Source organism: Clostridium cibarium (genome assembly GCF_014836335.1).
In the GTDB taxonomy this organism is placed as follows: domain Bacteria; phylum Bacillota; class Clostridia; order Clostridiales; family Clostridiaceae; genus Clostridium; species Clostridium cibarium.
The window spans coordinates 1-57,671 of record NZ_JACSRA010000019.1; the positions used below are offsets into that span (position 1 = coordinate 1).

The 57,671-nt window shown below is 29.0% G+C and carries 47 protein-coding genes and 1 pseudogene (1 of these 48 running past the window's edge); 5 read left to right on the forward strand and 43 right to left on the reverse strand.

Going from position 1 to position 57,671, the window contains the following annotated elements; genetic code table 11:
• Positions 1-184 precede the first annotated feature (184 nt).
• The 24 genes and pseudogenes from H9661_RS12025 to H9661_RS12135 all read right to left on the reverse strand — a co-directional run bounded on the left by H9661_RS12025 (position 185) and on the right by H9661_RS12135 (position 30,213).
• Entirely contained in the window at positions 185-352 is a 168-nt protein-coding gene (locus H9661_RS12025) for a hypothetical protein (protein WP_191769022.1), read from the reverse strand.
• 88 nt (positions 353-440) lie between these two features.
• A complete protein-coding gene (locus H9661_RS12030; protein ID WP_191769024.1) occupies positions 441-608 on the reverse strand; it encodes a site-specific integrase in 168 nt (55 codons plus the stop codon).
• Between the two features lie 320 nt (positions 609-928).
• Positions 929-1,495 (reverse strand): CbrC family protein, encoded by a 567-nt coding sequence (locus H9661_RS12035; RefSeq protein ID WP_191769026.1) that lies wholly within the window; start codon positions 1,493-1,495, stop codon positions 929-931.
• 17 nt (positions 1,496-1,512) lie between these two features.
• Positions 1,513-2,178, reverse strand: coding sequence for an HNH/ENDO VII family nuclease (locus H9661_RS20030; protein WP_191769028.1), 666 nt, complete (start codon positions 2,176-2,178; stop codon positions 1,513-1,515).
• 323 nt (positions 2,179-2,501) lie between these two features.
• Positions 2,502-2,900, reverse strand: coding sequence for a hypothetical protein (locus H9661_RS12045; protein ID WP_191769029.1), 399 nt, complete (start codon positions 2,898-2,900; stop codon positions 2,502-2,504).
• 469 nt (positions 2,901-3,369) lie between these two features.
• Positions 3,370-4,599: an IS110 family RNA-guided transposase gene (locus H9661_RS12050; RefSeq protein ID WP_191769049.1), complete on the reverse strand. Its 1,230-nt coding sequence runs from the start codon at positions 4,597-4,599 to the stop codon at positions 3,370-3,372.
• A 778-nt stretch (positions 4,600-5,377) separates the two neighbouring features.
• Positions 5,378-5,521 (reverse strand): hypothetical protein, encoded by a 144-nt coding sequence (locus tag H9661_RS12055; RefSeq protein ID WP_191769051.1) that lies wholly within the window; start codon positions 5,519-5,521, stop codon positions 5,378-5,380.
• Between the two features lie 14 nt (positions 5,522-5,535).
• Complete coding sequence (locus H9661_RS12060; protein WP_191769053.1) at positions 5,536-5,922, reverse strand: hypothetical protein; 387 nt, start codon at positions 5,920-5,922, stop codon at positions 5,536-5,538.
• A 14-nt stretch (positions 5,923-5,936) separates the two neighbouring features.
• Positions 5,937-6,812, reverse strand: a pseudogene (locus H9661_RS12065) (tyrosine-type recombinase/integrase).
• 153 nt (positions 6,813-6,965) lie between these two features.
• Positions 6,966-7,439 (reverse strand): IS200/IS605 family transposase, encoded by a 474-nt coding sequence (gene tnpA / locus H9661_RS12070; RefSeq protein WP_191769055.1) that lies wholly within the window; start codon positions 7,437-7,439, stop codon positions 6,966-6,968.
• A gap of 1,102 nt (positions 7,440-8,541) precedes the next feature.
• Positions 8,542-8,931 carry a hypothetical protein gene (locus H9661_RS12075; RefSeq protein WP_191769057.1) on the reverse strand — a complete coding sequence of 130 codons (390 nt, stop codon included), beginning with the start codon at positions 8,929-8,931 and terminating at the stop codon, positions 8,542-8,544.
• Between the two features lie 17 nt (positions 8,932-8,948).
• On the reverse strand, positions 8,949-9,188 hold the full coding sequence (locus H9661_RS12080) for a hypothetical protein (protein ID WP_191769059.1): 240 nt from the start codon (positions 9,186-9,188) through the stop codon (positions 8,949-8,951).
• A gap of 144 nt (positions 9,189-9,332) precedes the next feature.
• A complete protein-coding gene (locus H9661_RS20035) occupies positions 9,333-9,983 on the reverse strand; it encodes a transposase (RefSeq protein WP_341480425.1) in 651 nt (216 codons plus the stop codon).
• Positions 9,984-9,995: 12 nt separating this feature from the next.
• On the reverse strand, positions 9,996-10,577 hold the full coding sequence (locus H9661_RS20040; protein ID WP_243240419.1) for an IS110 family transposase: 582 nt from the start codon (positions 10,575-10,577) through the stop codon (positions 9,996-9,998).
• A 202-nt stretch (positions 10,578-10,779) separates the two neighbouring features.
• Positions 10,780-11,682 carry a tyrosine-type recombinase/integrase gene (locus H9661_RS12090; RefSeq protein WP_191769061.1) on the reverse strand — a complete coding sequence of 301 codons (903 nt, stop codon included), beginning with the start codon at positions 11,680-11,682 and terminating at the stop codon, positions 10,780-10,782.
• A 724-nt stretch (positions 11,683-12,406) separates the two neighbouring features.
• Entirely contained in the window at positions 12,407-12,853 is a 447-nt protein-coding gene (locus H9661_RS12095; RefSeq protein ID WP_191769063.1) for a hypothetical protein, read from the reverse strand.
• Positions 12,854-12,868: 15 nt separating this feature from the next.
• Positions 12,869-20,863, reverse strand: a complete 7,995-nt coding sequence (locus H9661_RS12100; protein ID WP_191769065.1) for an RHS repeat-associated core domain-containing protein — start codon at positions 20,861-20,863, stop codon at positions 12,869-12,871.
• 11 nt (positions 20,864-20,874) lie between these two features.
• Positions 20,875-21,741 (reverse strand): hypothetical protein, encoded by an 867-nt coding sequence (locus tag H9661_RS12105; protein WP_191769067.1) that lies wholly within the window; start codon positions 21,739-21,741, stop codon positions 20,875-20,877.
• A gap of 5 nt (positions 21,742-21,746) precedes the next feature.
• Positions 21,747-22,541 carry a hypothetical protein gene (locus H9661_RS12110; protein WP_191769069.1) on the reverse strand — a complete coding sequence of 265 codons (795 nt, stop codon included), beginning with the start codon at positions 22,539-22,541 and terminating at the stop codon, positions 21,747-21,749.
• A gap of 176 nt (positions 22,542-22,717) precedes the next feature.
• Positions 22,718-25,861, reverse strand: coding sequence for a fibronectin type III domain-containing protein (locus H9661_RS12115; RefSeq protein ID WP_191769071.1), 3,144 nt, complete (start codon positions 25,859-25,861; stop codon positions 22,718-22,720).
• 371 nt (positions 25,862-26,232) lie between these two features.
• Positions 26,233-27,213, reverse strand: coding sequence for a phosphatase domain-containing protein (locus H9661_RS12120; RefSeq protein WP_207729677.1), 981 nt, complete (start codon positions 27,211-27,213; stop codon positions 26,233-26,235).
• A 21-nt stretch (positions 27,214-27,234) separates the two neighbouring features.
• Positions 27,235-28,215, reverse strand: coding sequence for a methyl-accepting chemotaxis protein (locus tag H9661_RS12125; RefSeq protein WP_143317247.1), 981 nt, complete (start codon positions 28,213-28,215; stop codon positions 27,235-27,237).
• Positions 28,216-28,233: 18 nt separating this feature from the next.
• Entirely contained in the window at positions 28,234-29,265 is a 1,032-nt protein-coding gene (locus H9661_RS12130) for an FIST signal transduction protein (protein WP_143317245.1), read from the reverse strand.
• A gap of 264 nt (positions 29,266-29,529) precedes the next feature.
• Complete coding sequence (locus tag H9661_RS12135) at positions 29,530-30,213, reverse strand: cyclic nucleotide-binding domain-containing protein (RefSeq protein WP_207706243.1); 684 nt, start codon at positions 30,211-30,213, stop codon at positions 29,530-29,532.
• Between the two features lie 101 nt (positions 30,214-30,314).
• On the opposite strand from H9661_RS12135, the gene H9661_RS12140 reads away from it, so the two are divergent.
• Together H9661_RS12140 and H9661_RS12145 are read left to right on the forward strand one after the other, a co-directional pair.
• Entirely contained in the window at positions 30,315-30,740 is a 426-nt protein-coding gene (locus H9661_RS12140) for a DMT family transporter (protein ID WP_423738987.1), read from the forward strand.
• A 10-nt stretch (positions 30,741-30,750) separates the two neighbouring features.
• Complete coding sequence (locus H9661_RS12145) at positions 30,751-31,194, forward strand: DMT family transporter (RefSeq protein WP_143317239.1); 444 nt, start codon at positions 30,751-30,753, stop codon at positions 31,192-31,194.
• Between the two features lie 144 nt (positions 31,195-31,338).
• On the opposite strand, the gene H9661_RS12150 is transcribed toward H9661_RS12145, so the two are convergent.
• Positions 31,339-32,409 carry a GyrI-like domain-containing protein gene (locus H9661_RS12150; protein WP_191769073.1) on the reverse strand — a complete coding sequence of 357 codons (1,071 nt, stop codon included), beginning with the start codon at positions 32,407-32,409 and terminating at the stop codon, positions 31,339-31,341.
• Between the two features lie 63 nt (positions 32,410-32,472).
• On the reverse strand, positions 32,473-33,360 hold the full coding sequence (locus H9661_RS12155; protein WP_185966827.1) for a helix-turn-helix transcriptional regulator: 888 nt from the start codon (positions 33,358-33,360) through the stop codon (positions 32,473-32,475).
• 154 nt (positions 33,361-33,514) lie between these two features.
• On the opposite strand from H9661_RS12155, the gene H9661_RS12160 reads away from it, so the two are divergent.
• Positions 33,515-36,130 carry a calcium-translocating P-type ATPase, PMCA-type gene (locus H9661_RS12160; protein WP_191769075.1) on the forward strand — a complete coding sequence of 872 codons (2,616 nt, stop codon included), beginning with the start codon at positions 33,515-33,517 and terminating at the stop codon, positions 36,128-36,130.
• Positions 36,131-36,282: 152 nt separating this feature from the next.
• Positions 36,283-37,101, forward strand: coding sequence for a YhfC family intramembrane metalloprotease (locus tag H9661_RS12165; protein ID WP_191769076.1), 819 nt, complete (start codon positions 36,283-36,285; stop codon positions 37,099-37,101).
• A gap of 43 nt (positions 37,102-37,144) precedes the next feature.
• On the opposite strand, the gene htpG is transcribed toward H9661_RS12165, so the two are convergent.
• The 4 genes from htpG to asd form a co-directional block, all read right to left on the reverse strand.
• Positions 37,145-39,010 carry a molecular chaperone HtpG gene (gene htpG / locus H9661_RS12170; protein ID WP_143317231.1) on the reverse strand — a complete coding sequence of 622 codons (1,866 nt, stop codon included), beginning with the start codon at positions 39,008-39,010 and terminating at the stop codon, positions 37,145-37,147.
• Between the two features lie 48 nt (positions 39,011-39,058).
• Entirely contained in the window at positions 39,059-39,385 is a 327-nt protein-coding gene (locus tag H9661_RS19670) for a ferredoxin reductase domain-containing protein (protein WP_341480426.1), read from the reverse strand.
• A 141-nt stretch (positions 39,386-39,526) separates the two neighbouring features.
• Positions 39,527-40,114 (reverse strand): CDP-alcohol phosphatidyltransferase family protein, encoded by a 588-nt coding sequence (locus H9661_RS12180; protein ID WP_143317230.1) that lies wholly within the window; start codon positions 40,112-40,114, stop codon positions 39,527-39,529.
• Positions 40,115-40,374: 260 nt separating this feature from the next.
• Positions 40,375-41,460, reverse strand: coding sequence for an aspartate-semialdehyde dehydrogenase (asd, locus tag H9661_RS12185; RefSeq protein ID WP_143317229.1), 1,086 nt, complete (start codon positions 41,458-41,460; stop codon positions 40,375-40,377).
• A gap of 122 nt (positions 41,461-41,582) precedes the next feature.
• On the opposite strand from asd, the gene H9661_RS12190 reads away from it, so the two are divergent.
• Positions 41,583-42,506 carry a LysR family transcriptional regulator gene (locus tag H9661_RS12190; protein ID WP_143317227.1) on the forward strand — a complete coding sequence of 308 codons (924 nt, stop codon included), beginning with the start codon at positions 41,583-41,585 and terminating at the stop codon, positions 42,504-42,506.
• Positions 42,507-42,574: 68 nt separating this feature from the next.
• Here H9661_RS12190 and H9661_RS12195 read toward each other — a convergent pair whose 3' ends face one another.
• From H9661_RS12195 to H9661_RS12255, 13 genes are all read right to left on the reverse strand, one after another.
• Positions 42,575-43,204, reverse strand: a complete 630-nt coding sequence (locus H9661_RS12195) for a hypothetical protein (RefSeq protein WP_143317226.1) — start codon at positions 43,202-43,204, stop codon at positions 42,575-42,577.
• 142 nt (positions 43,205-43,346) lie between these two features.
• On the reverse strand, positions 43,347-45,317 hold the full coding sequence (locus H9661_RS12200) for a methyl-accepting chemotaxis protein (RefSeq protein ID WP_191769078.1): 1,971 nt from the start codon (positions 45,315-45,317) through the stop codon (positions 43,347-43,349).
• Between the two features lie 219 nt (positions 45,318-45,536).
• On the reverse strand, positions 45,537-45,740 hold the full coding sequence (locus H9661_RS12205) for a heavy-metal-associated domain-containing protein (protein ID WP_143317222.1): 204 nt from the start codon (positions 45,738-45,740) through the stop codon (positions 45,537-45,539).
• Positions 45,741-46,027: 287 nt separating this feature from the next.
• On the reverse strand, positions 46,028-47,461 hold the full coding sequence (locus H9661_RS12210) for an aminotransferase class I/II-fold pyridoxal phosphate-dependent enzyme (protein ID WP_191769080.1): 1,434 nt from the start codon (positions 47,459-47,461) through the stop codon (positions 46,028-46,030).
• An 8-nt stretch (positions 47,462-47,469) separates the two neighbouring features.
• Positions 47,470-48,666, reverse strand: a complete 1,197-nt coding sequence (locus H9661_RS12215; RefSeq protein ID WP_143317218.1) for a M16 family metallopeptidase — start codon at positions 48,664-48,666, stop codon at positions 47,470-47,472.
• A gap of 1 nt (position 48,667) precedes the next feature.
• Positions 48,668-50,038: a thioether cross-link-forming SCIFF peptide maturase gene (gene scfB / locus H9661_RS12220; RefSeq protein ID WP_143317216.1), complete on the reverse strand. Its 1,371-nt coding sequence runs from the start codon at positions 50,036-50,038 to the stop codon at positions 48,668-48,670.
• 82 nt (positions 50,039-50,120) lie between these two features.
• Positions 50,121-50,258, reverse strand: a complete 138-nt coding sequence (scfA, locus tag H9661_RS12225) for a six-cysteine ranthipeptide SCIFF (protein ID WP_143317214.1) — start codon at positions 50,256-50,258, stop codon at positions 50,121-50,123.
• 173 nt (positions 50,259-50,431) lie between these two features.
• The gene (locus tag H9661_RS12230; RefSeq protein ID WP_143317212.1) at positions 50,432-50,737 is read right to left on the reverse strand and encodes a hypothetical protein; all 306 of its coding nucleotides are present in this window, start codon (positions 50,735-50,737) and stop codon (positions 50,432-50,434) included.
• 24 nt (positions 50,738-50,761) lie between these two features.
• On the reverse strand, positions 50,762-51,964 hold the full coding sequence (locus tag H9661_RS12235; protein WP_143317210.1) for an alanyl-tRNA editing protein: 1,203 nt from the start codon (positions 51,962-51,964) through the stop codon (positions 50,762-50,764).
• Positions 51,965-52,012: 48 nt separating this feature from the next.
• Positions 52,013-53,458 carry an aminotransferase-like domain-containing protein gene (locus H9661_RS12240; protein WP_191769082.1) on the reverse strand — a complete coding sequence of 482 codons (1,446 nt, stop codon included), beginning with the start codon at positions 53,456-53,458 and terminating at the stop codon, positions 52,013-52,015.
• Positions 53,459-53,586: 128 nt separating this feature from the next.
• Positions 53,587-55,749 (reverse strand): hypothetical protein, encoded by a 2,163-nt coding sequence (locus H9661_RS12245; protein WP_143317206.1) that lies wholly within the window; start codon positions 55,747-55,749, stop codon positions 53,587-53,589.
• Between the two features lie 185 nt (positions 55,750-55,934).
• Positions 55,935-56,729: an EcsC family protein gene (locus H9661_RS12250; protein WP_143317204.1), complete on the reverse strand. Its 795-nt coding sequence runs from the start codon at positions 56,727-56,729 to the stop codon at positions 55,935-55,937.
• Positions 56,730-56,916: 187 nt separating this feature from the next.
• A protein-coding gene (locus H9661_RS12255; protein ID WP_207729678.1) for an alpha-amylase family glycosyl hydrolase crosses the window boundary here: on the reverse strand, positions 56,917-57,671 show its end. It continues 1,834 nt past the right edge of the window; 755 of the gene's 2,589 nt are visible here — the last part of the coding sequence; its start codon lies off the right edge, out of view; it ends in the stop codon at positions 56,917-56,919.

Here is a 57,671-nt window from a genome sequence, read left to right on the forward strand (position 1 = left end):
ATTGTTAGCTACTTTTTCTACTTCTTCAAATTCAGGTTCATATCCCTTTACAATAGAACCTTTATCATTGTATAAATGAATTGCATAGAATGAATATTCAGTTTTATCAATTACATTCGAATTATTATATTTGGTCCATTTAGTAAATTCAATATATTTTTTACTCATATTTTCTCCATCTACTTCATTTTTTCTTTATCCTATTTATAACACGTCTTTGTAGGTCTGTTACTTCACTATGTTTTGGATTTTTTATCTTTGCTGTTTTCAGCTGTAGAGTGAGTATTTGCCCTTCTGTTCCTCCTAATTCTAATCCATGTGGATGATGTCCTCCACTTTCTGCATATATCATTTTGTTATTAGAAAACTATTGAAGGCTTGAAGACTATTTATCTTCTTATTAATGCTATCATGCTCATAATTGTTATCACCCAAATAGTTTAGATGGTAATGTAGAATCTTTTCATTTCTCCGCTGAAATCTACCACCTTTTCTTCAAGGATCGCTACAAAAGCAGAAATGTCTACAACATAACTTTCTATTGTTTTTACACTCTTTCTATTTTCCTCTAGGTATATCTTGAATCTTTGTACCAGTTCATTTATCATACTTATCTGCTCCTTTTATTGTTTTAGGCATAAAAAAGGCTAACGCCTTTTTAATCAGCATTAGCCTTCATTATTACTATAATATATTTTTTTTTGATTTCCACTTTTGTTTCAGCTTACTGCATTATCATTATTATGCTATTAGTTTTTGATCATTAAGTTAATATATTCACTATTCATTTGATGGAATTCCTTATTAAACCTAGCTTCTTACATAATAATAATGTAGTAAATATAATCAATTTTTTACAACAACATTATTGAAGTTCTTAATGTATTGAGAAATATATTATATTTTAATAACATAACTATTGTATCTACTAATAACTTTGACATATGGCAATATATTTTGAACAATGAATGCACTCAAAAACAAATACCACAGTGTTTCTACCAATATCATCCCAAAAATAATCAACATTATCAATTTTACTCCTACTAAAATCATCTAAAATAGATATGATATACTGCTTTCCATTCCCGTCTGGAGCATGTTTAGTTATTTCTTCCTTTCCCCATTCGCCTAAATATCTACCAAATTCCCCACAGCATACCGGCCAATCATTATATTGAATCCAAGGCACCGGAGGATTTTTACTTAATTCGTCTATTAAACTTTCAGCCCTTTCTTCAGCTTGGTTTTCATTTTGTACATACCCAGTTTCTTTTAAGTGACCCATGAGCCTCTTTTTAATGAAACTAGGGATATTTACAGTTACTTTACCTTTTGATAAGCAATCAAGGCAAACCGAAACTACATTATCACCGCAGTCAAAATACTCCCCCTCAAGACAATTTTCATCTGCTCCGCAAGATTGGCATTTTACATCTGTAATTTCCGCATTTTTTATTGGGTTGCAGAAATACTTAAATTCTATAATATTCATTTATATCGCCCTCCATTTTACTTATTCCACCTACCATTATCCCATTCATTTTCCCAGTATTGACGTTTATCTTTTCTAAATTGTTTTCTATCAATTTTTGATGGTTCATTGTAGTCCGGATGATTTTTTTGATAATTTTCTCCATATCTATGGTCAGACGGATGCATCTCATCAAAAGGTCCCTTTGGGTTCTGCTCACTATGGTGTATCTCAATCGGACGTCCATCCTTATTACTAATAGGCGCATTTTCTCGCCTTTTAGGTGAAGTTACTTCTTCGTTTGGAACTCTATTTCTTATATTATTTATTATTGGATTATCAGAAGCTTCAACCGCCCATCCACTAGTCATCATAATCAATGGAACAAGGTCTCTACCACCATAAAAATCATCATCAATTATTCCATTTGGAATAGGAGATTTTGGCGGAATTAATAATACTTCTAATCCATCTAATATATCTTGCGGATTATCTGGAACACCTGTTATTATATCACTATCTTCTGAACTTGAATTTGGATAAAGTATCTCTGTATAATCATCCATAGTTTTTGGTGGACTGATTGGTACAGTTGTAATATTATCTCCTAATTCTGATTCAGTTGGTACAATATCTATATGCGTTGGAGCACTACCTGCAATATCGAAATTTAATATATTTACATTTATAGTTTTCGTTTGCACCCTACCCTTTTTATTTAGTTTTCGTCATGATTATATAATTGACATCTATATGTTGTACTTACATCGTACTTTTACGAAGCGATTTCTGCATTTTCTATTGCTGAGTAATTTAAGAAAACAAAACAGTAAATATCTACTGTTTTTTCTATACTGCATCTTTATAAGAGCCTAGAAATATATTAAAAGTTATTTTATTTCCTTCAGATGCTTATACTTCAGTAACTGCTAGAATGTAGTAAGTATTTGAACATTCTCTATTGATTCTAAATATCCTAACTCCCTGTACTTTTGGCCTGAAATTAGATTTTGTCCTTGTTAATACTCTATTTTTTTGATATTTCAATACTTGGTTCCCACTCAGATATTACTTCTATTACATAATTTATTGTGATTATAACAAAATGTGATAAACCTAAATAATCATATATTTCATTACTAGTTTTCTTGATGAAGTTACCAAATTCACCATCCTTAATTTTATAAATAGTATTAGAAAAATTGCTCTTTTTATATTTTGTAATTTCATTCTCATCAAATATTCCTGCTAATACTATTCCTTCATCAAACATCCTGAATGCTGATACTATTCCAAAATTAATATTTGCAATGTATTCATTACATTCTAATTTTATAAACAAACCTGATTCCTCACCATTTTTTACTAATGCTTGATATTCTCCAACTGGTATTGTATTTTTATAAACTTCTTCCCACTGTTCCATTTCTACCTCCAAATTATAATTAATATCTGACTTTATATACTTTCCTATTAGATACTTTTATTTCTAAAGTTGAACCACCTGTTGAACTTCCTGGTCTGGCTACAACACTTGTCCCATCACTTAGTTTACCAACCTTGCCTGGTCCATATTGCGTTTGTATATCTTTTACATTCGTAGGATTGAGACTTTCAAAATCATTTAAAGTTTGATCAAATCCACCTATCTTTTCAAAATTTCTTGCAACACCTTTTCCATTTGTCGTTTCAGATGCATCACTAATTATATCTTCAATAGATTTAGCTTCACCCGCCCCCTTGGGGCAGAGTCTATCTTATTATTTTTAGTGGCAGAGTTGAGTGTTTTCAACCCTTACCACCATTTTAAAACTACTTCTAATCACTTATCATTTTTAGTGTTATGTAGTTACTTTTCCAACCTTAATTTTCCTTAATCTGTTAACCTTATTTTATCATGCTACTTCTTTTATTTCTACATTAGGCATTATATATTCAGTTTTATTCTTCATCATACCGTATATGATGTTGTTAAGCCTTCTCATTACACACACTAATGCTTGTATCTTAGTTTTACCTTCTGAAACCTTTCTCTTATAGTACTCTAGGAAAACTGGATTTCTAGAAGTTCCTTTCTTAGATACTTGAATCTGTTGTACTGCTAGGAAGTAGAATACTCCATAGAGTTCCCTGTTACCTTGCTTACTCTTTTTATCTTTCCCTTTACCTGCTGAACTGAAATTTACTGGTGCTATTCCAAAAAATTTAGCTAGCTTATCAGCATTACGGAATCTTTTAATGTCTCCTATGTGAGCAACTAGTGCTATTGCAGTTACAGTATCTATGCCTGGAATTGTTTCTAGCTTTAAGTCTAGAAGCTTTAGTAGCTTTTTCATTTCAGTTTCTACCTTCTTGATTTCTTCACTCTTGAATGCAATGTCTCTTACAATGCTCTGAATTATGAAATCCCTCGACTCTTGGTATTCCCTTATTGTATCTCCATCACTTTCTACAAGGTCTAAGATTTCTTTAGCCTTTCTTGTAGAACAACTGTTATGACTAGGTTTTCTTAAAAACTCTGCTAATTCTTCATCTGTTACACTTTTTAGGTGTTTCGGTGATGGGTACTTTTCATAAAATGCTAATGCAGTTTTACTATTTACATCAGAAAAAAATTTCTTGTAGCTTGGGTAGTTATAATTTAAGTTCTCATGAAGTTGATTGGTTAAATTAGTTATTGATTTTACAATTGAATTTCTTCTATTAACCATCATCTTTATAGTCCAGTATAAATCTTGTGGATTAGCATCTGGTAAAGTGTCTAGCTTTCTTAAAAGTACTGATGCAATGCACCTAGCATCCCAATCATCACTCTTTTGAGTAGTAGGGTAACTCATTCTTTCCATGTATGAAAGTGCTGAATTAACTTCTTTTACTATCATTCCTCTTTCTATTAGAAAAACTGCTAGACTTCTACCGTAGCCATGAACATCTTCAAGACCATAAACTGGTGTTAAATTACCTGCAATCTTATTTACCTTATTCATTAGTCTTGTGAAATCAGAAGGCTTATTCTCAATGGTTATTGAGCCTAATTTCTCCTCCCAACAATCTATTATAACAGCGGTATGGGTATCCTTGTGTAAGTCTAATCCAACATACATATGATTTTGCTTCTTGTGCATATCTACTCATTACTATTCATTATTCATGCAGGAACGCAGGCAACCTCAGTTTAAAGCATTCAATTAATCCTCTAGGAGAATTATTGTGCATGGGGGCGAAAGCCAATCCGTTCTTGTTCTGCTAGAAGTAATGACCTTGTAGCTTTCAATGAAATCACTATTGAATGTCTTACTTGGGTTACCCACTCCCGCATTAGTTACTATTTCTTTTAGGTTTAGTATATATGCTATTGAAAAATATTTCTCATACTTCAACCTTGATTTTACCTATGTTTATAATGTCCCTAGACTTCCTTATCTTGTCCTAGTTGTACAATTTCCAGTTTAGGACTTCCTAGGCTAAAAAGTTTCTATTTTAACACTTTTTAATGATTCTATTTCTCACATCCTCTATTTTCTCTCTATTCCTCTTTCAATCTCCTTTTCTCTTTTTTATTTTCTCTGAAGGTTATTTTTCAATTTCCAGTTACCATGTTACAACTGAAAATATCGTCACTATTAACATGACGACATTACGATTACAACGATATTTACCTTTTATTATTGGGTTCTTTTAGGACGCTTATGGGGCGTAGTCTATTTTCTAAAACTGTTTATTTTACTGACTTAGGGCGTATGGGCGTATTGCCTACTAAATTTTCTTTTATTTTTTAGTATTTATTAAATTAATTATTAGTGAGCTTTTATTAGTTTAATGTGCCCATCTTACCAACACCTTAATTTATCTAGGTTTTATGTGACTTAAATGTGATGTGACCGACATCTGCCCTATTACGCCCTATTTAAATCTATTAGGTAGCTTATTCCACAATATTGCTGATGCTACTCCACTAGCTTTAGCAACTTCTCCAACTGCTCCAACTGATGACATTCCACTTAAAATTAATAGTATTATTCTTGCAATTAACATGACTATTTCCATCTTTTCTCTACCTCCTATATTTTATATACACTTAAAAACTTTTCATTTTCTGTGCCTAGTTTACCGATTTTATGGTATAGAGTTATCCCGAAGGAATCTCCTAGAATAAATGTTGTTTTCATTATTTCAACCTCACCTATTAGAAGTATTTCCGTAAACTCTGGTATAGATGTTATTTTCTTTGATTGCTTGTCTGCTATGTTGTATTTATCTAAAACTTCTATTGAATCATCATCCTCAAGTATTACAATGTCTCCAACTTCTTTTAGGTTGTACATTCTCCAGTATTTATCTACAACACTTTCAGCTATTTCTTGAAAATGTTGTAGTATTTCTTTCTTCAACTCCAATGGAGTTATCTCAGCTTTCTCTATGTCTTCTAAAGTGTTTATTATTATCATTTCTTTACTCCTTTCTACAGTAGATTTACTGCCTTTAGTTTTTCTTCTATGCTACTGTTAATGTAAAATGTTGCAGTAGTATCTACACTACTATGACCTGCTAGTTTACTTACTGTTGAAATTGGAACTCCTCTATTTATTAACCTTGTACAGAAAGTATGTCTAAAAGTATGAGTTTTTAATTTATTTACCATCCCTATCTCATCCGTTAACCTTTCAAGCATTGTATTTATAGCATCTCTTCTTAATGCTCCTCTTTACCCTATTATTAGATATTCTGAATCCTTTAAGCTGTAATCTCTATCTTTAATGTATTCCTTTATTACATCAGCTAAATCGAATTTAAGTGGTACTTCTCTAAACTTACCTCCCTTACCGTAGATTTTTATGGAGTAGTTTAGGAAATCAATGTCTTTAATCTTAATGCTACATAGTTCACTGACTCTAACACCTGTATAAAGTAATAACATTACAATCACATTATTTCTTTTACTTACCTTGTCCTCATTCTGAATGTAGAAAAGTATTCTCTCAACTTCCTTATCACTGTAAACTTCTACTTGTTTCTCTGAACCATAGGCTATCTTTACTCTATCCTTAGAATTTTCTACAACTATTTCCTTCATTGCTCCAGTTGCTACAAGGTATCTATTCAATGCATGAATGCTATTAATCTTTTTATTGATTGTTGCTACCTCATAGTTACTCTCTACTAGAAAGTTCTTATAGCTTACTACGTAGAATCGTTGAAACATACCATTGAATTCAACTCCTTTAGACTCTAGAAATTCTTTAAAAGCTTTAATATCTCCAACATAGCTTTCTATCGTTTTAGCACTCTTACCATCCTCAATTAAACTTATCTTGAAATCTTCAATTAATTGACACATTGTTATTACTCCCCTCAACTTCTTTAAATCAGGACCACCCGTAAAACGGGTGGTTTGCTCTGCGCCTGTAAGGCTTTGTTACTGGCTGTGCTACTCGCACGTTGAACGTTTTGCCAACCGCATACCTTTACAAACTTGCACCTAAAAGGTGCTTTATTTTTTGTTTCCGTTTACCGGCTCACCAGTAAACGGGTCAATATATTCCTTTAAACTCAATTGTTCATATGCTATATCGTCTTGTATTTGATTCTTTATATATTCTTCTATAACCTTTTTGTTCCTTCCCGCAGTATCAACATAGTATCCCTTACACCAGAATTGCCTATTACCATACTTATACTTTAAATTTGCATGTCTATCAAAAATCATCAATGAACTTTTTCCTTTCAAGTATCCCATAAACTGTGCCACACTTAATTTTGGTGGTATACTAACCAACATATGTATATGATCTTTGCATGCATTCGCTTCGATTATTTCTACTTTTTTATACTCACACAATTCTCTTAAAACTCTTCCAATATCCGCTTTTATCTTTCCATATATTATTTGTCTCCTATACTTTGGCGCGAAAACTATGTGATATTTACAATTCCATTTACTATGTGCTAAACTACTATTGTCCATTACGGACACACCTCCTTGTTTTATAGTATTGGTCGGCAAACCTACTATAATTTTACAATGGAGGTTTTTTATTTTCTACTCACCGCTGAAAGCTCTTTAGAACCACCCGCGTAGCAGGTGGTATTCAAAATACAACAAAAAAGAGTTAATGCTTCCTTAATTAGAAACATTAACTCTTTTATCACATTTATAATATATATTTATCATCTATTTTAAATTCAGTTGATTTAGCCTTTATTTACAGCTTTTCAATCTGAATACTACTGTTATTCACATTCTCCTAAATCTCTGTTTTCTGATGCTTTATCGTTGCTTTTTACCATAGTTCTCTTGATTGATGTATTGTATTTTCATTTATATATCTCATTGAATGATTGCTTATTTAATTATATTTCCTTTATTGATTATTACTCTACTTCTTCATTGATTAGATTTTCTTTTACTGATACATTTATTACTTCTTCTTAATCTATTACATTTATTATCTTTCTTCATTAATTATCTTTTACCTATTAATTACTTAGTTCTTCTTTATTCTGATTAGCTCTAATTTATCATTTCTTCAATTTCTTTTATTCTATTTATTTTAATTGAAATAGATTTTTATTTATCTATTTCAATTCTTTTAAGTCCTTATTCCCCCCTACCCCCCGTTACAATTTCCTAGCCCCGAGTTCCAAGTCTCTAGTTATTCTACTCAGCTATCTTATTATTATGTTCTATTCTATCAATTCTTTTTATTTTTTAGTGCTTTTCTACTACATATATTATGTTCACAATTCCATTAACTTTTAAGTGGAATTATTGAACCTAGTTTTTCCTAGCTTATCAAGTTACACATATCTTCTATTCTTGATTTACTGGTTTCTGAAGTCCCTAGACTTAATTAGCTAGGAAGTCCTTTATCAGATGCTTATGTCTGTAGAACTGCTAAAAAAATAATGAACTAGCCTACTCAACTTTCAGCTAGTTCATTTCATCTTCTCACTACATTATTAATATTATGCATCCATTTTCATATCAATTTTTATTGAATTTAATAGATTTTTTAATACATCATTTTATGCAGTATCACTCTTCTCGATTATGCATATAGTTTCTATCATAAATTTATATTATATACTTTTATTGAACTGCACTGTATTTTTACCCATTCATTTGAAATATCCTTGTTCATTCCATCTAAGTCAATTAAAACTACACTACCATTCATGTTTAGTGATGCAAGATTATCCTCATGATTATAATCTAGCTTTGCAACTATATTAATATGGTTCTCATCCTGCTTTATTGATGTAGTACTCTCAGTTGCTAATGCTATATTGTTATTCCAAATTAATTCATCATCAATATCTATTTCTATACTATATTCAACATTTTTTTCTGGCTTACTACCATCCCACTCAACAGTAATTCTTTCATTATCTATTTCCAATATAACCTTATATCCACTTATTGATTTCTCTAGTATATCTATTATTTTAACATTCATTTCTTGTTACTCCTTTTTTATTTATGAGGAACTCTAACAACTGTATTATCAACATTCATTACATTATTTATTGGGTCATGCGTCCATGTTTCCTCATGATAATGAAATTTACTAGGTTTTGAGTTCATTTCATGTGACCCGAATCTTATGCTTCTCTTTCCATCAGCTGAAAATATTCTGTCTGCATCTGGTAATCCTGTCCTAGGGTGAATATTATTATATTCACCTGCACCTAAGAACTCATCCCATTTATTCACAGCATCTTGAACCTTTACAGGTTTATTAGCATATACCTCTTTATGATAACCTTGTCCTGGAATACTTTTAGGTTCAGCCGCCCCCTCAATTAAATTTAAAATAAATCAAATTTAAAGAGGTAGCCATCTACTACCTCTATTATATCAATTTACCTCTGTATTTTGTACTTGAGGTAACTGATATTCAATTTTATATTTCATCATTTTATATATAAATTTTACTAGTAACCTCATTAATGATACTAGGGCTTGTGTTTTTTCCTTTTTTTCATCATCTACTTTTTTCAGATAGTAATTATAAAATGCTTGATTACGAGGTAATCGACTACCTTTTGATATTTGTATTTGTTGCAATGCCAACATATAAAACACCCCATTAAGTTTTCTATTACCTTGCTTATTCTTTTGTTCCCTGCCTTTACCTGCACTACTAAACTTAATAGGGGCTATTCCTGCATAACATGCTAACTTTTCTTCATTTTTAAATCTACTAATATCCCCAATTTCTGCAACCAAGTTTGATGCAGTTACAACATCTATACCACTCATGGTTTCTAATTTTAAATCTAACTTCTTTAATAACTCACGAAGTTTCTTATTTATTTTTAGAATTTCTTCTTTTAGAAATCTAATTTCTCTTACTATACTTTCAATAGTAAAATCTCTATACTCTTGATATTCTCGTGTAGTATCACCATCTGCCTCAATTAATCCTAGAATTTCCTTTGCTTTACGAGTTGAACAAGCATTATGACTATTATCTCTTAAAAATTGAGCAAAATCTTCTAAGTACACATATTTTATTACTTATGGCGAAGGATATTTCTCCCAAAATGCAAGAGCAGTCTTTCCATCTATTTCTGAAAAGAACTTTTTATATGATGGATAATGATGACTTAACTTATCATGTAATTGATTTTTTAATATTGCTTGAGATTTTACTAAGGTATTTCTTCTATTGGTCAACTGCTTAAAAGTCCAGTAAATATCCAAAGGTTTTGCATCTGGTAATTCTTCAAAATCTCTATGCAATACTCTCGTTATACATTCAGCATCCCACCTATCATTCTTTTTCACTGTTGCCTTGCTTTTTCTTTCTGCTGAAGATAAAGCAGGATTAACCTCTTTAACTATATAGCCCTTTTCTACTAAAAAAACAGCCAAAGAACGTCCATATCCTTTCGTATCTTCAAGCCCAAATATGGCAGTCTTTCCTTTTGGAACAAATTTGCCTACTTTATCTATAAATTCTGGATAAGCAGAAGGTCTTCTTTCAAAACTAATTACTTCTACTTTCTTTTGTGTATAGTCTACCAATACTGCTACATGCTGCTCTTTGTGTAAGTCGACACCTATAAATACGTGCTTTGAATTATCATTAAAATCCATAAAATCATCTCCTATCTTGAATTTACCGTCCAAGAATGTCGTGCAACCTCAATTCGAGCATGTATCTACGAGAGACCTGCAAGGGGACGACAGCCTGTCCATTCTCGAACGGCAATTAACTAAAATTTAAATATAAAGGCATTATATAAACCTTTATTGCCATTTCAAGAAATGAAACAGATTTTTTTAAATATTTTACTTTTTATTTTAGATATATTTCCGTAATTTCTATTCGAAAATGACCTAACTCCCTCGATACTTTTATCCTTGCGTTTCTATCGTTGAAACCAATATCCACTAACTCTTGATATCTTCTTTGAGCATAAGCATGTCTTAGCCCATGGAAACTCATGTTAGTTTCAACAGTTATAACAAACTTTTCTTGATGCCTTATAATAAAATTTTGAAGATTATTTATTACATGATGAGTTTTTTCGTTCGCTTTCACAAAAACCTTCTCTCCCACTGGAGTTTCATTGTATAACTTTTTAATTAAATCCACATCATGTAGTGGTATAGTTCTAATAAGTCCACCTTTTCCTTTTACAGTTAATTCTTTCTTTGCCAAGGCATTAGATAAATCATTTTTATTAAGCCTTGTCACTTCATGAATTCGTAAACCATATGCCCACCCCACCCTAACCATATCAGCATATTTATTTTGACCGACACTTTCGCCAAATTCAATAAATCGCTGAACTTCCTCCACCCTCCATGCCTTATTTGCTCCAATTCTATCTTCCTTTGTTCTTATATTGACATTTAATTCCTTATTTGATGGAAGTTTATTGCTTTCCCCTCCCATAATATCTATAAAATACCTTATTGCAGATAAATTCGTTGTTACATAAGATTTTGAATAACCCCATTCCTGCATTTGCTCAACATACTCAAGCAAATGCTTGGCTTTAATCTTATTTAAGTTTTGTTTTTTAAATTCCTCTGCTAAAAACTTTGCAAAATGTTTGACCCCATCCATATAACGCTGTCTTGTTTTTATACTGCATTGTCTTGTATGACTAAATACCCTCTCTATCTGATTACATAAATTCCTATAAATATTTTCTGTCTTTTCATCCATATTCCAGTTCCATTTATTATCCATAAAATCCCTCCTTTCAAAGTATACATATACTAAATAACAATTCTTCTAGTTGTCAAATTTATTTTCAGAAATGATATAAAACTACCATTTCAGTATTTTTTCAGTAAAAAATATATGTTTATATCTTCTAGGCCAAGTAAAATCAAGGTTTCTAGATAAAATAAGCCCCCCGTCTCAATTACTTATAATTGAGACGGGGGGGGCTGTATGTACTCTCTCCATTACCTCCCTACCATTATATAATCACATTTGAAAATATAAAGGTTAAAGGCTAAAGCCTTCCTACGGAAACCTTGATATTTTCAAACTATGATTATGTTTAGCAATTAGGAGGAAATGAAGAATTATGCAATTCGTTTAGCACTATTGCTACATACTTATAAAATAAGTGTAGTTAATACTACAGTAGCGAAGATGTCATAGCCTTTACCAGCCGACATAAAGTCTGACATCTCATTACTCTCTGAATTAGTAATCAAATACCTTTTCTTGTCCATAAATTCCTTTTTATTTGTGTCTATACGCCAGAGAGAAATCATATTTATAGATCGTCTAATCAAAGTACCTACAATTAAATTAATAAATACCTATTATCACTGAAATTCCTACTCATTATTAGTAAATTCCTGTACAATCATAATTCTATAAAATAATTACTGCTAATTTCAAGTTTAAAAAAAGCGATTATCTCAAAAGATAATCGCCTAATCAAACACATTTTTATTTACTCAATTTCTAATACTAAGTTATCTGTCCATACCTCGAAATTCTTTGACGACATTAAATATAATCCTTCCATTATTTTTTTATCTTTTACTTTTATAACCTCATTTGTAGATAATCCTTCTTCTGCAAAATTAGTTAATATAACTCTCAAATTACTGACTTTTGAACATTTAATTACGCTTTTCAAAACATTAGCAAAATCAATAATAGGTTTAGGAGTTTCTCCATCTTCTTGCCATTCATCAAAGTATCCTAAAAATTCATCCCATTTTAATTCATACACGTTGCTTCTAAAATACTCTTTAAAATACTCTTTTTTAACATTTCTTATTTTATCAAATGGAATTACTGTAAACCCAATGCTTACAAAAGAATCTATAACATCATTAATATTTTCTTCTGCATCATATGTTATGAATTGAGTACAATCAAAGTTTTCTTTCATACGTTTTATTCCTTCCTATGGTCTATACTTATTATTAAATAAATAATCATACAATTGTTTTACATCTAGTTCAGTTGGTGATGTTACCCCACCATTTGAAGTTAATCGCCCTGTATTGCCATAGATGTTTCCGTTAGGTGCAACATTTCTTGTTGGTTGATGTACATGTGGACTGAGTCCTGCATGTTCGTCTACTCCAATTCTTTTAAACTGCCCACCTATCCCCTTGGAATTATTATTAAATCCTGGAGACTTAGTGTATAATCCTACTTCTGCATCTGCTGAAACATTATTTTTAATAAATCCTTCTAAAGTTCTTTCACCAGGTTGTGGCTTATATCCTTTATTAATTATCCAATCAGCATTACCCGTCCCCTCAATAGTCATCATAATCAATGGAACAAGGTCTCTACCACCATAAAAATCATCATCAATTATTCCATTTGGAATAGGAGATTTTGGCGGAATTAATAATACTTCTAATCCATCTAATATATCTTGCGGATTATCTGGAACACCTGTTATTATATCACTATCTTCTGAACTTGAATTTGGATAAAGTATCTCTGTATAATCATCCATAGTTTTTGGTGGACTGATTGGTACAGTTGTAATATTATCTCCTAATTCTGATTCAGTTGGTACAATATCTACATGCGTTGGAGCACTACCTGCAATATCGAAATTTGATATATTTACATCTATCTTTTTTTCCTTAAATATCCCATCAAATGCTATACTTATCTCATGAAGTGCCTCAATCATATCATCAAGCGCTTTGTTCATCTCATTAAGTGCCTGAATCATACCATCAAGTGCTTTATTTATCTGATTAACTCCCCTAATTGATTGATTAATTCCTTGATTAATTCCATCTAGTGCATCTGACATACCTGAAACAGTGTTACTTATACCATACGTTGTAGTACTTAAATTACTTATGCTGCTACCACTATAAGTACTTCCACTATAAGTACTTATAGTGGAAGAACTAAATCTCCAATCTAAGTCTAAATTTAATTCAAACGGACTACTAGCACTTCCACTATAACTGCGTCCATTATTAATAGTTGTAATTGTATCAACTGTTGAATAGAGCGCCCATACTCCTAATAAAACTCCTCCAACAACCATAGCCGGAGTTCCTATAGTAGCTTCTCCAGCTCCTAATAAAAATCCTCCTACTGCTCCCGTAAAATTATGTCCGCTAGGATCAACATTTAGCACGGGTTCGTTACCGCAATAAGTATATCTATTTAATCTTGAAGTATCATAGTCTTCACCTGCATAACTATCCTCACTTATAAATCTACCTACTTTAGGATTATAATATCTTGCTCTTAAATAATATAATCCAGTACTATTATCATTAAACTCTCCTGAATATCTTATTGGATTATAGGATTTTTCTTCAGTTAATGTTGAATTTCCAAAAACATCGTAATCATACTTATTTTCAACATTTCCACTTTCATCTATTGTTTGAACAACATCTCCATGTCCATTATACATGTAATAATTTGATTTATTATTACCATCTATTTTACAAATATAATTATCTCCCATTACATATCTATTTGTTAACTGACCTTTTTCGTTACTTTCTTGTATTACGTTTTGTCCATCATACAAATAATTAGTTACTTGAGATAAATTATTATTCTTTGAATCTATAGTTGTTTTTTTAGTCCTTAAATCATCACCATTATAGTTAAATTCTGTTGTAACCTTATTGGTTCCTTGAGTTATATCAACCTTTTTTAATCTGTTAAATCCATCAAATTGATTTATAGTAGTACTATTATTCTTATTTACAGTAGTAACTTTAGCTGCACTATTTGAAGTATTGGCACTAGTTGCTGTCTGTTCTAAATATGAAACATCTTCTTTTATCTGATTACCATTATTATCGTAAGTATAAATATTATTTTTCTGGAAAAGCTTATTGTTCTTATCATCATTCATTTGTTCAACAACATTCGATAACTTATTATTTTTATCATAAGTATACTTACTTTCCTTATTTCTATATTTCATTTCTTTTCCACTATTGTCAAAATATCCACTAGAATGATCTGCTATGTTATTTTCCACTTCAGATACTCTATTATTTACCCCATCATAACTATATGTTTTGATATTTTTAGGGGAAGTTACTTTTGTAATTGCACCATTCTTATTATATTCATAGTTAGTTGTTCCTAAAGAATCTTTCTTACTCCTTTGTAGTCCATTATCATAATAAGTATAATCATATTTTGATATTGAAATACCGCCAGATGTTTTATTTAGTATACTACTTAACCTATTGTCTTTATCATATGTAATTGTTTCAGTACTTCCACCAGGATATACAATAGATTTCTTATTACCGCTATTATCATAGTTATACGTAACTGTCTTTCCTGCATAATTCACAGTATTAAGCCTACTAGCTTTATCATAAGTATAAGTTGTTTTAAATGCTTTAGAGTCTGTCATAGAATTTTTATTACCTATTTCATCATAGGTATATGTTAATTGAAGATTTCCATCCTTCTTAACATTTAATAATTGACTATTAGCATCATACTCATATGCGGTAACTCCTGTTGAATCCTTCATTTCTTTTCTGTTACCAAGTTCATCATAACTGTAGCTTATGCTATCACCAGTTTTAGGTACAGATTTTGAAACTAATTCATTCTTGTTATCATAACCATATTTTACATCATTTCCATTCTTATCAGTTTCTTTTGTTAAATTTTCATTTAAATCATACCTATAACTAACAACTTTCCCTTCAGGATCTTTTATATTATTAATTAAACCACTTAATCCATAACTATAGAAAGTTTCTCTATTCAATCCATCTTTCATATAAATCTTATTGCTATTTTTATCATAAGAATAGCTTGTACTATTTCCCATAGCATCAATAACTTTAATAAGATTACCCAAGTTATCATAATTATAATTTGTTTCATTTCCTAGTGCATCTATTTTTTTAATTATTTCTCCATAACTATCATACACATATCTAAAGGAATCTTTGCTTCCATTAACTTTAGCTTGAAGTTCTGGATTAATTTCTTCAACTAAATTGTTTGCTAAGTTATATTTTAATGTAACTCCATACCTAGCATCATCACTATTACCTGAAACATATCCGTTTCCATCAATAACTTTTACTTTATTACCATTAGCATCATATACATTTTTAACAACAACTTGATTTATCGGATTAATTACAGCAACTAATCTATTAAGTTTATCATATTGAAAAGTTGTTGAATTACCTTTTGCATTTGTAAAAGTAGTATTATTACCATTTAAATCATACTTATAAACACTCTTTTTACTTAAATTATCAATAACATTCTCTACCTGATTCATAGAATTATAAGTATATGAAGTAGTGTTTCCTTTTTCATCTTTACTCTTAATTTGATTTCCAACTTCATCATACGAAAATTCATTACTAACATCTTTGCCATTATATTTATACTGTACTTTTTCTAATTGTCCTAGTTCATTATATACAAATGATGTAGAATAATTATCCCTGTTTTCTTTATTGGAATCATTATATCCATATGCCTTCGGAGAAATTTCTTTAATTTTATTTCCTTGTATATCATATTCAAATCCAGTTATCATCTGGATTTTCCCAGCATATTCTTTATCTCTTAAATTAACTATATTCTCCATAGACGCAGCATTTTCTACATCTGCTTCATCTACCAATTTAATAGACTTCTTCATTCTATTATTATTATCATATTCAAATTTTGAAATACTACTTTTATTTGTATCTAAAAGTTTTTCAGTTTTTATTAAATTGTTGTTTAAATCATAATAATTCTTTTCGCTTCCTCCTGAATTATTTTTCTTTGTATCTAGAAGATTATTTTTATAATAGCTATAATTTATAATTCTATGATTATTAGGATTATCACTTCCTGATATATCCTTAGTTATTAAATTTCCTAGTACATCATAACTATAATTTTCAGTAGCATATCTAATAGCTTTGTTACTATCTAAGTCAATAGGGTGTTTTACATTAATTAGTCTATTATCTTCATCATATTGATTATAAGTGACATTACCTCTTTTGTCTTTTGCAGAAATTACATTAGCATTTTTATCATAATTATATTCTATAGTATTACCATATGAATCAATCTCTTTCTTTACTTTTCCTAAAGGATTATATTCATACTTTGTTATATTTCCCATTAGATCTTGAACTTGAATCTTTTCCTCTAACTTATTATAGGTATAATTTACAGAACCTCCATTTGGATACTTAACACTTGCTAAAGTACCATCACTATTATAACTATAGGTAGTAGTATTTCCTTTTGCATCTTTTTCAGTTTCTATATCTCCGAGGGATGTATACGTATAAAAAGCACTATTTCCTTTTGCATCTGTGACTTTAGTTTTTTTATTTCTAAAATCATATTCATATGAAGTTCCTACTGAAGTATCTATATTACCATTATAATTTTTACCATCTACATCTTTTATTACATTTCCATTACCATCATATTTAAACTTTTTAACGACCTTATTATCTGAATCATAAACAGTATCTTTCCTATTCATACTGTCATAGGTAGTAGAATTACCAATCATATTGTTTACTGACTGAGGCTTGTCCTTATTTACATCATAATATTTTGGTAATATCTCTTTAAGTAAATTACCTACATTATCATAAACATATCTAGTTACCTTAACATTACTGTCTGTAGATGGTTCTTTTTTTCTTATCATTCTACCTAATACATCATAATCATAATAAGAGGTAACATTATTAGCATTAGTTTCTGAAACTTTTTTACCACCAGCATCATAATTATATTGTGTTTTGTTTCCTACAGGATCATATTCTGTTGTAATCCTATTTAAGTTATCATAATAATAAGATTTTGCACTATTATTACCATCTGTTTCATTAATTTTATTTCCTACATAATCATAGACATTTAAATTAATAAAGTTCTCAGGCTTATTAGGAGCAATTTCAGTCATAATCAATTTGTTTTTCTTATCATAACTCAATATTCTCGTATTATTTTCTTCATCATTGACTATAGTTTGGTAAACAGGACTTAAACATTCAAATATTCCATTACCTTTTACTCCAAAATCACTATTATTAAGTACGGTATTAAATAAATTATTATCAGTAGTACTTTCCTTAAATTGAACATTTCTATACAATATATATCCTTTAGTAGCTGGTTTAGCTGTTGTTGATGGATATAATAACACTCTAGCTACAGAATCTGCTGCAGCTGCTTCCACCTCAAAATGCTGCCATTTTCCTTTTTTGGTGTTATCATATTTAAAACTACATGGGAATCCTTTTTCTCCATCTGCTATAAAGGTATTGCCCGTAGTCTGAACATCAGCATCTTTTGATATAAAGGCATCGAAACTATATTTATACTTTTTACCCTTTGCAACTGGAATATCAGCTCCATGAAATGTATATATGGCGTTTTGTCCAAAATCATATTTATAAATGCTATTTTTATTTTGAACACCTACATTATAATCTAAATTCATAGATTTTTTCTCTGTTGTATCCCCCTCAAAAAATGCTTTCTTTATTAATTTATCAGCACTATTATAGGTATATTGTATGCTGTCACCATTAATATTAGTTTCTTTTATTTTGTTATTATGAGCATCATAGGTATATTCTTTCGTAACCTCATCATTTTCCATATTCTGAACTAAATTTCCAACTGAATCATATATATAACTAACTAAGTTACCATTTTGATCCTTTACATCAACATCCCTATTTGATGAATAATAATCATTATAGGTATATTCTTTTGTAGTATTATCTGAATACGTAATTTTTGTAGGTCTATTAAACTTATCATACTCATATGAAGTCCTATTATTATTAGCATCAGTTTCAGATATTTTATTTGACGTATTAATATCGTATGAATATTTTTGAGCTATTTCTTTTCCATCTACAATAGTATAGGATTTAGTCAAATATGCTCCTTTAGTATCATTCTTATTTTCATCTACTCCATATTCATAATTTTCAATATAACTATTGCCTGAATTATCAGCATTGTGAATATTCTTATATATAATATTCCCATATTTATCATAATTGAAATCTGTAGTTTTTACACTTCCATTATTATATTCCCTAGTTTGCTTAATGCTTCCATTAGTAGATATATCGTTTTCTAACTTCGCTGTATTGCCAAAATTAGTTTTCCAAATTTTTGACTTTAATACATTAAAATTGTTTGTATCATATGTGTAATAGGTGGTATGTTCATTATCAGTTAGATTACCATTTGCATCTCTATTTCCATTTACATCTGTATAGCTTGTTAAATTACCCAAATCATCATATGTAAAGTTCTCTACACTTACAACTGGATTGCTACTAACTTTTCCATTTTCCACTTTATAAGTTTGTTTTATGTTTTTAGATGGAAATTTATTTGTTCCATATTCGTACTGCGTAGTTTCTTTAGTATCTTTTCCTACCTTTTCCGTACTTATTAATTGATTTCTTCCCGAATATGTGAACTTTGTCTTAACACCTAAACTATCTACTTTTTCAGTAAAATACCTATATGTATTGTTTAAATAATTTGCATCACTTCCATTATATCCTGCAACTCCATATCCACTTGCATCATTGGTGTAAGTATACTTAACAACATTTTTTGTATCAAAAATAAATTTATCTAGAAAGTTACTTTTACTGTCATCATACCCTGTTTTAGATAATTCTTTTACTGCTGTAACCTTTCTATGTTCCATACTTCCTTTATCAGTTAACTTTTTAACATACGTTCCATATTCATACCTTACCAACCTATTACTTTTATTATCATCCACTTGTACTAGATTTTCATAAGTATTTTCGGCTGAATATTTATTACCATTTTCAAAGGTAAATCCTGCATTTACTTTTTCAAACCAAAAATGATATCTTAAATCTCCATCCACTCCATAAACACGTTGAACTCTTTCTCTTAAACTATGAGATGAATAGTTAGACATCAACACAGAGTTTTTATCATAAATAATCTTTTTTTCATCAGGCAAATTAATAATTACTTGAAATTTTCCTTGTAACTCTCCTGAATCACTTGATACATAATAATTCTGATCTTCATTATATTGAATATTGACAACACGCCCTATTGTATCAGTAATTTTACTTATTAACCTTCTTGTTCTTGTATAATCGTCTGTAACATATGTATCTGTACAATATTCAAATTTGATTGTGTTATCATATCTATCTTTTATAGAAAGTATTCTTCCATCTTCTGAAAAATATGTTTTCTTTCCATTCTTATCTATAGATACATACTTGGATGTTCCATCACTTTGTCCATTACTATATGTTTTATCTTCTTTGATAACTAAATCCTTCGCATCATGTCCCTCTATAGAATAATTACCTTTATTATTAATTATTCTATATATATCTCCATTTTCAGCATGCAAGTACATATAGCTACTTCCATCACTATTGCTTTTAATCTCAATTGTAGGAAAAGAAAACCTCTGTCCAATTCCTAAATTATATCTATTTTCGTAAAATGATGATGTTTTTTCATCTGAACTAACATAATCAACCCAAACTCCATTTTCATATCTTGATTTCATTTCATGTAAGTTTGATGTATCACTATTATATATTCTTTTTATTTCAAGATTTAATCCATTTCTTCCTGGTAAAACAAAATCAGTTTGAATAAGTTTTAATCTACCAGTCTTAGGATCTACATTCTCGCTAGTATTATTTGATTTCAAATCAACTACTGAACTATTTGAATCCGTTTTCCCACCATTATTAGGATTTGAAAATGTAGCTGATGCAGTTCCCGTCGAATATTGAGTCTGTGGCCCAACAAGGTTATTAAGATGCTCTTCTACAGTTTCTGCCTTAACCATCTTATTGGGAATTAGAAGAATTAATATTGATGTTAACATTAATCCCTTCCATATGCGTTTCATAATTACTCCCCCTAATTCTCGTATTTACTTGCATATATTTTTGAATAAATTTTTTCTTCTTTGTTTACTCCTACTAACTCCTTAATTAAATCTTCACTTTCTATATTTGCTTTTCTTGCAATTGATAAAGCTTTAATTACTTGCTCTTCTGTTATAGATTTATTAGAAGAATATTTTACTATATCGGCACTTGTTATAGCAGTTGAGTATAGTGATTCTTCTAAATTTAATATTCCAAGACTTAACTTTATTTTTCTCCAATTTCCATCTTTTTTTCTTTCATCAATTAAGTCCTCAAATTTACCAAGTCCTTTTTGTGAAATTCTATCTGCAATCATTATGTCATCAGTCTTTAAATTACTGTTTTTTAATATTTCGTCAATAAGGCCATCCTGAAAATTTGATGGAACAAACTCCTTGTTTTTTTTATTATACTTTTCAAATACACCTTCCCAACTAACACTACCATCCTTATCTTTTAGCAAATTTAGAATATCTTCAACTTGTCCATATTTTTCATAAATAAAGTTATAGCATGTAAATACATCTGAAGGATTATATCCTTTTTTTAAAGCTTCATTAACTTTTTCTTGAAATTCTTCTGGAACATCTAATTCAACAATTAATTTTTTGTAATTTTCAATATTTCTATCTGCATCTTTTTCATCATTTTTCCTAATAACATCAGTTATCTCATCCTCTAAATTTACCTCTGTAGTATCAACTTCCTTAGGAGTGTATTTTGACTCTTCTAAGTTTCCAACACCTGCATTATTATATGCGTCTTTTTTATTTCTAATAGTATAAATAGTAATAATAACCCCTACTATTAAGAGTAAACTTATTACTCCGTAAATTACTCTTTTATCTTTCTTCATAAGTATTACCTACCTTCAACATTTAAACTTCTACTGTTAATATCATCTATTTCTCTCATAGCATCTTCTGTTGGATGTTGTACCTTTGAATCATTAGTATTATTAAACTTTTCGTTCTTAGACTTGTTATTATTCATATCATTACTTAATCCATTATTCATACTTTTATCTTCTACATTCTTATCACTGTTTTTAGTATTATTAGTTTCCTGCTGTACTTTTTCTAAATAAACCTGTTCTATTTTCGATGAAGTTATTATTTCACCATTTTTTATTTTATTTATATTTTCATCTTTTTCTTTTTTATAATCATCTTCATTTGTTAAATATTTTTCCAAATCAATATTTAATTGTATAGACAAAAGATATTCATCCAGAACAATTTCGTAGCCTCCAAATTTATCCTTTAATTTTAATAATAAACATACCGCTTTATTCTCCTCTATTTTATTTTGTAATAGAACATACTCATCATATAAAGCTAAGTTATCTTTACTTCTTTCCATAATTATTTGTTTTAATTCATTAATTAAATTTTCTACTATTGATTTTGTTTCTTTTATATCATCAACTTTAAATTGTCCTGAATATATATCCTTTGAATACTTATCAACATCTAACTTTTTACTAAAATTATTTCTATTATTATCTTCTGAAACTTGCGAAGCCTTCGGAATATTTTCTTTAGCTTGAGACTTTCTTAAATTCACTATTTGAAATATACATGTTGTTATAACAATTGCCATCATAACAACAATTGAAATAACTTTCATAAAAAACTTACTTTTATTAAATTTCATCTTACTCCCCACCACCCCAATATTTAACTTTATTGTTTAAGCCAACCAAAAATAAATTAGAAAGTTTATTATATATGTAAGTTTTAAACTTTCGCATCTTTATTAAATTTAGCCATTTGGCCTTACAAAACTAAATTTCTAAATCTATTTATTAATATCTTATACAAATTAACAACTTACTTCGCTATTTTTCCACTTGACATTCCATTTAATAAATAATCAAAATAATATAATTTATTATTTTCACCATACTTATTCCTCAAATCTTGATATTTATCCTTGTAAGTTTTAAGAATAAAGTTCTCACTTCCATTTCTTCCTTCCTTCATACCATTATCTAAAAAGTGATTCATAATTGAATAAAAATCTGTTCCAAAAGCTTTTACTACATCCGGATTATTTTTACAATAATATCCCATATTAAAGATAGGCGAAAGATTTCTATTTTCTTTATATCCGTAAGTTTTAAAATGATTATATGCTGCTTCATAATTAGTTGAACCAAAAGCAGCTACCAAATCCGCATTATTTTGCAAATAATATTTAACATCAAAAACTGCTGAAGCACATCTTCCTTCTTTAATACCATAAGTTATAAAGTGATTATATAATTGTCCTTCATCATAGCCAAATGCATTCTTTAAATCTGAATATTTCTCAGCATAAAAAGCTGCATCAAAAAATTGATCTCCACAGTTACTTCTTTTATTGAAAGTGAATTCTCTACTAATATTTTTAAAGACAATCTTCATTTTGTGAGATCCATTTGTTAATTTCGCCAACACAGAATTGTCTATTTTTATTTCAAATCCACTTACTCCCGAATATTTATAATCTGGATATTTCGCCTTTATATCATTTCTTGTTATTCCTAATGTAATCATATAATCTGGGTTACCAAATATTGCCCAAGCACTAACTAGATTACCATCAATATAAATCATGTTATTATCTTGGAACAAATCATCAGTATTTTTTATCTGATCAGGTGAATATGGACTTAGTACATATCCAGAAACAACAAACTTTCCAGAACCCTCATTTGATTTACTTGTTGATTCAACAACAATATCATTAGACTTGTTATTAATATTTATTTCAATTTCTTTTTCAACGTTTTTTAGTTTAATTTTTAGCTTATGTTTTCCGTTAGAAAACTTTCCAGTGTCAATTGTAAAAGAAAAACCACATTTATCTGCATACTTATAATCTGGATATTTCTTTTTAACATCATTCCTTGGAAACTGCACTTGTAACGCCATATTCCCCATAAACTCATTTTGCCCCTTACCATCAATTAAAACATTGCAGTCGCCTTCCCATGATGGCATAAATTCGCTTGGATCATAACTACTTATTATATAACCTGTTCCTGTTATAATTCCTTCTACTGCTTGATTACTATTAATTCCTTCAATCACTATCTCTGGTGTTATATTTTTAACATTAATAGTAAACTCTTTTTCTGAATTCAAAATTTTTATTTTTATTTTATGTTGTCCATCTTTTAAAGCCATAGTATCAATTTTAAAAGAAAACCCACATCTATCTGAATATTTATAATTTGGAGACCTCTGCTTAACATCATCTCTCTTTAGTTGTGTTGTTATTTTATTGTTGTAAGTCAATTCGCCATCAATATACACGCCACAATTAGAACTGAATAATAACTTATTGTTCTCTATTAAACTTGGATCGTAACTACTTATTATATAGCCTGTTCCTTTAATAATTCCTCCTTGTATTTTGGTAGTATCTATTCCTTCTATCACCATATCTGCTACATCATTTTGTACATTTATAGAAAACTCTTTTTCTAACCCTATAAACTTAAATTTTATTTTATGATGACCATTTGATAGATGTAAAGTATTGAGAGTAAAAGAAAAACCACATTTATCTGAATACTTATAATCTGAGTATTTTTGTTTAATATCATCTCTTTTTATTTGCATTATTAAATTACCATAATCAACCGACTGATCATCTACATACATTTTACAATTATAATCATATGAATTTTCATCGTTAAATGTACTTGGATCATAACTACTTAAAACGTAGCCTGTTCCTTTAATAAGTCCTGATTGAATTTGACTTGTATTTATCCCTTCAACTATTATATCCTTATACTTATTTTGTACATTTATGGTAAACTCTTTTTCTAAGCTACAAAACCTTAACTTTACTGTATGTTTACCATCAGATAGTTTTGTAGTGTCAATCTTAAAAGAAAAACCACATTTATCTGCATAAATATAAGTTGGGTTCTTTTTCTTTACATCATCTCTGTATATCCCTACTGCTAATTTATTATCAAAAGTTTCTGATTGTGCTTTACCATCTACATAAACGTCAGCATTTTCGCCAAAAAAGTCTGAACCTCCAATTGAAAAATCGCTTGGATTATAACTACTTAAAATATATCCACTTCCATTAATAATTCCTTGTTGCATTTGACTATAATCAGAATTATCAAGTATTACCTGTCTTTGAATATTATTAACATTAATTTTAAATTCCTTACTTGTCTCATGGAACATCAATTTTAGCGTATGCTGCCCATTAGCTATATTATACGTATCAAATTCAAATGAAAAACCTGAATTTCTAACATTACTATAATTAGAATATTTTAATTCTAAATCACTTCGTTCTGTACCAACAAGAAAATCTTGAATTTGTCCAGTTTTATCCAGACCATCAATAAAAATTTTAGCATTTACTAAAGTTCTATCATTGCTTAAAAAACAACCTTTTACTTCCATATTACCACTTATCTCTTTTGAAAAATCTTGATTTTCAACAAAAATCAAAGTCTCCGGATGTGATTGTTCTGGCTTAGGTTCTGGGGTTGGATTGGATTCTAATTCAGTTTTTTCTTGCAAATAATTACTCTTTGAAACCACTTTTCCAGAACTATTTTTTGCTACTATACGGAACTTATAAGACTGATTAGGCGCTAAATACTTCACTGTATATTTTGTTTCTCCGTTAACTTTCCCATCTAACCTATTACTATCCCTATAAATCTCATATGTAATAGATTCTGATTCATTACTAACCTTGTCCCATTCTAAAGTTATGCTATTGCTGTTTTTGACTGAACACCAAACTTTAATCAATCCACTAGTAACTCCTTTATTGCTTGTATTGCCTCCCGATTGATTGGCAATATTTTTTTGCTGCGAAACACTGTTTGCAGTAGTTTCAGCGTATGCTTTTGTATCATTATTATCGAAAGGACTTAATAGTCCTAACACATTTACACATACAGCACAAATTGTAAATAATGATACTTTCTTTAAAAATTTCTTCATATAATTCATCCCCCTTGTAAGTAGTTTTAATATTAAAAAATTTATTTTTTTAATATTAATTATCTTTACAATTATAAAACTTGCATTTTTTTATGTAAAACAATTTCATTTTTCACATTTTTACTAATTACGACATTTTATTATGTTAATATTTCCCATCATCCTACATAAATCTACATTTCACGAAAATAATTATTTGTATCTATATGATTTCCACATCTAAATAACATAAAAACAGGAATTCTAAGCGATTCCTGTTTTTATACCATTTATCTATTTTTTTAAATATTTAAATTTAATTAATTTAAATATTTAAATACAGTTCAACCTTGCCCTGTAAATTACAAATTAATTCTTAATTTAACAAACTTTTATTCAAAACACCACTCACTCCAAGATGTTTTAAAGTTATCATTATTTAATTTACAATACTTATAGAATTTCTTTAAGAAATCAGCTCTATTTTCATCCCCTGTTTCATTATCTTCAGCATCTTTCTTTAAGATATCAGATCCACCTATAAGTGCTTGACGCTCCATTATATCTTCAAAACTTACTTCTTTTGCATTATGCATCATATCATACATAGCCATAAAAGTAGTAGTTCTTCCTACCCCACCTCTACAGTGAAAATGAACCCAAGTATCCTTTGTAGATATTTTTCTCATCTTTTTTACAAATAAGTCTACTTCATCATCCTTAGGTTTTAAGTGATCTGTTACAGTAAGTCTTAAATAATCTATTTTTTGAGATTCTGCTAATTGTTTTTCTGTCTGAACTTTTTTAGGTTTTATAATTTCAGAAATGGTATTAACAGATTTCCCTTCTTTAAGTTTATCAAAAACAATATATTTATCTTTTTTAATCTTTTTTAATTTATCCTTTTCATTCCTTATGATATCTTTTCTTTCTTTATTTATATTAGCCTGATCTCTTTTTCCATACCAACTTATAGCCATTCCCTTAAGAAAGCCATGAGCTTCTTGCCTTAAATCTACATCTATAATATTTTTGATTTTTTTATTAACTTCAAATTTATCTTTTATCATTTTAAGACTGTTTTTGCTAAGAGCCCCACTACCTGATTCATTCAAGTCTCTTAATCCTTTTAAGTTAACATTACTAGATGATTCTCTATTAATTACATCACCTGACATTCTAAAATTTTTAGGCAATGTATTTTCATTATCTTTGTCTATTACTAATTTTACGTCTTTATTATTTTGTGAAACTTTAGTTTTAGCAAATTCTAAAAGAATGTTATCTATCACCTTTGGTTGTAAAGAATATGAACCTACTACTAATCCTGCAATAACCATTATACTAACTAAATGCTTTAACTTTTTCTTCATTATAAACCTCTCCTATTACTTTTACTTACTTTCTTCATATTCCTTTTGAAGAATCTTAATCTGATTTAAATGATTTAAAATATGTAAATAAAAATCAGCTTTAGCTTGTACGCTATATATTAATTCTTCTAAATCATTATTATCATTAATTGATTTCTCAACTACATTTCCCAAATTCTTCTCTATAGATTCTATGTTTTCCTTATTCTCCATTTGAGATTCTTTTACCTTTCCCATGCTTGTAGCTACGTCTTTACCTGCTTGGAGCATTCTGCCTAACTGATTCTCAGATGCTCTAATGCCACTTATTGTAGCATTAACTACTTCTGACCCTTCATTGGACTTTACCCTTAGTAGTTCTATAATTTTCGTCATATTTTTATTAGAATCAAAGATACTCTTTACGCTATTTTTAGTATTCTCAGATAACTTTTTTATTTCATTTGCCACAACTGAAAATCCTTTTCCTGCATCTCCAGCCCTTGCTGCTTCTATAGATGCATTTAAAGCTAAAAGATTAGTTTGAGTAGATATGTCTGTAATAAGGTTTGCTATCTTATTAATATTCATATATTCTTTTTGCAAATCTTCAAAGCTACTAACTATGTCTTGAAATGCATTATGAACTGACCCCATATGATTTGCTAAGCTATCTATTGCCTTTCCTGCACTACTTATTTCACTGGATGATAATTTTAGTTTTCCAAACACCTCTCCTACCAATTCTTCTATATTATCATTATTATTTGATACTGTATGAAGATATTTTTCTATTTCTTGAATTTGACTTGTTGTATATTCATTTCCCTCATGAAGCTTTTTTAAGCCATAAGTCATTCCGCCTTCTTCCTTAAAGAGACCATTAATATTTTTATCTATTTCTGATGATAAAACAAAAACTTCCTCAATATAGTCAAATTTATTTTTTGAAAGATTTTCTACTTCATATATCTTTTCTTCATTTTTAAATATATCTTGTTCCTTTCTTTTTCTATTAAACAAATTAATACCCCCTTAAGTTTATTCCATAGCTAAAAGAACCATGGTTTGATTGAAATGATGCTTATAAAATTGCTCTCCATAGCAAATAAATCCTGTAGTATTTTTACAGAACCTTAATAACTCATGATCAAAATTTTTCCATAGTCCTTCATTTTGAAATTTTATACTTCTTAAAATGCAATTTAAAGCTAGAGTAAACTTAGGTTTAAACTTAATTTCGCTAATAGTATTTTGGAGCATACTTATTGGATCCATTGGTTCAAGTAATTCAACAAAAGTATTAGGTAACATCTGACAGTAGAAAGTAATTGACTTATTCTCATTAACTTTCATAGGTGAAGCTATATAAATATTATCTTTTCCTATCTTCCCTAGAGGATTATTCATAAAATGGCTTGAAAGTTCACTTTCTGTAATTCCTAAGGCTTTAGCATATTCTGTGCTTGCATTATTATTATTAAATGTTTTAACCACTCTATTTATTGGATCAGCATCAGTTACCAATAACTTTATCCCTGTTGGCTTATATATATTTTCCTTTACTATTTGTGTTTTCTTCTTACTATTAAAGAATAAGGCAACACTATGTACTTTTTTCTTTCCAATGTAAATTAGAGTTTCTTTAAATTCAGTATAATCTCCAGCACTTCCCCCTATGATTTTGAAGTTTTCCTTTGCAAAGAAAAATGTTGTTACTATACTTTCTTCCACACCTGACAATCCATCGCAAAGTAATAAAGCAAGGGCATTTTCATTATCTTTCACCTTATTATAAGCACCATTAAGCTTTTCCAAACTCTTTATTGGAGGATATAAGACTTCTACTACCTCTACCTCCTGTAAATCATATTGAAAACCTGTAAATACATGGCTTTCAAAACCATCATAAGTGTATTCTCCTGATGTTGAGCATAATACTACATTATCATTAACTTTTTTATTAAGCTCTAAAACCTTTTCTGGTTCACAAAACACCACATAGCCATATGAGTTATTTTCATTTAAATAACTTATTGTTTCTTCTGCACTTAAAAATTTAAATACTTCCATATCCTTTCTACCTTTCACTTTTCCGATTTTACATTATTTTATTTAATATCTATATTATACCAAATTGTTACTAAATTTTCTAATAAATCTTATAAAATCACAATTTTTATGAAAAATAGAGAAAATTAAATACTTAGTAGATTTCTCTTGTATATGTTTATAAATTATGTTATTCTATTTAAGCAGTTGGTACAATAGTGCTAATTGGGGAGCTTGGGTTGTCTTTCGCCGGATACCAAGCTCCCTTTGTTTATACTTTAATATTTACTTATATAAATCCGCTGACATTTTTATTAAAAGCTCCTCATCTAATATTTCATAATATTTTTCCTTCTTCCTTATTGCTCCCTTTTTTATAAAAGCTTCTAGCGTCCTTAATAGATGTCTATAACTAGTTCCAAGTAATTCAGCTATTTCAGTTAGATTCCCATTAAATCTAAGACTTCCATCTACTTCTTCTTTCATAACCAGTATATAACTAGCAAGCCTATTTTCTAAAGGATATACTAAATTAATAGAACTATTTTGAGAAGTTTCTTTTAACTTTTTACTAATAGAATTACAGGCATATCTTAAATACTTTAAATCATTTATTAATATTTCACGAACCTTATCTACAGGCAGAGCTATGCAGTATGCATCTTCTATTGCCTGGATATTTGCATCAGCAAGTTCAGAATTAATAAGTTCCAAATCCCCAAGTATCATAAGTGGATGATTAAAGGATAATAGTATATTTTTTCCGTTCTTATGAGTTTTAAATACTTTTAGCCTTCCTTCAACTGCAAAGAAAAGATAATTTATTTTTTCATTTTGTCTACAAAGATACTCGTTCTTTTTAAAACATAAAAGCTCCATGAAACTTTCCATATCATTTGTAAATACATCATTTATATTATATTTTTCTATATACATAGATTTAAGTTTTTTACTTCTAATTTTATTCATAATCATCCTCATAATTTTTTATTCTAAGTTTAATATGACATATGTCATATTAATTATCAATGATTTTATGATAGATTATTTATAGAAATGGAGGGAAACAAATTTTGTACAATATTTATTCTATAATCATAGGCGCATTAATCGGTCTTATGACAAGTCTTAATGGTATTTTATCAACATATACAGGAAATTATATATCAAGTGTTTTAATTCATTTTGTAGGTCTTATAGGAGTAGTTGCTATATTAATCTTTACAAAAACTAAGCTAACCTTTGATAAAACTCTTCCCTTAACCCTATATAGTGCTGGAGTTATTGGTGTTTTTACAGTTTTATTTAATAACTATACCTTTGTTCCAATAGGAGCTAGTTTAACCATGGCTCTTGGATTATTAGGACAGACATTATCTTCTATAATAATAGACAACTTTGGCTTACTTGGAGTTAAGGTAAATAAATTTAATAAGAAAAAAATAATTGGACTAGTAATTATATCTATTGGAATAATTATTATGACTATTTATTAATGGAGGGTTTATGCTTTATATATTAATTGCAATTTTAGCTGGAGTTGCTATAGTTGTTTCTAGAATTATAAATTCAAATTTAGCCGTGAAGATTGGACTTTTTCAAAGTACATTTTACAATTTTTTAACTGGACTATTATTTTCAACTATTATTTTAGTAATAAGTAGAGAATCGTTAAATATTTCTCTTAATTCTATACCCTTTTTAGCTTATTTAGGAGGACTTATTGGAGTGATTTCTATTTCTATTTCAAACCATGTGGCTCAAAAAATTTCTGCCTTTTATATGGCTCTTCTTATATTTATTGGACAATTATTTATAGGAATATTTATTGATTACTTCTCTTTAAATCAATTATCCTTAGGAAAAGTAATTGGTGGAATTATAGTTGTAATTGGACTTGGATATAACTTACTTGTTGATAAGAAAGAAGCTGAGTCTAAAGCAAATTAAAAGCTGATAAAATGCAGCCACTATGTCTAAAGCCGCATTTTACCAGCATATTCTTATATTCTTCAGAATATTTATGGTAGTATTCTGAAGAATATCATTAATATTAACCCTGTACCTTCTCTATTAATTTCTACTTTCTAAACATTAATAAGATAGATACAACCTTCTATAAGCTACTTTTCTATTAAAATTAATAAACTTTCTATACACATTTTTCCCTTCATATTCATATAAAGATATTATTTCAGGAATAATTTCAAAAACTTTATTCTCCATAAGTTTTGAATAAGTCTTGTATGAACCAGAATAATTTTCCTTATAAAGCTTTTTAAAATCTTTGAAATATTCATCATAAATAGAACCTATTTTTCCTATTTTACCTTCAACTTGAATATTATCCACACACAAAGCTACATTTCTATTTTTATTAATATCTTTAACTTTTCTAAATTCCTTGTCTGTTTGAAAATAAAACTTTCTACTATAAATGATTATACTCATACTTCTTGAAGAGACTCGCTCTCCATCTGCTGTAGATAAAACCATTACTTTGTTGTTTCTAAGTCTATCAAAAAATTCTCTACTTTCTTCTTCAAAGTTAAGGATCTCCTCCTCTTCTTTGTAAACAGGCTGCCTAATTATAGTTTTCAAAGAATTCTCCTCAGTCTTCCTTGCATCATTTAAATAAATTTCATGATGTTTTCCTCTCATGGAATAACCTTTTTCCTTTATAATCCTATGAAGCGCTGAGATTTTTTCCTTTTCCTTATTATATGGTCCAATATGAAGAAGCTGGAAGCACCTATTTTCATTCATTTCTCTATACAAAACTTCTTTTATCACTTCATTTTTGCTTTTTACATAAGCTTCTTCTTTAGCTACCTCTATATCATCTTCTTCAACATAGTTAGGTATTTCAATCATAGCTCTCCATTTCCATTCTTCCTTATTTTCCTCGCTATTAACTCCCCACCAAAGTCCACTTAATGGCATAACCATAAAATCTAAGTTTCTATTCTTATAAATAAATTTCAAAGAATATGCAACCTTATATAAAGCTCCAATTGCCATTTTATACTTCTCATTAGTATTAGGGTCACCTTCTCCATCTATTGTTATATAAAAAGCCTTCTTACAAAACACTTCTTTTATTTCTCCATCCTTTCCTGTGTAAAGTTCTTTGTTTTCCTTTTTTAAATCTAACTTCTCTCCCATAAATTTACCTCCTATACTTCTCCTATTATCAGTATAATAAAAAAAACAAGACACCATTGTGTCCTATTTATATAAATTGTTCATTTCTTTTATTCTATTTTTTATAATATTTCTAACCTTTTCTGGTTCTATGACCTCTACCTTATTTCCCAAACCTAAGATCAAGCTATAAACCCATTCATCTTCTGGTAACCTAACTTCAATAATTTTGCCATCTATTTTATACTCTTCAAAGTAATCATCAACTTTTCTAATAAACTCTTCATTAGCTTTTAGCTTTAATTTAATAATATCCTTTGCTCTGTCATCAAAAATATCATCTAGTGAATATTCTCTATCTACAATGTACTTTTCTCCTAAACTTATATTATCCATCCTTCTAACTTTAAATATTCTCATATCATTTTTAGAAAGACAAAATCCATAGAGATACCAGTTCATACTTTTTAAAATCAATTTTATAGGCTCTACTGCTCTATTAGAGAATTCTCCATTTATATTGCTATATTCGAAAGATAAAGTTCTCTTTTCAGAAAAAGCTCTATCTATTAATTCTAATTTTTTCTTTGTTTTATCTCCACTTCCCCATGAAGAAAAATCTATTAAAATTCTATTTGAAGTTTCTTTAGTATCTATTGCTTTAAACTTCTCTATTAAATTTTCTAAATGCTTAGAATTATATGATTTCCCAATTCCATTTAAAAGCTCAGAAATAATATAAACATCATCCGGGCTCATAACACTTCCACTAACTCTATAGCTTTCTAATATTTCATATCCACCATCTTTACCTTGATAAGATACTATTGGAATTCCAGCCCTATCTATTGCCATAATATCTCTTTGTATTGTTTTAACTGAAACTTCAAATCTATCTGAAAGTTCTTTTGCCGTAGTTCTACCTCTGTTATTTAAAATTGTAATAATACTAATTAACCTATCTATCTTCATTTCCATTCTCCTCCTATTAATAATACCACGTTAACCTTATATTAAAAATCATTTAATTTTCTAAATTGCCTATATGCTGAACTATTTTCCATGTATTAAACATTAACAAAAGCAATATCCTAACTATATAATAATTAAATTGAGGTGAGGTTTTATGTGGTTTAATAAAGATCCCAAGGATGTGATAATCGAATTATCAAGTCATCCCGTTGAAGGTTTATCCTCAGCAGAAGCCCGAAGAAGATTAGATAGAGATGGCGAAAATAAATTGGCTGGAAAAAAGAAAAAAACATTATTTGCTTTATTCCTAGCACAAATTAACGACGCCATGATTTATATACTTATAGCTGCTGCTATTATTTCGGGATTTATGGGTGAAATAAGTGATTCAATCATAATTTTGATAGTTATTTTAATTAACGCTATTATAGGTGTTGTTCAAGAATCAAAGGCAGAAAAAGCTCTTGAAGCTTTAAAACAATTAAGTACCCCAAAGGCTTTGGTTAAAAGAGATGGAATTTTAACAGAAATCCCCTCTGAAGAAGTTGTGGTTGGAGATATTGTAATAATAGATGCTGGTAGATATATACCAGCTGACCTTAGGCTAATTGAAAGTGCTAATCTTAAAATTGAGGAATCTGCCTTTACAGGTGAATCTCTTCCTTCTGATAAGGATGCTAATATATTGATTGTAGCTGAAAAGCCTCAAATTGGTGATATGAAGAATATGGCTTTTATGTCCACCTTAGCTACTTACGGAAGAGGTTCAGGCATTGTTACTGATACAGGTATGAATACTGAAATAGGAAAAATTGCAAAGATGCTGGATGAAGAAGAGGACGATACAACACCTCTTCAAAAGAAATTAGCTGGCCTTGGTAAAACTTTGGGTTTTGCTGCTGTAGGTATTTGTATTTTAATTTTTGCTATTTCAATGTTTCAAGGTAGAGATTGGTTTGAGATGTTATTAACTGCACTAAGTCTAGCTGTTGCCGCTATTCCTGAAGGGTTACCTGCTATAGTTGCTATTGTTTTAGCTTTAGGTGTTCAAAGGATGATTAAGGAAAATGCCATAGTAAAAAAACTACCTGCTGTTGAAACCTTAGGTTCTGTATCTATTATATGTTCGGACAAAACAGGTACTTTAACCATAAATAGAATGACTGTAAAAAAGACCTTTTTTAATGATACCTTAGATATTTTAGACAATTTAGATATTACTAATAATGAAGGTAAACTCCTAGTAGAAGGTATGGTACTTTGTAATGATGCTACCTCTACTGAAGAATCGAAAACAGGGGATCCTACTGAAATCGCATTACTTGATGTGGGTATAAAATTTAATATATTTAAAGATCCATTAAATGAAGAACATAAAAGGATTAATGAAATTCCCTTTGACTCTGATAGAAAACTCATGACCACACTAAATTCCTATGCTAACAAATATAAAGTTTTTACTAAAGGCGCTATTGATTCTTTATTTAAAATCTGTACTAATATATCAATTAACGGTACAATTTCTCCATTAACTGAAGAGCTTAAAGAAAAACTCTTAAGTAAATCTAATGAAATGAGCGATGAAGCTCTTAGAGTTCTTGGATTAGCATATAAAGATATAGATACCCCTAACATTCCTTTAGATGATTTTGAAACTAACTTAACATTTGTTGGGCTTATGGGAATGATAGATCCTCCAAGAGAAGAGGTTAAGTCTTCTATAGAGCTTTGTAAAGGTGCTGGAATCACACCAATTATGATTACTGGAGATCATAAAAATACCGCCTTTGCCATAGCTAACGAGCTAAATATGGCTGAAGATATTTCTGAATGTATGTCAGGTAGTGAAATAGATAAATACGAGCAAAATGAATTTAATAAAATAGTAAATAATTATAAGGTTTTTGCTAGGGTTTCCCCTGAGCATAAGGTTAAAATTGTTAAAGCCTTTAAATCCCATGGTAATATTGTTTCCATGACTGGAGATGGGGTTAATGATGCACCATCTTTAAAAGCTGCAGATATTGGAGTTGCTATGGGCATTACAGGTACTGACGTTGCAAAAGGTGCTGCTGACATAATATTAACCGATGATAATTTTTCTACTATAGTTAATGCAGTCGAGGAAGGAAGAAATATTTATAATAATATTAAAAAGGCCATAATATTTCTACTTTCCTGTAACCTTGGGGAAATAGTTGCTTTATTCATAGCTATATTAGTAAACTGGAATTCTCCCCTTTTACCTATTCATATATTGTGGGTTAATTTAATTACTGATAGTTTTCCTGCTCTTTCCTTAGGCGTTGATCCTATGGATGAAAGTGTAATGGAAGAACCTCCAAGAAACCCTAAAGAAACTCTATTTTCTGGCCACATGGGATTGTATTTAGCTGTAAATGGAGTACTTATTGGTGCACTTACCCTAATCGCTTTTAAATTTGGTGAAAATATTTATCCCGGGTCATTAAGACATGCACAAACTTTAGCTTTTGTGGTTTTAAGTGCATCGCAACTATTCTTCTCTCTTAATATGCGAAGCACAAAAAAATCTGTATTTAAACTAGGAATCTTCGGCAATAAATATTTAATTGGTTCCTTTATATTGGGATTAGGAATTCAATTTATAATTATAACAATTCCTTTCTTTGCAGATATATTTAAGGTTTATCCGCTAACTATAACTGATTGGATAATAGCTATATTAATTTCTACCGTTCCTCTTATAGTTAATGAATTATTAAAAATAGCAATAAAGAATAAAAAATAATAATATCAACTATAAAACACTTGAGAATAAACTCTCAAGTGTTTTTTTCAATGTCTTTGTTTTTTAACGAAACATGCTTTACAATATATAGAGATAGAAACAACTAGATGTCAATTTTATCAATCTAAATTTATTATGTAAGGAGTATTTTTATGGTTAATTCAACATCAATATTTTTTATGATTCTTAGTTTTATTCTTAGTGTTATATTACCAATCACATTAATAATATTTGTAAAGAAAAAGTATAAGGTTTCATTAAAACCTTTCTTAGTAGGTGTTTTAGCCTTTTTCATTTCAGCTGAAATATTAGAAAACTTGCTACATTTATATTTCTTAAATGTTAACCCTACTACTACTGCCTTTTTTGCTAACTCAGCTATAGCATATGCTATTTACGGAGGACTAGCTGCAGGTATCTTTGAAGAAAGTGCAAGATATATATCCTTTAAATATTTTCTTAAACAAAATAGAAACTTTTTAGATGGTATATCCTATGGACTAGGCCATGGTTCTATAGAATCTATCTTAATTGGAGGTATAGCAGCCCTTGGTACCATATCAAATTCTTTAGCAATTAATTCTGGGAAATTCACTTCTATTTCTGAGAAAGCAGGAATTCCTACAGTTAAAATTAATCTGGTAATAGATCAATATGTAAACACCCCAGTATTTCAATGGATCACTCCTGGAATAGAAAGAGTATTAGCATTAGCTATTCAAATTGGTTTATCAATTATAGTCCTATATGCAATAAAAGAAAGAAAAAAGCTTTACTTTTTTGCAGCAATTGCTATACATGCAATAGTTGATATTCCTGCAGCACTTTACCAAAAAGGTGCAATAAGCAATATATACATCTTATATTTAATAATTTTTATAGAAGCTTGTTTAATTTTAACTTGTGCATTTAAATTTCTAAGACCAAAATTTTCGAAAAAAGACAACAATGATCTAGACAAAATTTCTTAAATATAAAAATAAGACATACTCTAAGAGTATGTCTTATTTTATACTAAAGAAGTTCTAGCATAAGTTCATTACTTCTCTTAATAAATTCATCTAATTCTTTAGCATTTAATGCCTTATTTCCTATTAAAGCTAAGTCAACTACTTGCTTCAAGATGTTTTCTACTCTTTCCTTATTAGCATCATCTTCACTTAAGTTAATAACCTTTTGTACAATAGGATTTTTCTCATTAATTACAAGAGTTCTTTCTTCTGGGAAGTTCATACCCATAGACATCCCTCCGAATTGAGCTTGCATTTCAGCCATTCTTCTAGAATACTCAGACACTAACACCATTACTGGAGTATTCTCATTTTTAAGGCTTTCAACTTTGTAATCCTTCATTTTTTCACCAATCACATCTTTGAACACCTTAACTATTTTGTCCTTTTCCTCCTGAGATGTTTCTACTTCTTCCTTATCCTTTAATACATCTGATAAATCAGAATCTACTCTGTTAAACTTAACAACAGTATCTTTATACTCTAAGAAAGATATAAAATTATTATCTATAGGAGTAGCTAAAATTATAGCATCTAACCCATATTCCTTAAAAAGTTTAATGTATTGCGCTTGTTTTTCTAAGTCGCTAACATAGAACACCTTATTTTCATGCTTTTCCTTAGCTGCTTCAAGATAATCTTTTAAAGTTACATGCTTATCATTTATAGTTTTAAATATAATAGAGTCCTTTATCTTTTCATAGAAACTCTCTTCTCTTATACAACCATACTTAATGAATACTTGTATATCATCCCAGAATTCATTATACTTTTCTCTTTCATTTGTAAAAATAGAATTAAGCTTATCTGCTACTTTCTTTATTATATGTTTTGATATCCTTCCTACTTCCCTGTCATTTTGAAGGAAACTTCTTGAAACATTTAAAGGAAGATCTGGACAATCTATTGCTCCCTTTAATAATAGCAAGAATTCAGGAATAACTTCCTTTATGTTATCTGCCACAAATACTTGATTATTAAATAACTTTACCTCACCTTGTACTAATTCAAATTCATTTTTTAGTTTAGGGAAATAAAGAATACCTTTCAAATTAAAAGGATAATCAACATTTAAATGAATCCAAAATAATGGATCTTCAAAGTCATGGAACACTTTCTTATAAAAGGCTTTATATTCTTCATCAGTACATTCACTTGGTTTCTTAAGCCATAAAGGAGATACATCATTTATAGCTACTGGAGACTTTTCTTCTTCTCCTTCTTTCTTTTCTGCACATTCATTTTCTAAGAAAATCTCAACTGGCATAAATGCACAGTATTTAGAAATAATTTCACGAACCTTATACTCCTCTAAGAAATCCTTACTATCCTCATTTATAAATAAAGTAATGGTAGTACCTCTTGATTCTCTATCTGAATCATCCATCTCATATTCTGTACCACCTTCACAAATCCATCTAACTGGCTTTGCATCTTTTTTATAAGATAAAGTATCTATTTGTACTTTATCAGCTGCCATAAATGCAGAATAGAAACCAAGACCAAAATGACCTATAATATCATTTTCTTCACCGATTTTTTCCTTATACTTTTCTAAGAAATCCTCTGCACCAGAGAAAGCAATTTGAGTTATATATTTTTCTACTTCTTCCTCTGTCATTCCAATACCGTTATCAGTAAATTTAAGTGTTTTATTATCCTTGTTCACAGAAATTAATATTTTGAAGTTTTCACCTTCAATACCATTTGTTTCACCCATTGTAACAAGTCTCTTATACTTACTAACAGCATCGCATCCATTACTGATAAGTTCTCTTATAAATATATCCTTATCAGAATAAAGCCATTTTTTTATAATCGGAAAAATATTTTCAGTATGAATTGAAATGTTTCCTTTTTTATTACTCATAATTAATCCCTCCCTAAATAATTATTTTAATTATTTTCCCTTAAAATGTCAAACTAGCTTTATCATCAAATCCATATTACAAGATTTATATTTGTATACTATAACAATTTTATTTAAATTGAAAATACTCATAATTAAATTTTCATTACATGCTAACATCTCTAATTCGTCAATATAAGCACCTTCTTTATCATTATTATATGCATAGAAAAAATCTACCGAATATTCTTTTGGTATACCTGCTTGTATGAAACTTCTAAAAGGTGTTACCCCTATTCCACCAGCAATCCATATTTGATTTTTTACTCCTTTTTTGTAATCAAACTTTCCATGTGGCCCTGTTACAACAAATTCATCACCTATACAATTTATAATATTTAATCATATTCTTAAAGGATCCATGGAGAAAACATCATAATTTGCACTTCCATAATAGTGATAAACACCCATGGCATAGGCAACTAGCATAAATTTATGAATGTTTTTTCATCTTTCATAAGCTAATAAGATTAAAAATTAATTGCCACTTATACTAATATTATATAATTTAATACAACTTCTTACTCTTTGTATAGAAGAATAAAGCCCTGCTACACATGTTAAATACAAAATGCAATAAACAAAACTTAATCCATTATCTACAAACATACATCTAGAAATACATGCGAGGCCTGGAATAATAAAAAATATTGCTGCTACTTTCCTCCCAATCTTATCAAAAACAAAAACATTCTTTGATTCTTGGTTGTAGTATTTAATGAATTTTGATGTTGCTGTAAACTCTATAAATTTGAAACATACAAAAATCAAAAACCATACTGGAAGTATTCCAACCACTATTAGTGCTGAATAAGAAATAATTATATATAATAAATCTGCAGATACATCTAGTTTTGCTCCTAGAACAGAGCTTGTCCCCATTCTTCTTGCAATTTTTCCATCTGCTAAATCTGAAATACAAATAACTAAGAATACAAAAATTAAACTTATAATATTGTCTTTTTTATATTGAAACTGTTCCAAAATAAAATATAAAAATATGAAAGTCAGAACCATTCTTGTTATTGTAATACTATTAGGTATATATTTACCCATAATCTTCATACTTTCACTCCTAAATCTCTATATAATTTAAATTTGATCTAAAATAATTTCATACTCAAATTATATAACTTCAAAATTAATCCAACCTTAATGTCAGCTTAAAATTTGCTGAGAAAATGCAAGACTATTATTATGCACTTCATTATTAAATATAACTAATTACAATAAAAATACTCTTATTATAGGGTATTTTCAATTACCACTACAATAAGAGTATTAAATACAATATATTTAAAGTTTTACTATAAACTTTTCCCTAATTATTTTGCTGTTAAATATCCAGCAGCCTTTAAATATTCAGCTGATAAAACTCCACCACCTGCTGCACCTCTTAAAGTGTTATGAGAAAGTCCAACAAATTTATAATCATAAACCTTATCTTCTCTTAATCTTCCCATAGTGATTCCCATTCCATTTTCATAATTTCTATCAAGCTTTGGTTGTGGTCTATCACTTTCTTCAAAATAGTGCAATAATTGTTTTGGAGCACTTGGAAGGTTATAAGCAAGTTCTGGTGCTTTAAAGTTATTCCAAGCTTCGATTATTTCTTCCTTTGAAGGTTTATTTTTAAACTTAACAAAAACTGCAGCTAAGTGACCATCAGAAACTGGTACTCTTATACATTGAGTTGTTATTACAGGATTTTCTGCACTAATTATTTTACCATCTTCAACCTTACCCCATACTTTTAATGGTTCATTTTCGCTCTTTTCTTCTTCCCCACCAATGTATGGAATTACATTGTCAATAATTTCAGGGAATTCATTAAATGTCTTACCTGATCCTGATATTGCTTGATAAGTACAAGCTAATATCTCAACTGGTTCAAACTTCTTTAAGGCACTTATAGGAGGAACATAACTTTGAATAGAACAGTTTGGTTTTACTGCTATAAATCCTCTCTTAGTTCCTAAACGTTTCTTTTGTGCTTCAATAACCTTTGCGTGATCCCCATTTATCTCAGGTATAATTACTGGCACATCTTCCACCATTCTGTTAGCAGAATTGTTAGATACAACTGGTGTCTCATGTTTTGCATAATCTTCTTCTAAAAGCTTTGTTTTTTCTTTATCTAAGGAGATTGCACAGAATACAAAGTCAACCAATTTTGAAATTTCTTCTACTTCATATGCATCTTTAATTACTAATTTTTTAATATTTTCTGGAATAGGGGTTGCCATCTTCCATCTACCTTCAACTGCTTCTTCATAAGTTTGCCCAGCTGATCTCTTACTAGCAGCAACTACTACTATTTCAAACCAAGGATGATTCTCTAAAAGACATGCAAATCTTTGCCCAACCATGCCTGTAGCTCCTATAATCCCAACTTTTAATTTATTGCTCATTACTACCACCTCAAAATTAATTTGTGTTTCATTACATATATATGATATCATGAAAATATATATTAGTAAAATCGATAATTCAAATTGATATATTCAAAATTTTTGATACGGAGGTGTTTTAAATGGACTTTCGTCAACTTAACACATTTTTAACAATAGGCAAACTACAAAGCTTTACTGGAGCAGCTTCAACACTTGGTTATGCTCAATCAACAATTACAACTCAAATTAAACAATTAGAAGATGAACTTGGAGTAAAGCTCTTTGATAGAATAGGAAAAAACGTAACGCTAACTCACGAAGGTAAAAAACTCCTGCCTTATGCTAAACAAATGCTTAAACTTTCTCAAGATATTAAAAATGTAGTATTTAGTGAAGAATCTCCAAAAGGCACACTAACTATAGGTGCTGCTGAATCTTTGTGTGTAATAAGACTTCCAGAAATTTTAAAAGAATACAGAAAACTTTTTCCTAGCGTCGAAGTATCATTAAAATTTGGTAGTTGTGCTGACTTTAGGCATTATTTAAAAGACAACATAATCGACGTAGCTTTTTCCCTTGGAAGAAAAATTGATTCTGAAGAATTTATTTCTGAAGTTGAATTTGATGAACCTATGTTACTTTTAGCGTACCCTGGACATCCACTAATAGAAAAAAAAGAAATATTTCCAAAGGATATTGAAAATGAGCCTCTTATACTTACAGAGACAGGCTGCAGCTATAGAGCATCTTTTGAAAATATTTTAAATGAGTATAATGTAAAACAAAACTTAGTTTTAGAAACAGGAAGTGTTCAAGCTATTAAACAATTTACAATGAGTGGACTTGGAATAACCTTATTACCAGAAGTAGCTGTCGTAGACGAGGTAAAGTCAGGCAAGCTTATTCCTTTAAATTGGTGTGGTCCAAATTTTGGAGTTATTTCTCAGGTTATCTACCATAAGGATAAATGGATATCTCCAGCCTTAAAAGAATTTCTAAAGCTTTCAAAAAAATTAATGGCAAAAGACATTGAAAAATATAATCTTAACTGTGTTAGTGAGTAGTATAAAATATATTAAAAATTAATGAAAACCTAAAAGCAAAGGCAGAAGTTCTACCTTTGCTTTTCTCATCAGGAAATAATGACATCAAAATATGTCATAGTTCCATAGTGACTATAAATATAAAAATCTTCAAGTGTAATAACTTTTCTCTCTCCCCAAGTTGAAACATTTAAATAAGTTTTATCATTATTCTCAAAAAGTCTAGTAACAGTCATCCAATGCCAATCAAATTCTTTTAATACATTATTTTTTAACATAAGTAAAGCTACCGGACTATCTTTTCTTAAAGCTTCTTTTATAAATTCTTTTAACTTATCAAAATCATATTCTGTAGTTATCCAATTTGACTTTACCCTTACCCCTCTATCCTCTGCAAAGTCTATAACTCTATCCATAAAATATAATGATGAAATAGTTCCTAGAACTTCATCAGGATAAATATATTTTCCTAAGCTTTCCATATGTTTTATAAAGTTATCCTTTTTCATATCATTAAATTTGTATAATTTCTTATCTCCATCCCTTAAAGATATATATGCAGTTATGTTTGCTGCTGCTACAGTGCTACATCCAACCCTTCTAAATGCTTCTTCCTTAAACCATTTTTGATCACCACCATAATAGTGTTTCTTTTCATCAAAAATATCAAGAAATCCCTCTGAGTTTTTTAAAGCAACAATATCATCACAAACCACCATATTTTCAACTCCCATACACTTAAAAATTTTTCCTACTATATGTATATAGTTTATATATTTACTTAATGACAATATTGTTAATAAAAAAAAGCTATTCAAAAGACAAAATATATTTGCCTTTTGACACAGCTTCCTCTAATCCTTACATTTTGAAAGTCTTAATGTAGTTTTTTAATTCATCGGACATATCAGTTAATTTTTCAACTTCACTTACAATTTTTTGACTATAAGCAGATTGTTCTTCTGTAGAAGCTGTTACTTCTTCGATGCTTGCAGCAGTCTCTTCTGATACAGCTAAAATTCTTTCCATATCTTGTTGAATACTTTCTCCTGCAGTTCTTACTCCACCAGTAGAACTTGTGATTTCTTCTATCTGACCTGCTATAACATCTACTATTTCTAAAATATCTTTAAATATCTTAGAAGTATTTTGTACGGCTTCATTTTGCTCACTTATAGCAGCTGTAGCAAATTTTGCACCATTTACAGCAGTGTCTGTAGTATTTCTTATATCCTTTATAATATCTTGGATTTTTACAATAGAATTTTGGGATTCTTCTGCAAGTTTTCCAACCTCATCTGCAACAACAGCAAATCCTTTTCCTTGTTCTCCTGCTCTAGCAGCTTCAATTGATGCATTTAATGCTAAAAGATTAGTTTGCTCTGCTATGCTTTCAATCACATCTATTATTTGGCCTATTTCAATAGTCTTATCATTTAATACATAGATGATTTCAGCTACCTGTCCAACTGCCTCTGTACTATCTTTCATCTTTTGATCTTGAGTATTTACGATATCTACACCAGACTTTACTAAATTTTCAGCTTTAGATGAGGATTTAAGGGAGTTATTACTGTTATCTGCAATATCATCAATAGTTTTAACAATATTATTCATTGAATCAAATGTTCTTTCAACACTCTTAGTTTGTTCATCACTACCTAAAGCTAATTGACCAGTTGCTTCAGCAATTTGAGTAGACACAACTTCTGCTTGTTTTGCTGAATCTAGCACTTCCTCTGAAGATTTAGTTACATTATCAGCAGCTACTGAAATTTGAACTATTAAATTCTTAATACCTTCTTTCATTTCTATAAATGACTTAGATACTTCTCCTATTTCCCCGCCTGAGGTAACTTTGAAATCATGTTTCAAATTACCTTTAGCTAGCTCTTTTGCAGCATCTCTTAATATTAATAATGGCTTTACCATGCTTTTAGATAAGAAATAACCTATTAAAATAGTAACAATTAGAGTGGATATTATGACACCTATCATTTTCATTTTAGTTTGTGTAACAGAAGAAAGTGCCTCATCACGAGTTTGTCTTACAACAACTGCCCAGTGTGTGCTTGGTATACTTGTGTAGCTTCCAAAGGTTTCAACATTATCATATTCATATGTTTTTGCTCCTGATTCTCCTGCTAAAGCACTTTGCACAACTGGTATGTCTGATAGATTAGTTCTTTCTTTAACCATATTTTCGTCAGGATGTGCTAATATTTGCCCTTTAGTATCTGTTACAAAAGCATATCCTGTTTTTCCAAGTAAAATATTTTGCCTCATTTCTTCTATTGAATCTAATTTTAAAGTTCCGCATAAAACTCCTACTAAATTATTTTCAGAATTAAATACTGGAACTGCTATAACTACTGTTGGTTTTCCAGTACTTTTTGCAATAAGAACATCACTAATAACCGTTTTTTTCTTTGAAATTACTTCTTTAAAGTAATCTCTATCAGAGTTATTAAGAAGTTCACTACTATCTGACTTTGCTACCTGTTTTCCAGTAATATCTGTTATAAATATAGGTGAGAACTCTGTATATTCCTTCCCTATTTCAGTAAGTAACGCTTTTTGATCATTGTTATTATATAACTTTAAATCATTAGATTTTGATATAGATTCTAATACTGAGACATGTTTACCTATAAATGCATCTATTCTTTGACTTAAACCTGCCGATAACTCTTTTGTGGTATATTCCAAGTTTTTATTAATAATGGAAACTTCTGAATTCGTTGAAATTAATCCAACTATACCTACTGATATTATTACAAGAGTTATCAGTAATGATATTATTTTCGTTCCCAGCTTTAAATTTTTAAACATAAGTCGCTCTCCTTTATTCTGCTAAATTTGTTGTATATAATTAAATATCCAACACAATTTTATCGGATATTGTCGGAAAATTCTTAATAACATTTCAGAAGCACATTCACTTTATTTATTTAAATAATACTTTATTAATTTAAATAATTATTTTTAACGACAAAAAAAAGTGGCTAAGCCACTTTTAAATCAAGAATAAATATCATATATCTATCCTAACTATTGAATTGGATGTCCTGTATTTTCAATGCAATTCCTTATTTCTTCAGAAGTTGCTGGTTCATTGTACATAACTTCAACTGTTCCTCGGCCAAGATCAACACAAACCTTATTAACTCCATCAATATCCTCTAAAGCATTTTTCACTTGAGTTTTTATATATTCACTTGATAATCCTTCAACTATGTAATGTTCTTTTTCCATACTTTATATCTCCTTTACTTCACTAGGTTAATATTAGTATGTACAAAAACTTTTTAAAATAACACACTATCATTTTATTTCCAAAATAATTAGTTTTTTTACCACGTATAATCATAACTACTAATATAATTGAGTAAATATTATTGATGAACCTACTTAACACAACTTATTAAAGTTAAACCCACTACCTTACAGTCTATAAAAATCCAATCATACTTGGAGGTATATATGAATTATTAATCATTTAAACTTACCAAAAGAACTTGAGTGGTATGTCTCAATATAGACTACCACTCTTTGTTTTTATTATGTATGCAAACTTTTATCTTACCATTCTCTACTCCTAAAACAGTTTGTCCTACCTTTAAATAATTAAGAACACTCTTTATAACATCTTCACTTACCATTTCACCAGGACAAGCTATTGGTATTCCTGGTGGATATGGAACTATAGCCTCTTTTAAAACTCTTCCTAAAGCCTCATCAATCTTAACCTCTTCTTTAGGACAATTAAACACTTCAAAAGGTTCAAATATCTTTTTAGGCGTTATTGATTTGTAATATAAAACTTCACTATTATCTTCTATTAAATTCATATCTAATTTTGAAATAACTTCATAAAGTTTTATTAAATTTTTTTCAGCCTTTAAAAAGGATAATATTAAAACAACTCCAAGGCTAAAACTCATTTCTCCTTGAATGTTATTCTTCCTTAGATAATCTAATAGCTTACTTCCACTATATCCTTTTGGAACTGTCATTACATATCTACTTAAATCTATATCATAACCTTTAGGTAAATCTTCCTTAGAAATTATTTTAACTTTATTTAAACTATTAATTTTTTCTTTCATCATTTCTGTAAGTGTAATTAAATCATTATAATCATCTTCACCAAAGTTATCTAAATAATATCTTGCATAATCTAATGATGCCATTATTAAATAAGAAGGTGAAGTAGTCATAAAAGCACTTATATAAAACTCAATATCGCTATCTATATGATTTGAAAGTAAGAAAGAACCTCCAGTTAATGCTGGCAAAGTCTTATGAGCACTTACTATAGTAAAATCAGCAAACTTAGCTATATTCATAGGAAGCTTTTTTGAAATGCCAAAGTGAGCTCCATGAGCTTCATCTACTATTACCTTTAATCCCTTTTCTTTTAAATCTATTAGAACATCCTTTAAATCATAAGTTATTCCATAGTAATTAGGATAAGTTAATATTATTCCTTTAGGATTTTTAGCCTTATTTAAAGCTTTATATATATTGCCCTTATCAGGTGGAAGAAATAATCCATATTCATTCATTCCACTAGGCTCTATATAGATTACTTTTAATTTTCTAAGTATCAGTCCATTGTAAATGGACCTATGACAGTTCCTCTCCACAAGCACTTCATCACCTTCATTAAAAGATGCAAAAATAGCTGCAAGATTTCCTCCTGTTGTACCATTAACTAAAAAGTAAGCTTTTTCTACACCATAAGTTTTTGCTAAAAGCTCTTGAGATTCCCTTATTACACCTTCAGGGTGATGAAGGTTATCTAAAGGATCAACTTCTGTTATATCTAAATATCCTAAATTATCAGCAAATATCTCTCCTACTTTATCTCTTCTAAAGCCTTCTCCAGATTTATTTCCTGGCATAGAATATATTATATTTTCTTCTTTATGATAATCTAGTAAAGCTTGTAATAATGGTAATCTACCCTTCATAATCTACCTCAACTTATTATTTCTATAGATGATTTTTCAAGAACCTTTTTAGCTACCTGAAAAATAAAATCACCTTTTATATTTTCCATACCTTCTAGCATATTATCGTATACCTTATAATCCTTAAACATAGCACTATAAGTAGCTACTTCCTTAGCTAATTGTATACTTTGTTCTTCCTTAAATAACTTCTTTATTCTTATTCTCTTAATAAGCTCCTGAATTTCTTTATCACTTAGTATCTTTATATCATTAATAGCTTCTTTAACTATAGATAATGATTTTTCTATTTTATCTTTCGATGTAGTAAATGTAATCTTATAAAATCTAATATATTTCTCATTGCTAATTCTACTTAAGACATCATAAACTAATCCATTTTTCGTCCTTAGCCTATCAAAAAGTAATGAATTTATACCTTCTGCAAAATATTCATTAAATATCCTAAAAGCTTTTATTTCCAATTCATTTAAATTAGCTATAGAAAAATTCATTTGTACTTTGCAACTATTATTATCTCTTTCCTCTTTAAATATCCCTGACTTTGGCTCTTCTAGAGATTCTAAAGCTGTATTTACCTCTTCTCCTACCCAGCTCTCAAAACATTCCTTAATTATGTCCTTAACATCATTAAATTCCAATGCTGTAACTACTGCTATAGAAGTATTTTTAGGAGAATAAAATTTATTGTAAAAATTTCTTATATCCTTAAGTGTAATATTATTTAAGCTTTCTCTAGTTCCTATTATAGGGTACTTCAATCTATTACTTTCATAAGAATTATAAAGGAGCCTGTCCTCACAATATTGGTCAAGCTCCTCATCCCATTCATTTAACTCTTCTATTATTACATCCATTTCTTCCTTGAAGCCTTCCTTTGGGAAGGTTGCATTTATTAAAAGATCAGAAAACAACTGAGTTCCTTTATAAAAATCCTCTCCCAAAAGAGTTCCATAATAAATAACATAAGGATAGTTTGTCATTGCATTATAAAATCCAAAAAGCTTACTAAACTCTTCATTTATCATAGCTTCACTTCTCATTTTAGTGCCCTTGTAAATCATATGCTCTGTTGCATGTGCTAATCCAAGCAGCTTACCATCTTGACTAGCTCCTGCTTCAAGGCCTATAGAAATTGATGTAAGTTCTGAAGTTCCCTTAATATATATTAGCTTAATACCATTTTCTAATATATATTCTTTCATATTATTCTTCTCCTAGAGCTTCTGCCTTAAGAGCAATTGCACATTCAATTCTCTTCTTTTGCATCTTACATCCAATTTCATATGGTTCATTCATATCACCATTGAAAGCTACATTATTAGCTTGACATCCACCACTACAGTAGAATCTTGCCCAACACTTCTTACACTTAGGTTTGTTATATATGTGAGCCTTTTTAAAGCTCTTAGAAAGTTCTGAATTAAATGTATCTTCATATATATCCCCAAGTTTAAATTCTTCTCTACCAACAAATTGATGACAAGGATAAACTTCACCTTGAGGAGTAATAGCTACATATTCAAATCCAGCTCCACAACCTGATATTCTCTTATAAACACATGGTCCACCTTGAAGATCTATATTAAAGTGATAGAAGTTAAATTCATCTTTTCCTTCTTTTCTTCTCTTTCTCATATCTTCATAAAGCTTGTCATAGTTTTCAAAAATAGTAGGAAGATCTTCTTCTCTTAAAGAAAGTGTATGCTTGTCTTCAAGAACAACTGGTTCTATTGATATTTCTCTAAAACCTTCATTAAGCATAGAAACTACATCTTCATAGAAATCTGTGTTAGCTCTAGTGAAAGTTCCTCTTACATAATATGTCTTACCTTTAGTTCTCTTTGAAATCATCTTCTTAATATTTGGAAGTATATCATTATAAGAACCGCTTCCATCTGCTTTTATTCTTACATTATCATTTACTTCTTTTCTTCCATCTAAAGAAAGGATTATATTACCCATTTCCTTATCCATAAAGTCCATCATTTCATCAGTAAGAAGTGTAGCATTTGTAGTCATGGTAAATCTAACATTTTTACCCCACTTCTTTTCATTATCTCTTGCATACTTTATTACGTCCTTAAGAGTGTCCATGATCATAGTTGGTTCTCCACCAAATAGATCTATTTCAATATTTTTTCTAGGACCACTTCTCTTAATAACGTAGTCTATAGCCTTTTTAGCTGTTTCTAGGCTCATAACTCCTTTGTGTCCATGATATTCACCTTCATCAGCAAAACAATATTTACATCTTAAGTTACAACCATGTATTACATTTAAGCAAATAGCTTTAATATAATCTCTATCATCCATTGAACTATGAGCTATTTCCTCATATTGATCCTTAGAATAAATAACTCCATCTTCAGCTAATTCTTGAATTTCATCATAAGCTTCAGAAATGTCTTCTTCTTTATATTTATCCTTAAGAGCATGTAAAATCTCTATTTTAGTTTTTATTCCTTGATCCTCTAATATATCATAAACAAGTTCGTCAACTATATGAACTGCTCCAGAGTTTACATCTAGAACATAATAGTTTCCTCCTTGCTTAAACTTATGTATTCGTGCCATATCTCTGCTACCTCCAAATGGTTAAAAATTGAAACATAGATTTAAATCTCGTGACTTAATGTCACGAGATTTTTTCAATGTCTTAGTTTTCGCACTCTAAGTTTGCTACTGTACAAGAAGTTTTGCAAGCTGATTGACATGAATTAGCGCATTCTTTACAACCTGGCTTACATAAGCTGTTCTTTATGTTAGTTTTGTTAACAGTTTTAATGTGTCTCATTTGCTCTAACCACCTTCCTATATTTCGTTGATATTATACCATATGTGGTATATACATGAAACATTAATTTAAAAATTTGTTAAAATAGGATGAAAATATTCCAATTATCTTCCAGTATTTGTACAATAAAAACTTATTCTTCTAATATAATTGTATTATTTAACAGCTTGTATTTATTCCTGAATATTTTCAATTAAATTTATAAAATCTTCATTATTCTTTTTTTCTAAATATATATTAATTAAAAGATCCATAGGCATTTTATTATATCCCTTAGTTCCATTAATTAAAATGCTACCTAAGCTATCTAGAAATTCTTCTTTGCTTTTATCTAATTTTTTAATTAATTGATTTCCTTCAAATTCAACTAATTCCTCTATAAGTTTTTCCTTAAGATTCTCAGTAAAATTTTCAACTTGAACTTTTTCTTCCTCATTTAAACCTGAGGTATCGTTATGTAAAAATTTCATAATATCCATTGTCATAGAAATTCCTTTCTTAGCCTAAAGAAGCTCCTTCACTTTTCTTAATGCGTAATCCATAGCATTGTCAAGATTTCCTATATTCTTTCCGCCGCCTTGAGCTAAAGTTTTACTTCCTCCGCCTCTTCCATCTATTAATGAAATAGCATCTTTTAATAAACTTCCAACATTAACTGTTTGAAGATTTTTAGATGCACTAAATAAAAGATTAGCACTATCACTATTTTTTGTAGCAAATAGAACAACAACACTATCATTAGCTACAAGCTTTTCAGCAAGTTTGTTTAAATACTTCATATCTTCATTACTGTAAATCTTTTTAATGACAGATACATCTCCATACTTCTCCCCATCATTGATAAGTTCTTTGACCTCAAATTCTGATAATGAAGCCTTTATCTTTTTATTTTCTTCTCTTGCCTCGCTTAAACTATTTTTTAAGGCATTTAAACTCTTTACAGCTTCATCTGCCCCTGTACTTAGGATTTTAGAAAGTTCATCTAATATAGCATCTCTATCTAATAATTCATGAACTGCTCTTTTCCCTGCCAAAAAGTAAATTCTAGTATTTCCTTTATGTTTTTCACAACCCTTTATCTTAATCATTTGAAGTTCCAATGTATTGTTAGGATGAACTCCACAACAAGCATTAATATCTAAATCTTGTATTTTTACAACTCTTATAGTTTCATCGTTAGTTGCTAAATCTCTTCTAAGCCCCATGGATTTTGCTTCTTTTCTACTTGTCATCATAAAAGTAACTTCATGTTTTTCACCTATTACTTCATTAGCTACTCTTTCTGCTTTTCTTATTTGCTCTTCTTCCATAAAACCAACTATATCAACATAACTTATATCTTTTCCTAAATGAATACCTGCTGTATTAGCATTAAAAATGCTAAAAAAACATCCTGATAATACATGTTGACCTAGATGTTGTTGCATTCCATCTAATCTTTTTTCCCAATCAATAGAACAAGAAACACTTGTATTATCTAGTTTTTTATCAATAAGATGATAAATCTTATCTCCTTCTTCTATAACATCTAATACATGAGCATCTTCAATAGTTCCTGTATCAGCAGCTTGACCACCACCACCTGGGAAAAATGCTGTTTTATCTAAAAGAACTAAAAATTTATCATCTTTTTCTTTTACTTCTATAATATTTGCCCTAAACTCCTGTATATATTGGTCTTCATAAAATAATTTTTCTGTACTCACCTTTATACCTCTTTTCCTTTACTTCTATTATTATATTATATACCATATTTAACTTAATTCTCTTATTCCTTCACCAATAATCTTAATACCTTTTACTATATCCTCATCTTTTACCCTACCAAAACCTATTCTTAGAGAATCTTTCCCCTGACCATTTTCAAAGAAAATATCCCCTGACATAAATATTACACCTCTTTTATAACATATATCTAAAAGTTTACGGGCATCTAATGAATTCTTTAACTTAATAAATACATGAAGCCCACCTTCTCCAGTAACATAATCATAATCTATATATTTTTCAATACTCTCCATTACAAGGTTATACTTATCCTTATAAAACTTTCTTACATTTCTAAGGTATCTATTAAATGCTCCACTTTTCAAATAATAATAAAATGCACTTTGATCTAAAAATGATGAATGAATTGTCCTACCTCTTTTAACACTTTCCAAAGTGTCAATTAAATTTAAATCTCCAAGAATCCACCCTATTCTAAGTCCCGGGAAAAGAATCTTTGAAAGACTACCTATATAAATAACTCCATTTCCCTCTCCCCCTAGGGCTGCTAAAGGTTTGGCTGGAGAACTGGAATATAATAATTCTTCATTAAACCCATCTTCTATTATTGGCACTTTATATTCTCTGCATAATCTCATTAATTCCTTACGCCTTTCACCCTTTGTAACAATTCCTGTCGGATTGTTATAGCTTGGAATAAAATATCCAAAGCTTGGTGAATATTTTTTAATAGCTTCTTCTAATTCTTTTAATTTTATACCATCCTTATCCATAGGAATTTGTACTATCTTTAACTTATGTGATTTCATAATTTTAAGAGCCGTATTATGAGTTGGCTCTTCACAAAGAATTACATCACCTTCTTTAGTTAGTGATGACAATATTATATCAAAAGCTTCTGTAAAGCCATTAGTTATTAAAATATCTTTATTATACGTACTTACGCCCTTACTTTCCATATAGTGAGTAAAATAATCTATAAGGGGCTTATATCCTTTAGCATATCCATAATTTAATAGATTTTCTTGTTCAAAATTCCATGCATCCAAAAGTGCCCTCTTAAAATCATCCACATTAAATAAATCTTCTTCCGGTGCTATTGACTTAAAAGAAATCATTCCTTTTTCATAACTTAATTCACTTTTAATAATATCTAAGTTTCTTAATGTATTTCCATAAAAATTTACTTTTTTGTTCCAATCTATATCATAGTCAAAACTTTCTTTATGTCCATCTATAGATACAAAAGTTCCCTTACCTCTTTTGGTGGTTATTACAGCTCTACCTTCAAGTTCTTCATAGGCAGCAATCACTGAGTTTCTGCTAACATTTAGAAATTTACTTGCTTCTCTTGTAGAAGGAAGTTTGCTACCTTTAGTAAGCTCTCCCTTTCTTATCCCCTCCAATATATGCCTCTCAAGTTGTGTATATATAGGTTCATTTTTATTTAATTCTAAAGTTGAAAAAATCATCTTCTCACCTCAATTTAACTTCAAGTACCATTATACCAAGCAGATACTATATTTTTCAAACATATGCAATTAGATTAATAACAAAAATAAACTGTGGCTAGTTTCTTAATATGCCACAGTTTAAAAAATTAATAATTATTATGTGCGTAACAAACCTTTTCAAACAATTCATATAGCTTGCAAATTTCTCTAATAACCTCTTCCCCAATTAAATTTTTATAATTACAAAACTTGAATTTATGATTGCAACTTTTAAATATATTATTAATTATGCTAATTGAATGGACTATAAATTCCATTTTAGTCTTTGTAAAATCACTATATTTTTTATCTAATATTTTTAAAATTTTCAGCCATGAATCTAAATTAATTACAAATAATAATTGAAAGTCTAAATTAACTTGGTTACTATATATTTTATTATTAAACTCTTCTTCAATAATAGAATCTTCCTCCAGTTTATTTGCAACTTGATTTTTATATAAACTATACCCTATTACATTTAAATAATTAAATTCATAGTTATTAAATTTATTAATATCCTCAGTTGTAATAAACTCTTTATTTTCACTTTTTACCAATCTTAAATACATTATATTCGAATCAATCATTGGATGTAATAATACTGATAAAAGATAACTGTCTATATATCTAAAGCAATCTTTGAATTCTTCTAATGAATAACTTTCATCCACTGAAATCATTCTTGAAATCTCTTTACTTTTTTTATTTAACTGAAGGGAAAAATAGTTTCCAATAAAATCAAAACCTGTATTATTTAAAAGTTTTTCTGGATAAATATAATACATCTCTAAAAGTCTCAATGTATAAATGCTTTTAAATATTTCAATAAACTTTCTTTCTTTATCTGATTCTATTAAATTTTCATAATTTTTTATCCATGTTATTATATCCCCTAAATTAATCCTACCTTCTTCTATTAATAACTTATTTTGCTTAATAAATAAAATATTTTCCCATAAAGCCTTATGAATATTTAAGTCATTTTTCTTTCTGTATAATAGCTCATTAATATATATTAAAGATTCTCTCTTCAAGTTATTAAACTCACTTTTTAATATTGTCTTTAAAAATTTTCTATGATTTTCTTCATTTATATACTTAATTATTTTTTCTTCATAATATATAGTAGTAATTTTCAACTTTTTCTCATAGGTATATTCATCTTTAATGGAATTTAAAAAGATAACTAAATCTATTATCTTATTTAGGTTATTAGGTATAATAACTTTATAATGTTTTTGTGTAAAAATTATATAGCTAAGCTTCCTAAATAATATGTTTATTAAATTCTGCTGAGCCGTTTCTCCCTCCATATCAAATATATTTTTAAAATATTTTCTATCTATTTTTAACTTTAAATTTTGTAAATTTATACTTGGCATATAAACCCTTCTATCAAAGGGAATTACATCTTCTAAAAAGAGTCCTATATTATTTTCCACCTCTTTATTAGAATTTAAGGTAACTAAAACAATTACTCTTGGAATAAAAAAATACTTTCTAATATCTTCCAAAACTTTCTTCATGGCAGTTAGATTTTCCTCTAAATTATCAATTGAAATTACTAGAAAATTATTATTTTCAGTATGTCTATTCATATATTTTACATACCTTTCAATCAAATTTGCTATATGTTCTTTTATTGAAATAGCTGAGGACACCTCCATTATAATTTTAAGTTCAGTTTCTTCCCCTCTTCTTATTCCTTTAATTAAAGAAATGTCATTATAAACCTCTTGAAAATGATTATCTAGATCTATCATTTCATCTAAGTTATTTTCAACCTTTTTTTCCTTAAACGTTTTATACATACTACATACTATTATTTCCAATATAGATTTCTCACCTATTATACATCTAGCATCTATAACGCTGATAATGTGAAAATTATTATTCTTTATCTTTTTATATTCATCAATATTTATATCTTTCAAAATATCTTCATTTAAACTATTCCTAAAACTTTTCATAGCTGTAGTTTTTCCTGAACCCTGGTTTCCTAGAAATGCAATTATATTATTATAATCATAATTTTCAAGAAAATCTTGCTCCTTATGTTTTTCATGATCAATAATTCTTTCTAGTATTTCTGCCGCCATCACATAAACATCTTCAAAAACAGACTTCTGGATTTCATTAATATTTTCAATCTTAGTTTTAAAAACACATTCTTCATTAATAATTAACCTTTTTACTTTGTCGATGCCCCCCATGGCTTCTTTCTCTTCTAATAGTTTCTTCTCTACTCTTGTGCTTTGTTTGTTCATTTTTTCCCCCTTAAAACCCCCCAGGTTTCGCAATTTTCATCCTTTTTATGTTTATTATGTACTTTTTTATTATATATACCATATTATAGTATATATTTTTCTCAATATAAAGCTTAAAAGAAAATTTGAAATAACTCATAACAAAAAAGGTATGTGCATCCTACATTTACACATACCTTTTCTTTCTATTCATTTAATATTTTGCTTAGATATCTCTTTTTATATTTCAATGCTGCAAACTTACTAATTTTATTTATAACCACATAGTTAGTTACACCGCCTATAGCCCCAACTAAAGGAATCCCTTGAATAAATTTAGCTGTTACCATTCCTTGTGAAAGGCTATCAGAAGCCTTTTTAATCTCATCATCCATAATGTAATTTATATTCAAATCAAGGTCTATCTTCTTAGCTAATTCATCTAGTTTACTATTATATTCGTCTTTTAATTCTCCCTTTAATAAAGCTACCGTAATTAAATTTAAAATATATACCTTCTCTTCTTCTCTTTCGTAATTAAATCCATAACTTAGAGAAATTTCATATATTGTCTTTAATATCATAACGATGAATAGTGGAATGTCAGGTAATCCTATACCTAATATTCCTAGAGTTCCACCTTCCAATGTTGAAATAGTTGAATTAAGTAAATTACTTTTCCTTGCTTTCTTATCTATTAACTTTATAGATTTCTTATTAATTCTCTTTTGCATTGAATAATTATTAATATCATGTTCTAGTTGTATTTTTTCCTTATCATACATCTTTTCTATATACTTAGTTCCCTTATTTAAAACTATTTTAAACCCATTATAAAAAGCAACATCTAAGGTTGATTTTAATTTTTTTGGTATCTTAGCCTCTACCTTTTCAACTAATGGGTTTATCTTTTCTTTAATTAATTTATTTTCTTTTTTATCTAAAATCTTTTTTTCTTCCTTATTTAATTTTTTTATCTGCTTATTTAATATTTTATTCATATATACCTCTCAAAGTAATATTCTGCAAACTTATCTTTCTATATATTATACACTTTTTTTCATTATAAAACCCAGTATAACTAAATAATTATTTTTTGTGTCTTTTCATACTTCCAGTACTTTTCCCATGCTAACATACCATAAAAATAAAACTGCATATTTTAATAAAACATGCAGTTTATAATAACTATTTTAGATAACTTCCATTTTCACCAACCTTGCCTGGAGCCCCATTGTTTTCCAAATCTAAAACAAAAACTCTCATATTGCCCTTTCCAACGCTAGGGGTAACTAAAGTTCCATTTGTTACATTTTTAGTTTCTCCAGTGATAGCATCAACATACCTTCCATTTGGTATATTGTTAAAGGTTGCTCCATCAGTAATTGAAACTAATGCAAAACTATCTATTCCCTGACTGTTATTAGTATAACGTCTCTTAAATGCCATACTTCCATTAACACCATCTATAGAATATTCTCCTTTTCTCAAAGCTGGTATCTTTCTTCTTAGTAAATTTAGTCTTTGTATATGCTTTGCTAAAGGATAATTCAATGTATCTTTCATTGCACCAGTAGCCGAAGAATACTGTGCAAAATCATCCACTTTTACATCACCTTCAATTTTATCTCCATAATATGCTCTACCAGTTTTACTTAATGGCGCATTTGGACCCACATCAATAGGAGCTCCCTTCATAAATTCGATTTCACTTCCATAATAAATTGTTGGTATTCCTCTAAAAGTGAACATTAAATTTAAATTTTCAGCCCATGTATCCTGTGATCCAGCAAACCTTTGATTTTCTGGTGCCCCATCAGGAGCATAATCATGTGAATCTACATAAGTAACATTCCATGTTGCATCACTGTACCACTTATCTCCATCTAAAGCTGTATTATAAGCATCATGTGCATTATTAAAATTCCAATGCATCGGAAAAT

Bases quoted from the DNA above. Each gene is read 5' to 3' on its own strand.
- H9661_RS12025 (WP_191769022.1), bottom strand. From the start codon at position 352: ATGATATATGCAGAAAGTGGAGGACATCATCCACATGGATTAGAATTA.
- H9661_RS12030 (WP_191769024.1), bottom strand. From the start codon at position 608: ATGATAAATGAACTGGTACAAAGATTCAAGATATACCTAGAGGAAAAT.
- H9661_RS12035 (WP_191769026.1), bottom strand. From the start codon at position 1,495: ATGAATATTATAGAATTTAAGTATTTCTGCAACCCAATAAAAAATGCG.
- H9661_RS12045 (WP_191769029.1), bottom strand. From the start codon at position 2,900: ATGGAACAGTGGGAAGAAGTTTATAAAAATACAATACCAGTTGGAGAA.
- H9661_RS12050 (WP_191769049.1), bottom strand. From the start codon at position 4,599: ATGCACAAGAAGCAAAATCATATGTATGTTGGATTAGACTTACACAAG.
- H9661_RS12055 (WP_191769051.1), bottom strand. From the start codon at position 5,521: ATGGAAATAGTCATGTTAATTGCAAGAATAATACTATTAATTTTAAGT.
- H9661_RS12060 (WP_191769053.1), bottom strand. From the start codon at position 5,922: ATGATAATAATAAACACTTTAGAAGACATAGAGAAAGCTGAGATAACT.
- tnpA (WP_191769055.1), bottom strand. From the start codon at position 7,439: ATGGACAATAGTAGTTTAGCACATAGTAAATGGAATTGTAAATATCAC.
- H9661_RS12075 (WP_191769057.1), bottom strand. From the start codon at position 8,931: ATGAATGTTAAAATAATAGATATACTAGAGAAATCAATAAGTGGATAT.
- H9661_RS20040 (WP_243240419.1), bottom strand. From the start codon at position 10,577: ATGGATTTTAATGATAATTCAAAGCACGTATTTATAGGTGTCGACTTA.
- H9661_RS12090 (WP_191769061.1), bottom strand. From the start codon at position 11,682: ATGGATAATAAATGGAACTGGAATATGGATGAAAAGACAGAAAATATT.
- H9661_RS12095 (WP_191769063.1), bottom strand. From the start codon at position 12,853: ATGAAAGAAAACTTTGATTGTACTCAATTCATAACATATGATGCAGAA.
- H9661_RS12100 (WP_191769065.1), bottom strand. From the start codon at position 20,863: ATGAAACGCATATGGAAGGGATTAATGTTAACATCAATATTAATTCTT.
- H9661_RS12105 (WP_191769067.1), bottom strand. From the start codon at position 21,741: ATGAAGAAAGATAAAAGAGTAATTTACGGAGTAATAAGTTTACTCTTA.
- H9661_RS12110 (WP_191769069.1), bottom strand. From the start codon at position 22,541: ATGAAATTTAATAAAAGTAAGTTTTTTATGAAAGTTATTTCAATTGTT.
- H9661_RS12115 (WP_191769071.1), bottom strand. From the start codon at position 25,861: ATGAAGAAATTTTTAAAGAAAGTATCATTATTTACAATTTGTGCTGTA.
- H9661_RS12120 (WP_207729677.1), bottom strand. From the start codon at position 27,213: ATGAAGAAAAAGTTAAAGCATTTAGTTAGTATAATGGTTATTGCAGGA.
- H9661_RS12130 (WP_143317245.1), bottom strand. From the start codon at position 29,265: ATGGAAGTATTTAAATTTTTAAGTGCAGAAGAAACAATAAGTTATTTA.
- H9661_RS12135 (WP_207706243.1), bottom strand. From the start codon at position 30,213: ATGAATAAAATTAGAAGTAAAAAACTTAAATCTATGTATATAGAAAAA.
- H9661_RS12145 (WP_143317239.1), top strand. From the start codon at position 30,751: ATGCTTTATATATTAATTGCAATTTTAGCTGGAGTTGCTATAGTTGTT.
- H9661_RS12150 (WP_191769073.1), bottom strand. From the start codon at position 32,409: ATGGGAGAGAAGTTAGATTTAAAAAAGGAAAACAAAGAACTTTACACA.
- H9661_RS12155 (WP_185966827.1), bottom strand. From the start codon at position 33,360: ATGAAGATAGATAGGTTAATTAGTATTATTACAATTTTAAATAACAGA.
- H9661_RS12160 (WP_191769075.1), top strand. From the start codon at position 33,515: ATGTGGTTTAATAAAGATCCCAAGGATGTGATAATCGAATTATCAAGT.
- H9661_RS12165 (WP_191769076.1), top strand. From the start codon at position 36,283: ATGGTTAATTCAACATCAATATTTTTTATGATTCTTAGTTTTATTCTT.
- htpG (WP_143317231.1), bottom strand. From the start codon at position 39,010: ATGAGTAATAAAAAAGGAAACATTTCAATTCATACTGAAAATATTTTT.
- H9661_RS12180 (WP_143317230.1), bottom strand. From the start codon at position 40,114: ATGAAGATTATGGGTAAATATATACCTAATAGTATTACAATAACAAGA.
- asd (WP_143317229.1), bottom strand. From the start codon at position 41,460: ATGAGCAATAAATTAAAAGTTGGGATTATAGGAGCTACAGGCATGGTT.
- H9661_RS12190 (WP_143317227.1), top strand. From the start codon at position 41,583: ATGGACTTTCGTCAACTTAACACATTTTTAACAATAGGCAAACTACAA.
- H9661_RS12195 (WP_143317226.1), bottom strand. From the start codon at position 43,204: ATGGTGGTTTGTGATGATATTGTTGCTTTAAAAAACTCAGAGGGATTT.
- H9661_RS12200 (WP_191769078.1), bottom strand. From the start codon at position 45,317: ATGTTTAAAAATTTAAAGCTGGGAACGAAAATAATATCATTACTGATA.
- H9661_RS12205 (WP_143317222.1), bottom strand. From the start codon at position 45,740: ATGGAAAAAGAACATTACATAGTTGAAGGATTATCAAGTGAATATATA.
- H9661_RS12210 (WP_191769080.1), bottom strand. From the start codon at position 47,461: ATGAAGGGTAGATTACCATTATTACAAGCTTTACTAGATTATCATAAA.
- H9661_RS12215 (WP_143317218.1), bottom strand. From the start codon at position 48,666: ATGAAAGAATATATATTAGAAAATGGTATTAAGCTAATATATATTAAG.
- scfB (WP_143317216.1), bottom strand. From the start codon at position 50,038: ATGGCACGAATACATAAGTTTAAGCAAGGAGGAAACTATTATGTTCTA.
- scfA (WP_143317214.1), bottom strand. From the start codon at position 50,258: ATGAGACACATTAAAACTGTTAACAAAACTAACATAAAGAACAGCTTA.
- H9661_RS12230 (WP_143317212.1), bottom strand. From the start codon at position 50,737: ATGGATATTATGAAATTTTTACATAACGATACCTCAGGTTTAAATGAG.
- H9661_RS12240 (WP_191769082.1), bottom strand. From the start codon at position 53,458: ATGATTTTTTCAACTTTAGAATTAAATAAAAATGAACCTATATATACA.
- H9661_RS12245 (WP_143317206.1), bottom strand. From the start codon at position 55,749: ATGAACAAACAAAGCACAAGAGTAGAGAAGAAACTATTAGAAGAGAAA.
- H9661_RS12250 (WP_143317204.1), bottom strand. From the start codon at position 56,729: ATGAATAAAATATTAAATAAGCAGATAAAAAAATTAAATAAGGAAGAA.